Here is a 56860-nt window from a genome sequence, read left to right as displayed (position 1 = left end):
ATGGTGGCCGCCGCCGTGATGGGAGACACACTCGCGTGGCGGGCCGGGCGGCGGTACGGGCCGCGGCTGCGCGCCTCCGGGCTCGGCGCCCGGATCGGAGCGCACCGCTGGCGACGCGCCGACGAGTTGCTGGAGCGCCTGGGCGGGCGGGGCGTGTTCGCCGCCCGCTGGGTGGCGTTCGCCCGCACGTTGGCGCCCCGGCTGGCCGGTGCGGCCGGGCTGCCGTACCGGCGGTTCGCGCCGTGGAACCTGGCCGGGGTGGTGAGCTGGGTCGGCGCCTCGGTGCTGGCCGGCTACCTGGCCGGCGAGTCGTACGAGCGGGTGTCGCAGCTGCTGGGCCGGGCCACCGGGGCGGTGCTGGTGCTGCTGGTGTGCCTGCTCGGCGTGGTGTTGGCCGGCCGGTGGCTGGGACGCAACCCGGATCCGGTCCGGGCGTTGGCGGCTCGGGCCGGAGGGTTGCCGCCGCTGCGCTGGCTGCGGGACCGCTACGGGGTGCTGTTCTTCCTGGTCGGCATGCGCGTCGGCCCGGTCTGGACGCTGCTGATCAACCTGGTGCTGGGGCTGGCGCTGCTGTTCGGCGCCGGGTTGGCCGTGGCCGCCCTGCTGGAGGCGGTGGTCCGGCACAGCGGGCTGGGCGTGCTCGACGGGCTGGTCGCGGACTGGTTCGCCGCCCGGCGTACCCCGGGGGTGGTCGACGCCGCGGTGGGCGCGGTGTCGGTGCTGCGCGGCTGGGTCCTCATCACGGCGGTCGCCCTGGTGGCGGTGGTGGTGACCGGCCGGCGGCGGTCCTGGCGCGCGGACCCGCTGGGGGTGGTGGGGACGGTCGGCGCGGCCGTGCCGTTGGTGCTGCTGGTGGTGGTGGCGGACCTGACCGGTCCGGGCGGGCCGGACGACGTCCGGGACCTGTTCCCCACCCAGAACGCGGTGGTCACCGCGAGCTTCGGCACGTTGGCCTGGCTGCTGTCGCGGGGGGCGCGCTGGCCGGTCGGGGTGGCGGTCTGGACCGCCGCGTCGGCGGGCGTGGTCGCGGTCACCGGCGCTCGGCTCTACCTGGGCTGGAGCACGGCCAGCGGCACGGCGTCCGCGGTGCTGCTGGGCGCCGCGTGGACCACCGTGTTCGTGGTCGCCTGGGCGACCCGGGACCGCGCGGCGGACGGCGACGGCGGGTCGGCGCCCGGGGACGCCGCCCCGGCCCGGTCGGCCGTGGGCGAGGCCGCGCCGCGGCCCCGGGAGCGCCGGTCGGCGTCGCGGGTACCCCGTAGGCCCGTCGATCCCTGCTAGGGTGCGCCGGACGGGGACCACGGGGAGGTTCGATGCGGGTAGGAGTCAGCCGGTGGGCTGCGGCTGCGGTGGCGGCGCTGGTGGCGGCCGGTCTGGTGACCGGCTGCGGCGGCGAGGAGCAGCCGGTCCGGGAGGTGGCCGCGGAGCTGCCCACGGTGGCCCCGGTCGAAGCGCCGGAGGAGGTGCCCGCCGACGCGCCGAGCGAGGAGCCGCCGGCGGTCGAGGCGATGGGCGGGCGGCCCAGCCCGTCGGCGTCAGCGTCGGCGAAGCCGCGGCCGAAGCCGTCCCGCACGTCCACCAAGCCGCTGGCGAAGCCGAAGCCGCCGACCGAGACCCAGGTGCCGCCGGCCCCGCCGAAGCCGGCGCCCGCCGGCTGCAAGCCCAGCCACCGGGGCACCAAGGCGACGCAGAGCCAGGTGAAGTCGGCGCTGGCCGACGCCGCGGCCCGCACCTACTGGCCCACCTCGGCGCCGGACATCCGCATCCCGTCGGTCCTGATGAAGGCCACCGCCTGGCAGGAGAGCGGCTGGCAGTCCACCATCGTCGCCTGTGACGGCGGGGTCGGGCTGATGCAGGTCATGCCGGCCACGGCGGAGTGGATGAACCAGCGCTTCGGCCAGTCGTACGACATCGACGACTACCGGGACAACGCCTACCTCGGCGGCACCTACCTGGCCTGGCTGACCAAGTACATCGGCGACATGTACTTCGAGTCCGACTACCGGCTGGACGCCTCGCTGTGCACCGCCGAGCTGAACTCGTGCCTGCTCAACGCCGTGATCTCGGCGTACAACTACGGGCACGGCGCGGTCGCCCGGGAGGGGCAGCCGCTGGCCATCCCCAACCCGCAGTACGTCTACAACGTGCGGGAACTGATGACCACCTGCGAGTGCCTGGCGTTCTGACCGGGGGTCCGGGGGCCGGCCTGCGGCCGCCCCCCGGACGTCGGGTCAGTCCCGCGCGGTGACCGGCTCGGCCGGCACGTCGGGCGCCTCGGTCGGCGTCTCCGGCTCGGGGGTGATCCGCCCGGGCCACCAGAACCGGTCGCCGAGCAGGAAGGCCAGCGCCGGCACCAGCACGGTGCGGACCAGCAGGGTGTCCAGCAGCACGCCGATGCAGACGATGATCCCGATCTGGGTGAGCGTGATCAGCGGGAGCACGCCCAGCACCGCGAAGACCGCGGCGAGCAGCACACCGGCGCTGGTGATGACGCCGCCGGTGACGCGCAGCGCGGAGAGCATCCCGTCCCGGGTGCCGACCCGGCGGGCGTCCTCCCGGGCCCGGGTGACCAGGAAGATGTTGTAGTCCACGCCGAGGGCGACCAGGAACACGAACGCCAGCAGCAGCACGCCGGAGTCCAGTGCCGGGAAGTCCAGCACGTGGTCGAAGAGCAGCCAGGCCGCGCCGAGGCTGGCGAAGAACGACGCGATCACGGTCAGCACCAGCAGCAGCGGGGCCAGCAGGCCGCGCAGCAGCAGCACCAGCACGGCGCCGACCAGCAGCAGGATGATCGGCAGGATCAGCCGGAGGTCGCGGGTGTTGGCCTCGTTCGAGTCGTACGTGGCCGCGACCGTGCCGCCGACCAGCGCGCCGTCCGGGGCGTCCGCGCCGGCCACGGTCGGCGGCGCCGAGTTCGGCACGGCGGCGACCGCGTCCCGCAGGGCCACGACCGCGCGGTCGGAGGCGGCGGTGCCCGGCTCGGCGGTGAGCACCACGTCGACCTGGGCGACCCGGTCCCCGGCCAGACCCGGGCGGACCGACGCGACCCCGTCCACCGCGTCGGCGGCGGCGACCACCGCGGCGGCGGCCTGCGGGTTGGTGAGCACGGCGACCGGCTGGGTGCTGCCGGCCGGGAAGGCGCGCGCGAGGGTCTCCGCGCCGGCGACCGCCTCGGGCTTCTCGCGGAACTGCTCGGTCTCGGACAGGCCGGTGCGGATACCGAGGCTGCCGAGCGCGAGGCCGGCCAGGAGCAGGGTGGCCAGCACCGCGACCGGCAGCGGCCGGCGGACGACCAGCGCGCCGAGGCGGCCCCAGAGCCGGCCCTCGCGAGCGGCGCCGCCGACGCGGGGGACGAACGGCCAGAACAGGCCACGGCCGAAGAGCACCAGCGCCGCGGGCAGCACGAACAGGGCGGAGAGCATGGCGAACACGACGCCGATGGCGCAGGCCACCGCGAGCGCCCGGTTCGTCTCCTGCTCCGACAGCAGCAACGTCAGCACCCCGAGCACGACGGTGCCGCCGCTGGCCAGGATCGGCTCGGCGGTGCGGCGCAGGGCGGAGCGCATCGCGGTGAAGCGGTTCTCCTCCCGGCGCAGCTCCTCGCGGTAGCGCGCGATGAGCAGCAGGGCGTAGTCGGTGGCGGCGCCGAAGACCAGGACGCTGGCGATGCCGGTGACCTGGCCGCTGGGCAGGTAGATGCCGAGCGCGGGCACGACGGTCTCCACCGTGCGCAGGGTGAGCTGCTCGGCGGCGGCCACGACCAGCAGGGGCACGAGCCACAGGAACGGGCTGCGGTAGGTGACCAGCAGCAGCAGCGCCACGACGGCGGCGGTGACCAGCAGCAGGGTGGTGTCGGCACCCTGGAACACCTTGCTCAGGTCGGCGGTGAACGCCGGCCCGCCGGTGACCTCGACGGTCAGGTCGGCGGGCAGGTCACCGACCGCGTCGCGCACCTTGACCACCTCGTCGACCACGGCCTGCTGGTCACCGGCGGTGGACAGCGGCACGGCGACCAGCGCGACGGTGCCGTCGGGAGAGACCTGGGCGGGGGCGACCCGGCCGCCGGCGGCGAGCGCGCCCAGCTCCGCCGCCGCCCCGTCGAGCGCGCTGCGGTCGGCGGCGCTGAGTGGGGCGCGGTCGTCGCGGCTGACCACCACGAGGGCGGGCTGGGTGTCGCGGGAGGGCAGCTGCTCCTGGAGCCGCTCGACCTGCGTCGACTGCCATTCGACGGACAGGCCGGTGGCGGAGACGGGTTGGGGATTGTCCGGCTTGGGTAGGCCGAAGACGACAGCGCCGACGACGAGCGCGGCGACCACGGTGAGCCAGGCGGCCAGCCGGCCCCGGGCGACGCGGGTGAACAGTGACATCGGTGCCCTCACAGGTTTCTTTGCGGGGGTGATTCTTGTCAGGAGAGTATCTTGATGAGCGAGATTATCCGGGGAGGGCCTATGCTGCAACCGGACCGGGGCGGGCAGGGGGGTGGCGGCGAGCGGTGACGGGGCACGGCATGTACCGGCGGCGGGACGACCCGCGGGGGCGGATGGTCGCGGAGATCACCAACGACCTGCGTCGCTACTCGTTCGACGCGCAGCACGTCGGGCACGCGTTCGCCGGCCTGCACGGGCTCAACGCCACCGACCTGCAGGCCCTCATCGCGGTGATGGAGGCCGAGCTGGTGGGCGAGCCGATCACCCCGGGCCGGCTCGGTGAGGTGCTCAATCTCTCCTCCGGGTCGGTGACCGCGCTGGTCGACCGGCTGGAGCGCGCGGGCCACATCCGGCGCGACCGGGACACCGTCGACCGCCGCAAGGTCCTGCTGCACTACGCCGACCAGGGCGCCACCCTGGCGCAGAGCTTCTTCGGGCCGCTCGGCCGCCGCACCGACGAGGTGATGGCCCGGTTCACCGACGACGAGTTGGCCGTGGTGCACCGGTTCATGGCCGAGATGATGCGGTCCATGCGGGCGCACCGCGACGAGGTGCGCGCCGCCCGCGGTGAGCCCCGCCGCGCTGCCGCCCCGGACCCCGCCGGCGACCGCTGACCGTGCGACCGGTCACCCGGCTCGTCGCGGCGGCACTGCGGCTGCCCGCCGCCCGCACCGGCCGGGTCGCCGTCACCCGGAACCTCCCGGTCCGGGTCCGCGACGGCACCTGCCTGCGCACCGACCACTACGCGCCGGATCTCGCCGGAGCCCCGTGCGTGCTGATCCGCACCCCGTACGGCCGGGGCGGGCCGGTCCGGTTGCTGGGCCGCCTGATCGCCGAGCGGGGCTTCCACGTGGTGATCCAGTCCTGCCGCGGCACGTACGGCTCCGATGGCGAGTTCGCCCCGCTGGTGCACGAGCGTGACGACGGCCTGGACACCCTCGACTGGCTGCGCCGCCAGCCCTGGTGGACCGGCGCGTTCGGCATGTTCGGCGCCAGCTACCAGGGGTTCGTGCAGTGGGCGGTGGCCGCCGAGGCGGGCGACGAGCTGCGCGCGATGGTCGCCGTGGTGACCGCCTCGGCCACCCGCGACTCGACGTACGCGGGTGAGTCCTTCGCGCTGGACACGGTGCTCACCTGGGCGGAGCTGCTCGAGGCGCAGACCGTGCCCTGGCTGGCCCGGCAGTGGGAGCTCAAACGCGGCCAACCCCGACTGGCCCGCGCGTTGTCCCACCTCCCGCTGGCCGAGGCGGACCGCGTCGCCACCGGCGTGACCGTGCCGTTCTTCCAGGAGTGGCTGCGTCACCACACCCCGGACGCCGACTACTGGCGCACCCGCGTCTTCGGCGACCGGATCACCGACGTGCGCGCGCCGGTGACCATGGTCAGCGGCTGGCAGGACATCTTCCTCCCGGCGCAGCTCGACGACTGGGCCCGGCTGCGGGCCGCCGGCGCCCGACCCCGGCTCACCGTCGGTCCGTGGACCCACGGCAGCCCGGGGCTGCTCGTGGCGGCCCTGCGGGAGGGCCTGGACTGGCTCGACACGCACCTGGCCGGCCGGGTCCGGCCGGAGCGCGCACCGGTGCGGGTGCACGTGGGCGGCGACGGCGGCGGGTGGCGGGACCTGCCCGACTGGCCGCCGCCAGCGACCCCGACCCGCTGGCACCTGCGGTCGGACGGCCGGCTGGACCGCACGCCGCCGGACGCCGAGGCGCCGGACCGGATCTGGTACGACCCGGCGGATCCGACCCCGTCGCTGGGCGGACCGCTGCTGGTGGCCCAGCGGGCGGGCGCGGTGGACAACCGGCCGGTGGAGTCGCGGCCGGACGTGCTCACCTACACCACCGAGCCGTTGCCGGCCGCCGTCGAGGTGGTCGGGCCGGTGCACGCCGAGATCCACCTGCGCAGCGAACTGTCGTACCTGGACGTGTTCGTGCGACTGTGCGACGTGGACCGGCGCGGGCGGTCCTGGAACGTCTGCGACGGGCTGGCCCGGGTCGAGCCGGGCCGATTCCCCCGGGACGCCTCCGGCGCGGTCCGGGTTCCGGTCACGCTCTGGCCGACCGCGCACCGGTTCGCCTCCGGGCACCGGTTGCGCCTTCAGGTCTCCGGCGGCGCCCATCCGCGATACGCCCGCAACCCCGGCACCGGGGAGCCGCTCGGCACCGCCGTGACTCTTCGTGCTGGATGGCGCGATGTGCTGCACGATGGTGAGCATCCCTCGGGGTTGGACCTGCCGCTGACGCCGGCACCGTCCACAGCGTCCCGATAGTTCCAAATAGCGCCTCTGAACTGGGCGTTTTCCCCAAACCGTGGTTAAGCTCGGAGCAGGTGCCCGGTGCCGTGCAACTCATCGGCGGGGTGCGACCGCGGATCGCAAGCCATCACGTGCTGTGATCGTCATGCCCTGCCGGCCATCGATCGGAAGGGGATCCACCATGACCTCGGCTCCGGCGAACCTGCTGGCGGTCCGCAACCTGTTGCTCACCTACCTCAACGTCGACAAGAACGCCGTACGGGATCAGGACCTGGAACCGGCCGAGGTCGGCATCGTCGGCGACGCGAACCACCGGGGCGGCTACCACTGCGGCTCCGACCGGGTGGTCGTCAACGACTACTCGGTGGTGGAGTCCACCCGGGACCGTTCCGGGCTGACCCTGTACGCGTCCGCGCTGGACGTCGGCACGTTCTCGGTCCGCTCCGGCGGCGCCACCCACACCCTGCGCACCTTCTCCACCTGGATGGCGGCGCAGTGCGCGGCGAACGCGGCCGACACCCGGGACATCCGGGAGATCATCTACTCCCCGGACGGCCGGACCGTGCGGCGTTGGGACCGGCTCGGCAAGCGCACCGGTGGCGACAGCAGCCACCTCTTCCACACCCACTTCAGCTTCTTCCGCGACTCCACCAAGGCGGGCCGGGACCAGACCCCGCTGTTCCGCCGTTATCTCACCGCGATCGGGCTGATCGCCCCTGTGAAACCGGAGGACGACATGGAACAGACCGACAAACTCGTCGGCAACACCGGCTACCCGAACCGCACGGTCGGCGACGTGCTGGCCGACGTCGAGAACCTGCGCAACTGGCTGATCTCACCGGTCAACACGACCGGCCTGGTCACCCCGCCGATGGCCAACTCGCCGTTGCAGCAGATGCTGGCGATGGCGCGGGCCTGGCCGGCGCTCGTCGCGCAGGTCAACGAGTTGTCGGGCAAGGACTTCACCGACGAGCAGCAGATCGTCAGCGGGGTCCTCGCCGGCCTCCCGCCGGAGAAGATCGCGGAGGCCATCCCGCCGCAGATCGCCCGGGACGTCGCCGACGAGTTGTCCCGGCGGCTGACCGCCTGACCTTCCGGCGCCGCGGCGACCGCGTCGAGGCGGCCGCCGCGGCGTTTCGGAATTATTCGCAAGAGACATTGCGCAATATCTCTTGCGAATGTCAGGGTGGGTGACATGACAGAGCCCACCGTCCGGCAGGTCACCGACTCGCGAGTGCTCGCGGCGCTCGCCCACCCCTTGCGTCGCCGGCTGATGGACGTGCTCAAGGTGCACGGTCCGTGCACCGTCGGCCTGCTCGCCGAGCACACCGACCAGGCGCCCGCGAACGTCAGCCACCACCTGCGGGTCCTGGCCGCCGCCGACCTGTTGGTGGAGGCGCCCGAGCTGGCCCGGGACCGGCGCGAGCGGTGGTGGCGGCTGCGTGACCGGGGGGTGCGCTGGTCCACGACGGACTTCGACGGCGATCCCGCCGGCCGGGCGGTGGCCGACGCGGCCGGCTCGCTGAACCTGGAGCGGCACGCGGAACTGGTGCGGGCCTGGCATGCGGCCTCCGACGAGACCCGCGCCGACTGGGGCGAGGGGCCGTTCAGCACCGACAAGTGGCTTCGGCTGACCCCGGACGAGTTGGCCCGGCTCAGCCAGGAGGTGATCGCGCTCTTCGCCCGGTGGGCCGACCGGCCGGTGCCCGAGGACGGCCAGCGTCGCGATCCGGTCTTCCTGTTCTCCTACGGCGTCCCGGCCCGGCCGTGAGCGCCCCGGCCCGACCGTCCGCGCCGTCCGTCGACCGCCCGCGCGGTGGGCTGTTCCGGCACCGCGACTTCCGGCTGCTCTGGACCGGGCACACGGTCAGCGCCGTGGGCAGCAACATGACCACGGTGGCGCTGCCGTTGGTCGCCGTGGCGGTGCTCGACGCCACCACGTTCCAGGTGGCGGTGCTCACCGCCGCCGCCTGGCTGCCCTGGCTGCTCGCCGGCCTGCCGGTCGGGGCCTGGGTGGACCGGGTCCGCCGCCGCCCCGTGATGATCGGCGCCGACCTGGCCGCCGCGGCGCTGTTCCTCAGCGTCCCGGTCGCGGCGCTGCTCAGCCTGCTCACCGTCTGGCAGTTGCTGGTGGTGGCGCTCGGCGCCGGCCTGGCCCGGGTCTTCTTCGAGACCGCCGACCAGGTCTACCTGCCCACGCTGCTACCGCCCGAGCAGGTGCCCGAGGCGAACTCGCGGCTGCACGCCACCCACACCGCCAGCTACCTGGTCGGCCCGGGGTTGGCCGGCCTGATCGCCCAGCTCGCCGGCGCGGTCGTCGCGGTGGCGTTGGACGCGGTGAGCTTCCTGTTCTCCGCGCTGTGCCTGCACCGGATCCGGGCGGTCGAGCCCCGGCCGCGCCGCCCCGCCGGGGCGTCGTCGCTGCGTCAGGAGGTCGCCGCCGGGCTGCGCTTCGTCACCCGCGACCCCTACCTGCGGGTGCTGACGGTGTTCGGGGCGGCCAGCAACATCGGGCTGACCGGCTACCAGGCCGTGCTGGTGGTCTTCCTGGTCCGCTCGGCGCACCTGCCGGCCGGCCTGGTCGGCCTGCTGATTGGTCTGGCCAGCCTCGGCGGCGTCGTCGGCGCGGCGTCCGCCGCCCGGCTGGCCCGCCGGCTCGGCACCGCCCGCGCGCTGCTGGTCGCCGGCGCCCTCACCGGCCCGCCCGCGCTGCTGATCCCGCTGGCCGGGCCCGGCGCGCGGGTGACCTGGCTGGTGCTCGGCGGGATGCTGGTGAGCCTCGGCGTCGCGGTCGGCAACGTGGTCAAGGGCAGCTTCCGGCAGACCTACACGCCGCACCGGCTGCTCGGCCGGGTGACCGTGAGCATGCACCTGCTGAACTACGGCACCATCCCGCTCGCCGCAGTGGTGGCCGGCGCGCTGGGCGCCGCCTGGGGGCCGGACGGCGCGATCCGGGTGATGACCGCCTGGCTGGCGCTCACCCCGCTGATCCTGCTGTTCGGGCCGTTGCGCCGGCTGCGCGACCTGCCGGCGGGGCCGGCGTGATGACGCGCTGCGGCGGCGGTCGGAACCCGACCGCCGCCACCGGCACTCGTCACATCACATCGGACGGACGTTGTCCGCCTGCGGGCCCTTCTGGCCCTGCGTCACCTCGAACTCGACCTTCTGACCCTCGTTCAGCTCGCGGTAGCCGCCGCTCTGGATGGCCGAGTAGTGGACGAACACGTCCGGGCCTCCGCCGTCCTGCTCGATGAAGCCGAAGCCCTTTTCCGAGTTGAACCACTTGACCGTGCCGGTTGCCATGCGTCTCTCCCTGTTCAATGCGGGTGAGCACCGGCCTGCGGCCGGTGATCGCCCCTGTACTTCCCCGACAGTAACCGCCCAGGCCCGGATTCGCTGCCGGAAGTGCCGGCGTGGCACGTGAATACCTGCGAGCCGGAAATGACCCCGGTACCGATCGGGGCACGGCATGCTTGCCCCGGTGAGCACAACCACGGCACTGGCCGACCTGGAACAGGAGATCGCGGCGCCCGGCGTGGGCCCGGACCGTCTGCGGCTGGTCGGCACGCCGTTCGTGCCCGAGGTGCGCCTGCACCTGGCCGAGGACGCCATCCTGTGGTGGGCGCGGATGGAGGCCGCGGCCGGGCGGTCGCTGCCGCCGCCGTACTGGGCCTCCGTGTGGGCCGGCGGGCAGGCGCTCGCCCGGCACCTGCTCGACCACCCCGACCTCGTCGCCGGCCGACGGGTGCTCGACCTGGCCGCCGGATCGGGACTGGTCGCCATCGCCGCCGCGCTCGCCGGCGCCGACGAGGTGGTCGCCAACGACGTGGACCCGTACGCGGTGGCGGCCGTCACGGTCAACGCCCGGGCCAACCGGGTCCGGGTGACCGCCGACGGCGACGACCTGCTCGACGGCGTCGCCGGCGTCGACCTGGTGGTGGCCGGCGACGCCCTCTACGACGCCGGGTTGGCCGCCCGGGTGCTGCCGTACCTGCGCCGGTGCGCCGAGCGCGGCGTCGAGGTGCTGGTCGGCGACCCGGACCGCGGGCACCTGCCGCCGGACGGCCTGGACCTGGTGGCCAGCTACCCGGTGCCGACCACCGAGCCCTCGGTCGACTCCCCGGTACGCCGGGTGCAGGTGCTCCGCCCCCGCTGACCCTGAGGCGTCCCCGGGGCCGGCCTCCGGGTCGGGTGGGGGGTCACGCCCGATGTGCCGGACGGTCACGGGCGCATAGCGTGCTCGTCATGACGGACCTGCTCGCCCAGCTCGGGGAGTTGCCCACCACACTGCTGATGGGGCTCCTCGGCGTGGTGATGCTCGCCGACGCCGTACCCCTGGTCGGGGTGCTGGTGCCCGGGGACGCCGCGGTTCTCGCGGCGGTCGGGGCGGGCCGGCCGGCGCTCGGGGCGGTGACCGTCGCGGCCGTGGTGGCGGGCTGCGTGGCCGGCTGGTCGTTGAGCTTCCTCGCCGGGCGGCGCTGGGGCGTGCGGTTGCGGCACGGCCGGCTGGGGCGTTGGATCGGCGAGCCCCGGTGGGCCGCCGCCGAGGCGCTGCTGCACCGCGGCGGCGGACGGATCGTGCTCGTGGCGCCGTTCCTGCCGGTGTTCAACGCGTTGCTGCCGCTGGCCGCCGGCGGGCTCCGGATGCCGTACCGGAGGTTCGTGACCTGCGCGGCGCTCGGCGCCACGCTCTGGGCCGGGCTCTACGTGGCGCTCGGGTTGGCCGCGCGGACGGTGACCGCCCTGCTGCCCGGCGCACCCGACCCGACGGTGCTCACCATGGCCGTCGGGCTGCTGCTGGCCGGGCCGGTGCTGCTCGGCGCCCGGCGCCGGCTGCGCGCGGTGACCGGCGCACCGGGCCGGGTCCGGCCGCCACGGGGGAGGCCGGACCCGGCGCGCTCACCAGCCGCGGGCCCGCCACTGCGGCAGCGCCGCCCGCTCCGCGCCGATCGTGCTGTCCTTGCCGTGTCCCGGATAGAACCAGGTCTCGTCCGGCAGCCGGTCGAAGAGTTTGGCCTCGACGTCGTCGACGAGCTGGCCGAACCGCTCCGGGTCCTGGTCGGTGTTGCCGACCCCACCCGGGAACAGCGAGTCGCCGGTGAACAGGTGCGGGGTGCCGGTCGGGTCGCGGTAGAGCAGCGCGATCGACCCCGGTGTGTGCCCGCGCAGGTGGATGACCTCCAGCGCGCAGTCGCCGACGTCGACGGTGTCGCCCTCACGCAGCGGCTCGGCGTCGATCGGCAGGCCCTCGGCGTCGTCGGCGTGCACCAGCGGGCGGGCGCCGGTCTTGGCGACCACCTCCTCCAGCGCCACCCAGTGGTCCATGTGCCGGTGGGTGGTCACCACCGCGGCCAGGCCGCCGTCGCCCGCCAACTCCAGCAGGCGGGGCGCCTCGTTCGCGGCGTCGATCAGCACCTGGTCGCCGGTGGCGTGGCAGCGCAGCAGGTAGGCGTTGTTGTCCATCGGGCCTACCGACAGCTTGCTGACGGTGAGCCGGTCGAGCTCGCGCACGGCCGGCGGGCCGCCGGGCGTGACGTCTCCGGTGTAGGTCATGACGGCGTTCAGATCCATTCCGGTGGGTTCGGCAGGGGACCGTCGGGGACGACGGTGAGCAGCTCGCCCGCGCCCCGGCCGGTCAGCCAGGCGGCGAGTTCCGGCGCGGGGCCGGTGACCGTGGGCGCCCCCTCGGGGTCACCCACGACGAGTTCGTGTGCGGAGCCGTCGACGCGCAGCACCATGGCCGGCGCGGCCGGGTTGCCGGCCAGCCCGGTCGTCACCTCGTGCAGCAGACGCTGGGCGAAGGCCTCCGGCCAGTCCGCCGGGCGGTAGCCGGTCGCCAGGTCGACGTGGTGCACCTCGACCTCGCGCAGCCGGCCCCAGACCAGCAGCGCCGCCGGCCACGGACCGCGCCGGGCCTGCACCGTGGCGCCCCACGCCCAGGCCGGCATCTGCGCCACCGCCGCGTCGAAACGCTGACCGCTGCGGCGCAGGTCGTCCAGCAGGTCGGCCGGGCCCCGGCCGGCGCCCGCCTCGATGTCGGCGTTACGCGCCTCGACCGAGGCGTACATCGGGATCGGTTCGCCGGTGCGCGCGGCCGTGAGCAGGTTGACGAACCCGTCGGCGTTGCGGGCCAGGTGGGTGAGCACGTGCGCGCGGGTCCAGCCCGGCAGGAGCGAGGGCGCCGCGACGTCCCCGGCGGTCAGGCCGGCGACGGTACGCAGCAGCCGGTCGGTCGCCTCGGCCAGGTCACCGGTCAACAGCAGGGGGTCACTGGTCATCTCGTTCTCACGGGTTCGACAGTAGCGGGCGGGACCCGGCCGCGCCGCCGGGGAAATCGCTTTCGGCGCGTCGGCGCGGCCCCTACCGTCGGGTCGAACGACAGCGGGTCGCGGCGGGAACGCGCCGGGCCGACGTCGTGCAGGACGCGGGCACCGGGAGTCGGAACGGAGGTGGTGAGCATGCCGGTCGAAGCACGCGTGTTCCGCCGTGAACCCCCTCGACACCGATGAGGACATCATGAACCTGGACCTGACCGCCCTCGGCTGGGACGCCGACTGGGCGACCCACCTCGATCGACGCGCCGACCACCGACCCGGGCGGGTGGCCCGGGTCGACCGGGGCGTGTGCACCGTGCTCCGCCCGGAGGGGCCGGTGCGGGCGAGCCTCGGCGGCGGGGTCCTCGCCGCCGCGGCCCGCGACCTGACCGCGTTGCCCTGCGCGGGCGACTGGGTGCTGCTCGCCACCTGGCCGGACGGCCCGGTCACGGTGGAGGCGGTGCTGCCGCGACGGACCGCGCTGGTGCGGCGCACCGCCGGCAAGGACGCCAGCGGGCAGGTGCTGGCCGCCAACCTCGACGCCGCCGCGGTGGTCGAGCCGGTGCACCCGGAACCGGACGCCGCGCGGATCGAGCGGCTGCTCTCCCTGGTGCACGAGTCCGGCGCGCAGCCGCTGGTGGTGCTCACCAAGGCGGACCTGGCCGCCGACCCGGCCGCGGTGGCCCGGCAACTTGCCGACCTGGCGCCCGGGGTGCCGGTGCTGGCGGTCAGCGCCGAGCGGGGCACCGGCCTGGCGCCGCTGCGCGGGCACGTCGCCCCGGGGCGCACCCTCGGCCTGCTCGGCCCGTCCGGGGCCGGCAAGTCGAGCCTGGTCAACGCGCTGGCGGGGGCGGACGTGATGCGGACCCAGGCGATCCGCCGGGTGGACGGCAAGGGCCGGCACACCACCACCTGGCGGTCGCTGGTGCCGCTGCCGGGTGGGGGAGCGGTGCTGGACACCCCCGGGGTACGCGCGGTCGGCCTGCTGGACGGCGTGGTCGGCCTGGACCGGGCCTTCGCCGACATCGCCGAGCTGGCCACCGGCTGCCGGTACGCCGACTGCGCGCACGACGCCGAGCCGGCCTGCGCGGTGCGGGACGCGCTGGACAGCGGCGAGCTGCCGGCGCGCCGCTGGGAGAGCTGGCGCCGGTTGCAGCGGGAGGTCGCCTACGAGGGCGGGCGTCGCGCGGCCCGGCTGGCCGCCGAGCGGCGGGGCGGGTGGCGTGGTGCGCGGCGGCGCACCGGGCGTCCGGCGACCCCGCCCGCGCCCGGCGCACTCTGAGTCGGCCCGGACCGGCCGGGCGGGGTTGGCCGCATCCCGCCCGACCGGTCTGAGCTGGGGGAATGTGCGCCCGACGGAAGTTGTCACACCTCGGGGCTAGAGTTGCCGGGGCGTCTTCCCTGCGCCTCGACAACCTGTGAGAACCGCCCAGACCTGACGTCTGGCGGACAGATCCCGCCGCACATTCTTCTTCCGGGAGCACACGCACCGTGGCCGACCGTCTGATCATCCGTGGCGCGCGCGAGCACAACCTGCGTGACGTCAGTCTCGACCTGCCCCGGGACGCCCTGATCGTCTTCACCGGGCTGTCCGGTTCGGGCAAGTCGAGCCTGGCGTTCGACACCATCTTCGCCGAGGGGCAGCGCCGCTACGTCGAGTCGCTGTCGTCCTACGCCCGGCAGTTCCTCGGTCAGATGGACAAGCCCGACGTCGACTTCATCGAGGGCCTCAGCCCCGCCGTCTCCATCGACCAGAAGTCGACCTCGCGCAACCCGCGTTCCACCGTCGGCACCATCACCGAGGTCTACGACTACCTCCGCCTGCTCTTCGCCCGTATCGGCGAGCCGCACTGCCCGATCTGCGGTGAGCGGATCTCCAAGCAGAGCCCGCAGCAGATCGTCGACCGGGTGCTCGCCATGGCCGAGGGCACCCGGTTCATGGTGCTCGCGCCGGTGGTGCGCGGCCGCAAGGGCGAATACGTCGACCTCTTCGCCGAGCTGCAGGCCAAGGGCTACGCCCGGGCCCGGGTCGACGGCGTGGTGCACCCGCTGACCGAGCCGCCGAAGCTCAAGAAGCAGGAGAAGCACACGATCGAGGTGGTCATCGACCGGCTCAGCGTCAAGCCGAGCGCCAAGCAGCGGCTGACCGACTCGGTCGAGGCCGCGCTCGGCCTCTCCGGCGGCCTGGTGCTGCTCGACTTCGTCGACCTGCCGGAGGACGACCCGGCCCGCGAGCGCCGCTACTCCGAGCACCTGGCCTGCCCGAACGACCACCCGCTGGCGATCGAGGACCTGGAGCCCCGGGTCTTCTCCTTCAACGCGCCCTACGGCGCGTGCCCGGAGTGCACCGGCCTGGGCACCAAGAAGGAGGTCGACCCCGAGTTGGTCATCCCGGACCCGGAGCGCACGCTGCGCGAGGGCGCGATCCAGCCCTGGGCCACCGGGCACAACCTGGAATACTTCCTGCGGCTGCTGGAGGCGCTCGGCGAGGCCGAGCACTTCGACATCGACACGCCGTGGCGGGCGCTGCCGTCGCGGGCGCAGAAGACGATCCTGCACGGCTCCGACGACCAGGTGCACGTCCGCTACCGCAACAAGTACGGCCGCGAGCGCTCCTACTACACCGGCTTCGAGGGCGTGGTGCAGTGGATCGAGCGTCGGCACACCGACACCGAGTCGGAGTGGTCCCGCGACAAGTACGAGGGCTACATGCGGGACGTGCCCTGCGCGGCCTGCGGCGGCGCCCGGCTCAAGCCGGAGGTGCTCGCGGTCACCCTGGCCGGCAAGAGCATCGCCGAGGTCTGCAACCTCTCCGTGGGCGAGGCGGCCGACCTGCTGGCCGGCATCGAGCTGACCGACCGGCAGAAGATGATCGCCGAGCGGGTCCTCAAGGAGATCAACGCCCGGCTGAAGTTCCTGCTCGACGTCGGCCTCGACTACCTCTCCCTGGACCGCCCCGCGGGCACGCTCTCCGGCGGCGAGGCGCAGCGCATCCGGCTCGCCACCCAGATCGGCTCCGGCCTGGTCGGCGTGCTCTACGTGCTCGACGAGCCGTCCATCGGCCTGCACCAGCGGGACAACCACCGGCTCATCGAGACGCTGCTGCGGCTGCGCGGGCTGGGTAACACGCTGATCGTGGTCGAGCACGACGAGGACACCATCCGGGTCGCCGACTGGATCGTCGACATCGGTCCGGGCGCGGGCGAGCACGGCGGCAAGATCGTGCACAGCGGCTCGGTGCCGGCGCTGCTCGACAACGCCGAGTCGGTCACCGGGGCGTACCTGTCCGGGCGCAAGTCCATCCCGACGCCGGCCACCCGCCGGCCGCAGACGCCCGGCCGGGAGCTGGTGGTGCACGGCGCGCGCGAGCACAACCTGCGCAACCTCACCGTGAGCTTCCCGCTCGGCCAGCTCATCGCGGTCACCGGGGTCAGCGGCTCGGGCAAGTCGACGCTGGTCAACGACATCCTCTACACGGTGCTGGCCAACCAGATCAACGGCGCCCGGCTGGTGCCCGGCCGGCACACCCGGATCACCGGCCTGGAGCACGTGGACAAGGTCGTCGGCGTCGACCAGTCGCCGATCGGGCGCACCCCGCGCTCCAACCCGGCCACCTACACCGGGGTCTGGGACCACGTCCGCAAGCTCTTCGCCGAGACCACCGAGGCCAAGGTCCGGGGATACGGCCCGGGCCGGTTCTCGTTCAACGTCAAGGGCGGGCGCTGCGAGGCGTGCTCCGGCGACGGCACGATCAAGATCGAGATGAACTTCCTGCCCGACGTCTACGTCCCCTGCGAGGTGTGCAAGGGCGCGCGCTACAACCGCGAGACGCTCGAGGTGCACTACAAGGGCCGGACGGTCGCCGAGGTCCTGGACATGCCGATCGAGGAGGCGGCCGAGTTCTTCTCCGCCATCCCGGCCATCCACCGGCACCTCAAGACCCTGGTCGACGTCGGTCTCGGCTACGTCCGCCTCGGCCAGCCCGCACCGACGCTGTCCGGCGGCGAGGCGCAGCGCGTCAAGCTCGCCTCCGAGCTGCAGAAGCGCTCCACCGGCCGCACCGTCTACGTGCTCGACGAGCCCACCACCGGCCTGCACTTCGAGGACATCCGCAAGCTGCTGATGGTGTTGGAGGGCCTGGTCGACAAGGGCAACACGGTCATCACCATCGAGCACAACCTCGACGTGATCAAGACGGCCGACTGGCTCATCGACATGGGTCCCGAGGGCGGTCACCGGGGCGGCACGGTGCTCGCCACCGGCACCCCGGAGGAGGTCGCCGAGGTTCCGGAGAGCCACACCGGCGAGTTCCTGCGGCCGATCCTCAAGCTCGACGGCGCGGCCAAGGGCGCCAAGGCCGCCACCACCCGGGCGGCCAAGGCCAACGGCGGGGCCAAGACCCGCGCCCGCAAGGTGCCGGCCGGGGCGCGCTGACCCACGGGTACGACGGACGGGGCCGGCGGTCCGGCCCCGTCCGTCATCCGCACAGACGCCCGTTTCGTGACGCGACAGTATGAACCGTGCCGGATCCTGGTGCGTGTTGCACACTGTGGCCCCGGATCATGACCGGTGGCGACAGCCGAGAGAAAGGCCGGAGATGAGTGACGACCAGGTGCGGACCGGACCGGTCACCCAGACCCGTCGGACCCTGCTCGCCGGTGCCGGAGCCGTCGGCGCGGCCGTGGTGCTCGCGGGATGCGGCGACGACGACGCGACCCCGGGGCTGGCCCCGACCAGCGGAGGCCCACCCGGCGCCACCGCGACCGGCGACGCGGGCGGCGGCGACCGGGACAGCAGCGCGCCGTTGGCCCGCACCACCGACATCCCGGTGGGCGGCGGCGCGATCTACGCCAGCAAGGGCGTGGTGATCACCCAGCCCGAGGCCGGCCAGTTCAAGGCGTTCGACCCGATCTGCACGCACCAGGGCTGCCCGGTGTCGAACGTCGACGGTGGCACCATCAACTGCACCTGCCACAACAGCCGGTTCTCGATCAGCGACGGCTCGGTCAAGCAGGGCCCCGCCACCAAGCCCCTGGCCGCGAAGGAGATCAAGGTCACCGGCGACCAGATCACGCTGGCCTGACCGGCATCCCGCCCTCCCCGCCCGCCGCTCGCGGGCGGGGGCGCGGCGGCGGCCGGGTGTCGGGGGTGCGGACTAGGCTTGGATCGTGGCTGACCCCTCGACCTACCGTCCCGCGACCGGCACCATCCCGGAGTTGCCAGGGGTCTACCGCTTCCGGGACGGCACCGGCCGGGTGATCTACGTCGGCAAGGCGCGCAACCTGCGCAGCCGGCTCAACTCCTACTTCGCCGACCCGGTCAACCTGCACCAGCGCACCCGGCAGATGGTCTTCACCGCCGAGTCGGTGGACTGGATCACCGTGGCCACCGAGGTGGAGGCGCTCCAGCAGGAATACACCTGGATCAAGCAGTACGACCCCCGGTTCAACGTCCGCTACCGCGACGACAAGTCCTACCCCTACCTGGCGGTCACCCTCGATGAGGAATATCCGCGCCTGCAGGTGATGCGTGGCGCCAAGCGCAAGGGCGTGCGCTACTTCGGGCCCTACTCGCACGCCTGGGCCATCCGCGAGACGCTCGACCTGCTGCTGCGCGTCTTCCCGGCGCGGACCTGTTCCTCGGGCGTCTTCAAGCGGGCCGGCCAGGTCGGTCGGCCGTGCCTGCTGGGCTACATCGGCAAGTGCTCGGCACCCTGCGTCGGCAGCGTCAGCGCCGAGCGGCACCGCGAGATCGTCGACGGCTTCTGCGACTTCATGGCCGGCCGCACCGACACCATGGTCCGCCGGCTGGAGCGCGACATGCTCGACGCCAGCGAGCAGCTGGAGTTCGAGCGGGCGGCCCGGTTGCGTGACGACGTCGCCGCGTTGCGCCGGGCCATGGAGAAGCAGACCGTGGTGCTCGGTGACGGCACCGACGCCGACGTGGTCGCCTTCGCCGACGATCCGCTGGAGGCGGCGGTGCAGGTGTTCCACGTCCGCGGCGGTCGGGTGCGGGGCCAGCGCGGCTGGGTGGTGGAGAAGACCGAGGAGCTGACCACCGGCGACCTCGTGCACCACTTCTGCACCCAGGTCTACGGCGGTGAGCAGGGCGAGGCCGAGGTCCCGCGCGAGCTGCTCGTCCCCGAGCTGCCGGGGGACGCCGAGGCGCTGGCCGACTGGCTCTCCGCCCGGCGGGGCAGCCGGGTGTCACTGCGGGTGCCGCAGCGGGGCGACAAGCGGTCGCTGCTGGAGACGGTGGAGCGCAACGCCAAGGACGCGCTCGCCCGGCACAAGCTCAAGCGGGCCGGCGACCTGACCACCCGCAGCCAGGCCCTCGACGAGATCGCCGACGCGCTCGCCATGCGCACCTCGCCGCTGCGGATCGAGTGCTTCGACGTGTCCCAGATCCAGGGCACCGACGTGGTCGCCAGCATGGTCGTGTTCGAGGACGGGCTGCCCCGCAAGGGCGAATACCGCCGGTTCATCGTGCGCGGCGCCACCGACGACCTCTCCGCCATGTCCGAGGTGCTGCGCCGCCGGTTCGCCCGCTACCTGGACGCCCGGGCCGAGACCGGGGAGCTGGGCGAGGAGACCGCCGCCGACCCCGACCGGCCCGGCATCGACCCGACCACCGGGCGGCCGCGCAGGTTCGCGTACCCGCCGCAGCTCGTGGTGGTCGACGGCGGCCCGCCCCAGGTGGCCGCCGCCGCGCAGGCGCTCGCGGAGCTGGGCATCGACGACGTGGCACTGTGCGGGCTGGCCAAGCGGCTGGAGGAGGTCTGGCTCCCCGACGACGAGTTCCCGGTCATCCTGCCGCGGACCTCGGAGGCGCTCTACCTGCTGCAACGGGTACGCGACGAGGCGCACCGCTTCGCCATCACGTTCCACCGCCAGCGCCGCTCCAAGCGGATGACCGAGTCGGCGCTGGACAACGTCCCCGGCCTCGGCGAGGTCCGGCGCAAGGCGCTCCTGCGGCACTTCGGCTCGTTGAAGCGCCTGTCCGCCGCCACGGTCGAGGAGATCACCGAGGTGCCGGGGGTCGGCCGGCGGACGGCCGAGGCGATCCTGGCCGCGCTCGACGGCTCCGACGCCGCCACCCCGGCCGGGTGACGTAGACGGGAGCACCACCGGCCGCACGAGGACAACGGCGCGGCGCGTTACGCGCTGCCCCGCCAGGCACGGCGGATGGCGTGCGGGCGGGCGCCGGTGGCGGCGTTGGTGGTGAGCTCTCCCTTGGCTGCCGGATGTGTCGGCCCCTGGGTGGGACACGCGGTGTGAGGTGGCCTGCTGCCGGTGGCGTCGCGCCGTGCGATCCGCTTCTCCGCCAGCCGGCCGCCGAATGGCTGCGACCGGGGTGTGATCAAGCCGGCCGCCTGTTCGCCGCCCGCGCGCCCAGGACGGATCGGGTACAGCCCGCGCCCGCTGCACTCGCCTCCGCGGCGCCTTTCGAGCTGATATCAGAAACGACTCGGGACGCCGGCACCCGCCCGCGACGGCAGCGTGAGTCGCTTCGGGGCGCTGGTGCCCGCCCGCGACGTGAGTGTGAGTCGTTGACGGCATCAGCTCGAAAGGCACCGCGACAGGGCACCGTCCGGCCCGTGCCGGGTCACTAGACGCCCCCGTCGGGGGGTGCCCGCCGGCCTGTGTGTCAACTGCGCTGGGGTGAGCTGCTCGCCTCAGGGTCACCGCCGGGACCGTCGAGCAGAAGCCGGCGTCGGCGCGGACAGCGTCGACGCCGATTTCACCCGTGATGTCCGGTTTCGGTGGATCGTCACGCGGGTGACTGCGCGCCATGAGTCGTTCGTCCGGTTCGGCGGTGGTCGGCGCCACGGTCAGCGTGGAATCGGTGCCGGGGGTCAGGCGTTGTACCGGGTAGACCGCGCGCCGCCCCGACCATCGCGTCGGCAGGCCAGGCCCGGTCGGAATGACCGGCCCCCGCCGGTGGTTACACCCCCTTGAGCCGCCGTGCAGGTCACCCCCGGCCGCCGTGCAGGCCCCTTCCGTGCAGACCCTCCGGGCCGCCGGACTTTCAGACTTTCCCCCTCTTCACGGCGCCCCCGTGCCGTGTCCCCCCAACCCCCCTTCGGGAGGCACCATCATGGCTACCACTCTGCTGCGCACCACCGTGCTGACCGCTGCCGGTATCGCCGCGACCGCCGGTGGCATCGCCGGCCCCGCCATCGCCGCCCACGCCGCCCCCACCGGCAACACCACCACCGTGGTCGCCGACCGCAACAGCGGTCACGGCGAGCGGGAACTCGACGTGCGCTACGAAGCCCAGCCCAACTTCTACTACTGCGGCCCCGCCGCCGCCCGCAACGCCATCAGCGTCCTGGGCAAGAACATCGACGTCCACGCCATGGCCAAGGAGATGGGCACCACCGAGGCAGGCACCAACAGCATCAACGACATCACCCCGGTCCTGAGTAAGGAGACCGGCAAGCCCTACCACTCGGTGGAGATCAGCGACCGCAAGGCCGACGACAAGCAGACCGACAAGCTGCGCGCCGACATCGTGCGCACCGTCGACGACGGCCGCGCCGTCGTGGCCAACATCGCCGGCACCGCCACCGACACCGACGGCACCACCCACTCCTTCGAAGGCGGCCACTACATCAGCGTCATCGGCTACCGCGACAACGGCACCACCGTCACCATCGCCGACAGCGCCAACCCGAACACCGCCTCCTACCGGATGAGCGTCGACAACCTCGCCGACTGGATCGCCACCCGCGGCTACTCGACCTCCTGACCCACCACGGCAAGGGCCCGACCCCACCACGGGGTCGGGCCCTCGTCGCCTGTCAGGACTCGGCGAGTACGGCCAGGATCCCCTCGCCGTACTTGGCGAGTTTGTTCTCGCCGACCCCGTTGACGCGGGACAGCTCGACCAGCGAGGCCGGCGGCTCGGCGGCGATCTGGCGCAGGGTGGCGTCGTGGAAGATCACGTATGCCGGGACGCCCTGCTCCTTGGCGGTGGCCGCGCGCCAGGCGCGGAGCCGTTCGAAGACCGGCGCGGCGGCGGGGGAGAGGTCGGCGACGACGGTGGCCGCGCCCCGGGGCTTCGCGACCCGGCCGGAGAGCGGACGCTCCGGCTCCTTGCGCAGGGTGACGGTGCGCCGCCGCCCGAGCACGTCGGCGCTGGCCTCGGTCAGGGCCAGCGTGCCGTAGTCGCCCTCGACCGCGAGCAGACCCTCCGCCAGCAGTTGCCGCACCACGCCGCGCCACTCGGCGTCGCGCAGCTCGGTGCCGATGCCGAAAGTGCTCAGCGTGTCGTGGCCGTGCTGGTCGATCTTGTCGGTGTGCTTGCCGAGCAGGATGTCGATGCTGTGCCCGGCGCCGAAGCGCTGGTTGCGTTCCCGGTCGAGCCGGTAGACGGTGGAGAGCAGCTTCTGCGCGGCGACCGTGCCGTCCCAGGACTCCGGCGGGTCGAGGCAGGTGTCGCAGTTGCCGCAGGCGGCCGCGCCGGGCTCGCCGAAGTATTCGAGCAGCTGCGCGCGGCGGCACCGCACCGTCTCGCAGAGCGCCAGCATCGCGTCGAGGTGCGCGGCGAGGTTGCGCCGGTGCGCCAGGTCGCCCTCCGACGTCTCGATCATCTTGCGCTGCTGCACCACGTCCTGGAGCCCGTACGCCAGCCACGCCGTCGAGGGCAGCCCGTCGCGGCCGGCGCGTCCGGTCTCCTGGTAGTAGCCCTCCACCGACTTGGGCAGGTCGAGGTGGGCGACGAAGCGGACGTCGGGCTTGTCGATGCCCATGCCGAACGCGATCGTGGCCACCATGACCAGCCCGTCCTCGCGCAGGAAGCGCTGCTGGTTGGTGGCGCGGGTGCCCGCGTCCAGCCCGGCGTGGTAGGGCAGCGCCGGGATGCCGTTGGCGACCAGGAACTCGGCGGTCTTCTCCACCGAGGCCCGGGACAGGCAGTAGACGATGCCGGCGTCGCCCGGGTGCTCGTCGCGCAGCAGGCTCAGCAACTGCTTGCGCGGCTCCCGCTTGGGCACGATCCGATATTGGATGTTGGGCCGGTCGAAGCTGGCCACGAAGTGCCGGGCCTCGGTGAGCCGGAGCCGGGTGGCGATCTCGGTGCGGGTGGCCCGGGTCGCGGTGGCGGTGAGCGCGATGCGCGGCACGTCCGGCCACCGCTCGTGCAGCATCGACAGGTTGAGGTAGTCGGGACGGAAGTCGTGCCCCCACTGTGAGACGCAGTGCGCCTCGTCGATCGCGAACAGGGCGATCCGGCCGCGTTCCAGCAGGCCGAGGGTGGACCGCACCGCGAGCCCCTCCGGCGCGAGGTAGAGCAGGTCCAGCTCGCCGGCGACGTAGGCCGCCTCGACCCGGCGTCGCTCGGCGGGCTCCTGGGTCGAGTTGAGGAAGCCGGCCCGGACGCCGACCGCGGTGAGCGCGTCGACCTGGTCCTGCATGAGCGCGATCAGCGGGGAGACGACCACCGCCACGCCGTCGCGGACCAGCGCCGGGATCTGGTAGCAGAGCGACTTGCCGCCACCGGTGGGCATGAGCACCAGCGCGTCGCCGCCGGCCACCACGTGCTCGACGACCTCCTGCTGGAAGCCGCGGAAGGCGTCGTAGCCGAAGACCCGGCGCAACACCCGCAGCGCGTCCTCGGTCCGCTCGTCGGTGGGGGAGACCATCCGCGCAGTCTACGAGCGTCCGCCGACAACGTCCCGCCCCGCGCGGGCGTGTGGTGGGCACGGGTACCCCGACAAATCGGGCAACCGCCTGTTCCGGTGGTCACCCCGTGGAATCCCGGGCGGGGTCGCAGCCGTTAGAGTCGGCGACTGACCATGCGCGGCCGCTCGGCCGCGGCGCCACGGCTTGGGGGTACGCGGGTGAGCGAGGCGCGGACGGCGGAGGACCTGGGGCGGGCCGCCGAGACACCGCCGACCGAGGCGGACACCTCCCTGGTGGTGGTGACCGGCCTGTCCGGCGGCGGGCGCAGCACGGTGGCGCGGGCGCTGGAGAACGTCGGCTACTACGTGGTCGACAACCTGCCCCAGGCGCTCCTGCTCGACATGGCCGAGCTGGCGTTCAAGGCCGGTGGCGCGGCCCGGCGTACGGCGATGGTGCTGGACGTGCGCTCGCGCGCCTTCTCCACCGACCTGGCCGGGGCGATCCGGGAGCTGCGCGAGCGCGGCTTCTCCCCCCGGGTGGTCTTCGTGGACGCCGACGACGAGGTGCTGATCCGGCGGTTCGAGAGCGTGCGCCGCTCGCACCCGTTGCAGGGCGACGGGCGGCTGGCCGACGGCATCGCGGTGGAGCGGGCGCTGCTGGAGGAGGCCCGCGACCAGGCCGACGTGATCATCGACACCAGCCACCTGAACGTCAACCAGCTGCGCCGCCGGGTGGAGGAGCTGTTCGGCGGGGAGGACGCCCGCCGGCTGCGGATCACCGTGCTGTCGTTCGGCTTCAAGTACGGCCTCCCGCCCGACGCCGACTTCGTGATGGACGCGCGCTTCCTGCCGAACCCGTACTGGGTGCCGGAGCTGCGCGAGCACACCGGCCGGGAGGAGGCGGTCAGCGCGTACGTGCTGGGCCAGGAGGGCGCGGACGCGTTCGTCGCCGGCTACGCCGACCTGGTCAACGCCACCACGGCCGGGTTCGAGCGGGAGGGCAAGCGCTACCTGACCGTGGCCGTCGGTTGCACCGGCGGCAAGCACCGCAGCGTGGCGATCGCCGAGGAGCTGGCCGTTCGGCTGCGGGCCTCCGGCATCGCCGCCAACCCGCAGCACCGGGACCTGGGGCGGGAATGACCCCGACCAGGGTGGTCGCGTTCGGCGGCGGGCACGGTCTCTCGGCGTCGTTGCGGGCGCTGCGGCACTGCGTACCCGGACTGGACCTGGACATCACGGCGGTGGTCACGGTCGGTGACGACGGCGGCTCCAGCGGCCGGCTGCGCGCCGAGCGCGGCGGCCTGCCCCCGGGCGACCTGCGCCAGGCGCTGGTCGCCCTGGCCGGGGACCACCCGGCCACCCGGCGCAGCGCGGCGCTCTTCCAACACCGCTTCGCCGCCAGCGCGCCGGCGCCGACGCCCGCCGCGCCGGTCGCGTCGGGCGCGGGCGACCCGCTGGTCGGCCACGCGGTCGGCAACCTGCTGCTGCACGGGCTGACCGAGCTGCTCGGCGACCCGGTGGCCGCGCTCGACCACGCCGGCGCCATGCTCGGCGCGGTCGGCCGGGTGCTGCCGATGTCCCGCCAGCCGGTCGGCATCGAGGCCCGGGTACGCGGCGTCGACCCGGCCCACCCGGACGAGGTGCGCACGGTGCGCGGCCAGCACCAGGTGGCGGTCACCTCGGGCACCGTGGAGTCGCTGCGACTGACCCCGGCCGCGCCGGCCGCGTGCGCCGAGGCGGTGACCGCGGTACGCGCCGCGGACTGGTTGATCTTCGGGCCGGGCAGCTGGTACACCAGCGTGCTGCCGCACCTGCTGGTGCCGGGCCTGGCCGACGCGATCGTGTCCAGCCCGGCCCGCCGGCTGGTGACGCTGAACCTGGTGGCCGAGAAGGAGACGTCCGGGCTCTCCCTGCCCGACCATCTGGACACCCTGCGGCGCTATCTGCCCGAGTTGAAGGTGGACATGGTGCTGGCCGACTCCACGGCGGTGGGTGACCCCGCGGCGGTCGAACGTGCGGCAGAATCGCTGGGTGCCCGGCTGGTCCTCGCCCCCGTCGCCGTCACCGACGGCACGCCCCGTCATGATCCGGCCGCACTGGGCGCCGCACTGGTGCCTGTCCTGGGTGCCGATCGTTAGACACGTACGTAATCACCGGCGACACGCCGGAACCGGTCCTGAGGGGGCGCTGGAATGGCGATGACGGCTGCGGTCAAGGACGAGCTGAGTCGGGTCGACGTGCCCAAGCCCTGCTGCCGGCGGGCGGAGATGGCCGCCCTGCTGCGCTTCGCCGGCGGCCTGCACATCGTGTCGGGTCGCGTCGTGGTCGAGGCGGAGTTGGACACCGGCGCGGTGGCCCGCCGGCTGCGGCGGGAGATCGCCGAGGTCTACGGCTATCCGAGCGAGATCCACGTGCTCGCCTCCGGCGGCCTGCGCAAGGGCAGCCACTTCATCGTGCGGGTGGTCAAGGACGGCGAGGCGCTCGCCCGGCAGACCGGCCTGCTGGACGTGCGCGGCCGCCCGGTGCGGGGCCTGCCGCCGCACGTGGTGGCGGCCAACGTCTGCTGCGCGGTGTCGGCCTGGCGGGGCGCGTTCATGGCGCACGGCTCGCTGACCGAGCCGGGCCGCTCCAGCGCGCTGGAGATCACCTGCCCGGGGCCGGAGTCGGCGCTGGCGCTGGTCGGCGCCGCCCGCCGGATCGGCATCACCGCCAAGAACCGCGAGGTGCGCGGCGTGGACCGGGTGGTGGTAAAGGACGGCGACGCGATCGCCGCGCTGCTCACCCGCATCGGCGCGCACTCCAGCGTGCTGGCCTGGGAGGAGCGTCGGGTACGCCGGGAGGTGCGGGCCACCGCCAACCGGCTGGCCAACTTCGACGACGCGAACCTGCGCCGCTCGGCCCGTGCCGCGGTGGCCGCCGCCGCCCGGGTCACCCGGGCGCTGGAGATCCTGGCCGACGACGCCCCCAACCACCTGACCTCGGCCGGGCGGCTGCGGCTGGAGCACCGTCAGGCGTCCCTGGAGGAGCTGGGCGCGCTCGCCGAGCCGCCGCTGACCAAGGACGCCATCGCCGGCCGGATCCGCCGGCTGCTCGCGCTGGCCGACAAGCGGGCCCGCGACCTGGGCATCCCGGATACGGAAGCGGCCGTCACGCCCGACATGCTCGTGGTCTGATAGGACCGGTGAGGCGTCGCGCTGCGCGGGGGATCACCACCCGGCGCAGCACGGCGGCGCGCGCTCGGATAAGGTCGCTGCGTACGGCAAGGGGGCCGGCAAAGGCATCCCTCGCCGTGCTCACCGCCTCGGGCGGTCTGGTCTCCTGGGACCGCGGCGGGGTGGCCGAGATGAACCGTCAACGGCCGGCTCCACCGGTCGGCGAACAATCTCCGCCGGCCGGGCTCCGACGCCGGCGGACCAGAACGCGAGGAGATGGGACCTGTGACCATCCGGGTTGGCATCAACGGCTTCGGCCGGATCGGCCGTAACTTCTTCCGGGCAGTGCTGGCGTCCGGCGCTGACATCGAGATCGTGGCGGTCAACGACCTGACCGACAACGCGACGCTCGCCCACCTCGTCAAGTACGACAGCATCCTGGGCCGTCTCCCGCACGAGGTGAAGGCCAGCGCCGACGAGATCACCGTGGGTGGCAAGGCCATCAAGGTGTTCGAGGAGAAGGACCCCGGCAAGCTGCCGTGGAGCGAGGTCGGCGTCGACGTCGTCATCGAGTCCACCGGGTTCTTCACCGACGCCACCAAGGCGAAGGCCCACATCGACGGCGGGGCCAAGAAGGTCATCATCTCCGCGCCGGCGAAGAACGAGGACGTCACCGTGGTCATGGGCGTCAACCAGGACCAGTACGACCCGGCCAAGCACAACATCATCTCGAACGCGTCCTGCACCACGAACTGCCTGGCCCCGATGGCCAAGGTCCTGCAGGACACGTTCGGCATCACCAAGGGTCTGATGACCACCATCCACGCGTACACGCAGGACCAGAACCTGCAGGACGCGCCGCACAAGGACCTGCGTCGGGCCCGGGCCGCGGCGCTCAACATCGTGCCGACCTCGACCGGCGCCGCGAAGGCGATCGGCCTGGTGCTGCCGGAGCTGAAGGGCAAGCTGGACGGTTACGCGCTGCGGGTGCCGATCCCGACCGGCTCTGCCACCGACCTGACCGTCGAGGTCGGCCGGGAGACCACCGTGGACGAGGTCAACGCCGCGCTGAAGGCCGCCGCGGAGGGCCCGCTCAAGGGCGTCCTGGTCTACAACGAGGACCCGATCGTGTCCGCCGACATCGTCACCGACCCGGCGTCGTGCATCTTCGACGCGCCGCTGACCAAGGTGATCGGCAACCAGGTCAAGGTCGTCGGCTGGTACGACAACGAGTGGGGCTACTCCAACCGCCTCGTCGACCTGGTCAAGCTGGTCGGTTCCTCGCTGTGACAGGGATCCGCAACCTCGACGACCTGCTCGCCGAGGGGGTGTCGGGTCGGCGCGTGCTGGTGCGCGCCGACCTGAACGTCCCGCTCGACAAGCAGACCGGTGAGATCACCGACGACGGCCGGATCCGGGCCGTCCTGCCGACGCTGAGCGCGCTGGTGCAGGCCGGCGCGAAGGTGGTCGTCTGCTCGCACCTGGGCCGCCCGAAGGGCGCGCCGGACCCGCAGTTCAGCCTCCGTCCGGTCGCCGGCCGGCTCGGTGAGCTGCTCGGCGCCCCGGTGCACTTCGCCGAGGACACCGTCGGCGACTCGGCCCGCTCGACCGTGGCGGAGCTGGCCGACGGCCAGGTCGCCCTGCTGGAGAACCTGCGTTTCAACAAGGGCGAGACCAGCAAGGACGACACCGAGCGGGGCGCCTTCGCCGACCAGCTCGCCGCGCTCGGCGACGTGTACGTGGACGACGCGTTCGGCGCCGTGCACCGCAAGCACGCCAGTGTGCACGACGTGCCGGCGCGGCTGCCGCACGTCGCCGGCCGCCTGGTGCTGCGTGAGGTGGAGGTGCTCAGCCGGCTCACCGGCGACCCGGAGCGGCCCTACGTGGTGGTCCTGGGTGGCTCGAAGGTCTCCGACAAGCTGGCCGTGATCGAGGCGCTGCTGCCCACTGTCGACCGGCTGCTCATCGGTGGCGGGATGTGCTTCACCTTCCTCAAGGCCCAGGGCCACGAGGTGGGCACCTCGCTGCTGGAGGCCGAGATGGTCGACACCTGCCGCAACCTGATGGAACGCGCCCCGGGCAAGATCATGCTCCCGGTCGACGTGGTGGCCGCGGACGCCTTCGCCCCGGACGCCGCGCACGACACCGTGCCGGCCGACGGCATCCCCAGTCACCGGCTGGGCCTCGACATCGGCCCGGAGACCGTGGCCGGTTTCGCCGCCGCGCTGTCGCAGGCGAAGACCATCTTCTGGAACGGCCCGATGGGCGTGTTCGAGATAGCGGCGTTCGCGAACGGCACCCGCGGGGTGGCCGAGGCGATCACCAAGGCCGACGCGTTCAGCGTGGTCGGCGGCGGTGACTCGGCGGCGGCGGTGCGGGCGCTGGGCCTGGACGAGTCCTCGTTCGGGCACATCTCCACCGGCGGTGGCGCCTCCCTGGAATACCTGGAGGGCAAGACCCTCCCCGGCATCGCGGCCCTGGAGAACTGAATGGCGAGCACCACCCGCCGGCCGCTGATGGCCGGCAACTGGAAGATGAACCTGAACCACCTCGAGGCCAACCTGCTGGTGCAGAAGCTGGCCGCGAGCCTCAACGAGAAGCAGCTCACCGACGTCGAGTGCGTGGTGCTGCCGCCCTTCACCGACCTGCGTACCGTGCAGACCGCGGTGGACGGCGACAAGCTGCTGATCGGCTACGGCGCACAGGACCTGTCGCCGTTCTCCTCGGGGGCCTACACCGGTGACATCGCCGGGCCGATGCTGGCCAAGCTGGGCTGCGGCTACGTGGTGGTCGGCCACTCCGAGCGGCGGCAGTACCACTACGAGGACGACGCGCTGGTCAACGCGAAGGTGGCGGCGGCGCTGGCGAACGGGCTCACCCCGATCCTGTGCATCGGCGAGGGCCTGGAGATCCGCGAGCAGCTCAAGCAGGTTCCGCACTGCTGCGACCAGCTCGACGGCGCCCTGAAGGGGCTCACCGCCGAGCAGGTCACCAAGGTCGTCGTGGCGTACGAGCCGGTCTGGGCGATCGGCACCGGCAAGACGGCGACGCCGGAGGACGCCCAGGAGGTGTGCGGCGAGGTGCGCAAGCGGCTCGTCGAGACCTACGACGAGGCCACCGCGCAGCAGGTCCGGATCCTCTACGGCGGCTCGGTCAAGTCCTCGAACGTCGCCGCGATCATGGCGCAGCCGGACGTGGACGGGGCCCTGGTCGGGGGCGCCAGCCTGGACGCCGAGGAGTTCGCGAAGATCTGCCGGTTCCCGGAGCACACCGCCCGCTGATCGCTCGCTATCCTTGACGCTGCCCGTCCAGTGGTCGGTGCCGCTGCGCCCGACAGGTCCGGGCAGTGATCGTAACGAGAGGACTGACCCCCGCCATGCCGATCTGGTTCGCCTACACGATGATCACGTTGCTGGTCATCACCAGCGTGCTGCTCGTCCTGCTGATCCTCCTGCACCGCGGTAAGGGCGGCGGGTTGTCGAGCATGTTCGGCGGCGGCGTCAGCTCCAGCCTGGCCGGTTCGTCCGTGGCCGAGAAGAACCTCGACCGCTACACCGTCCTGGTGGGGATCGTCTGGTTCGCGTGCATCGTCGGGATCGGGCTCTGGCTCCGGCTCCAGATGAGCAGCGGCACCTGAGCGAGCGCCGAGAAGCGTACAATCTGCGCGCGGTCCGTCACGGACCGCGCGCAGTTTTGTTTCTCCGCCCGTCGCCCGGCGCCGACCCCCTCCGGCGCCGGTCCCCTCCGACGACAGGGAGCGAGCAACCGTGCCCAGCAACAACGTCATCCGCGGCACCCGGATCGGGTCCGCCCCCGAGCGTTTCGACCAGCGCACCGAACCGGCGCCGCGCCGGCCGGTCGTCTACTGGTGCCGCCACGGGCACCGGGTCGAGTTCCTGATTGCCGCCGAGGCGGAGACGCCCGCCTCGTGGGACTGCCCCCGCTGCGGCGAGCCGGCCGGCCCCGACCCGGGCAACCCGCCGGGCCGCACCCGCGCCGAGCCCTACAAGACCCACCTGGCGTACGTGCAGGAGCGGCGCACGCCGGAGGAGGGGGAGGCGCTGCTCGCCGAGGCCCTCGCCGCGCTGCGCCGCCGTCGCGGCCGCGCCTGAGCCCAGGTGTTAAGAAGGGGCCCCTTCTCTACCGGAGGCGTTAAGAAGGGGCCCTTCCTTACCGCTCAGCGGAGGCTGCGCGCGCGGGGCGGCACGTCGGCCGCCGCGGCCCGGTCCAGCAGCCAGAGGGTACGGGAGACACCCCGCACCCCCGCCGCCGGCAGTTGCCGGGGTCCGGCCCCGGCCAGCGCCATGCCCACCGCCCGCGCCTTGTCCGCCCCGGCGGCGACCAGCCACACCTCCTCGGCCGTGTTGATCGCCGGCAGCGTCAGCGTGGTCCGCACCGGCGGCGGCTTCGGGCTGCCCCGCACCGCGCTGACCGGGCGGTTGTCGTGGTGCACCGGGTGCTCCGGAAACACCGACGCCACGTGCCCGTCCTCGCCCACGCCGAGCATCAGCACGTCGAAGTGGGGCAGGGTGGCGTGCCCCGGCCGGGCGGCGGCGGCCAACTCCCGCGCGTACCCGGCGGCGGCCGCCTCCGGGTCGTCGCCGGCCGGACCGTCCGACGCCGGCATCGGGTGCACCCGGGCCGGGTCCAGCGGCACCGCGTCCAGCAGCGCCGCCCGGGCCTGGGTCTCGTTGCGCTCCGGGTCACCGGCCGGCAGGAACCGCTCGTCGCCCCACCACACGTCGACCCGGGACCAGTCCACGGCGTCGCGGGCGGGCAGCTGCCCGACCGCCCGGTAGACCGCCGCGGCGATCCGCCCGCCGGTCAGCACCACCGACGCCTGGCCCCGCTCGGCCTGCGCGTCGAGCAGCTTCACCACCAACCGGGCCGCCACCGCCTGCGCCAGCAGGTCGGGGTCGGCGTGTACGGCGACACTCGCCTCAGTCATCCGTGTGCTCTCTGTCCGACCGCCCCGCGGCGGTCACCTGTGCTGTCCGACCGCCCGGTCCGGGCGGTCACTCGTTCGCGGTCGCGCCCGCGTGCGCGGTCACGCCGGCCTCGGCCCGTCGGGCGGTCGCCGGGTCCTTCCACACGTGCACCCGCTGCGCCGGGCGCTGGTCCAGCCCGGTCAACCCGGCCGCCGCGCCGAGCGCCTCGGCGTACACCTGGTCGGCGTCGAGCCGGCGCAGCTCCTCGGCCAGCTCGTCGCCGAGCGGCCGACGGACCAGCGGCAGCGTCCGGTCCTCCTGCCCGGTGCGGCGGAACACGGCGATGCTGTCGTCCCGGGTCAGCGTCAGCTCGTCGCCGTTGGCGCAGCGCAGCTGCACCTCCCGCATCCGCGGGAACTCGTCGGTGTGCTCCCAGGCCGGGTCGATGCCGAGGCGGGCGTTGAGCCAGCCGCGCATCAGCGCCGCCGTGGGGTCGGTGCGCGGCGCCACCACCGTCGCCTCGGTGACCCGCGCCTGGGTGGTGTCGAACGCGCCCGCCACGAGCGTGCGCCACGGGGTGATCCGGGTCCAGGCCAGGTCGGTGTCGCCCGGTGCGTAGTCGTGGGCCCGCTGCTTGAGCGCGGCGATCGGGTCGGCGGCCTGCGCCGAGTCGGTGATCCGCCGGTCGGCCACCACGCCGAGGAAGTCGGTGGCGATCTCCTCCGGCGGCTCGCCGTGCCACCAGGTCACCACCGGCACGTCCGGCACCAGCAGAGGCATCACCACCGACTCGGCGTGCAGCGCGAGTCGGCCGTACATCCGGGTCACCACCGCCTCGCACGGCCCGAGCCGGCCGCCGACGACGATCTCCGCGTCCAGCCGGTTGCGGTCCCGCTCGACGTCGGAGCGGACCACCACGAGCAGCCGGCAGGGGTGCGCGGCGGCGGCGATGGTGGCGGCCGCCTCGGCCTCCCGGACCCGCTTCTCGTCCACGACGACGATCAGCGTGAGCGCCATGCCGCTGGCCACCCCGCCTGCGCTGCGTCGCTCCGCGGCCAGCGCCTTGACCACCTCGTTGCCGGTGGTGTCCCACAACCCGATCATGCTCTTCTCCAAGCCCGGCCCTCGGCGGCCAGCATCTCGTCGGCGGCCCGCGGGCCCCACTCACCGGCCCGGTACGGCTCCGGCGTCGTGCCCTCCCAGGCGTGCTCCAGCGGGTCGACCACCTGCCAGCTCTGCTCGACCTCGGCGGCGTCGGGGAACAGCGTCCGGTCGCCGATGAGCACGTCCAGCACCAGCCGCTCGTACGCCTCCGGGCTGGACTCGGTGAACGCCTCGCCGTACTGGAAGTCCATCGCGATGTCGCGGACCTCCATCGTGGTGCCCGGCACCTTGGAGCCGAACTTCAGCACCACGCCCTCGTCCGGCTGCACCCGGATGACGAGCTGGTTGGGGCCGAGGGACTCCATGTCGGCGGCGTTGAACGGCAGGTGCGGCGCCTTCTTGAACATGATGGCCACCTCGGTGACCCGCCGAGGGAGCCGCTTGCCGGCCCGGATGTAGAACGGCACCCCGGCCCAGCGCCGGTTCTGGATGCCCAGCCTCACCGCCACGTACGTCTCGGTGGTGGAACCCTCCGGGACGTCCTCCTCCTCCAGGTAGCCCTTGGCCCGCTCGCCACCCACCCAGCCGGGCAGGTACTGGCCGCGCACGGTGTCCCGGGAGACGTCCCGGGGGACCGTGATGGCCTTGAGCACCTTGAGCTTCTCGGTCCGGATCTCGTCGGCGTCGAAGCTGGTCGGCTCCTCCATCGCGACCAGCGCGAGCAGCTGGAGCAGGTGGTTCTGGAGCACGTCGCGGGCGGTGCCGACGGAGTCGTAGAACGCGGCCCGGGTACCGATGCCGACGTCCTCGGCCATGGTGATCTGCACCGAGTCGACGTACTTGGAGTTCCACAACGGCTCGAACAGGTTGTTGGCGAACCGCAGGGCCAGGATGTTCTGGACCGTCTCCTTGCCCAGGTAGTGGTCGATCCGGAACACGTCCTGGCTGGTGAAGACGTCGTCGACCAGGTCGTTGAGCGCCTTGGCGGAGGGCAGGTCGTTGCCGAACGGCTTCTCCACCACCACCCGACGCCAGCCGCCGGACTTCGCGTTGTCCGCCATGCCGGTGCGGGCGAGCTGCTTGAGCACCACCGGGAAGGCCGCCGGGGGGATGGAGAAGTAGAAGGCGGCGTTGCCCGCGATGCCGTGCGAGTCGCGCAGCTCGTCCAGCGTGGCGGCGAGTTGGTCGAACGCGGCGTCGTCGTCGAACGACCCGCCGACGAACTTGATGTTGCCGGCCAGCCGGGCCCACACCTCCTCCCGCCACGGGGTGCGGGCGTGCTTCTTGGCCGCGTCGTGGGCGACCGACTCGAAGTCCCCGTCGCCCCAGTCCCGGCGGGCGAAGCCCAGGACCACGAATCCGGGCGGCAGCAGCCCTCGGTTGGCCAGGTCGTAGACCGCCGGCAGCAGCTTCTTCCGGGCCAGGTCCCCGGTGACCCCGAAGATCACCAGGGCGCACGGCTCGGGGATCCGCGGCAGCCGCCGGTCCTGGGGGTCGCGCAGTGGGTTCACCGGGCCACCTCCTCCTGCATCTCGGTCGGTCGATTCCAGGTCATTCATCGTCACGTGCGTGTCCGTCCGGCCGTATCCAGCAGTTGGGCGACGCCCGCCGCCCGCTCGGTCAGGTGCAGTCGCAGCACCGCTCGCTCCCGGCCGGCCAGGGCCCGCCGGTCGCCGGCGGCCCGGGCCGCCTGAAGTTCCGCGAAGGTGTACGGGCGACCGGGCACCGGCAGATCATCGGTGACCGCACCGGTGATCAGCAGGTGCCGGCCGCGCGCGTCGGTGGCGCCCGGGCGAAGGGAACCCCACCCGAGGGTGACCGGTCGACCGGTGGTGCGGGCCAGCAGCGGGCGCAGCCCGGCCACCGCCGCGTCGGCCCGCCGGTCGAGGTACGCGGTCACGGTGAGGTGCTCGTCCTCGCCCAGCCCGGCGCAGAGCCAGCGGAGCGCGCCGGCCAGGTCGGCGGGCGCGCCGGTCGGGGCGTACACCTCGATCGCGCCCTCGACGGACGACGGCGGCCCGGCGTCCGGCGCCGGTTCGTCGTCGCCGGCCGGGTCCGCCGGCTCGGCGAACGGGTCGACCCGCAGCGCCACGGCGGCGATTGCCGCGGCGTACTCCCAGGTGAGGAAGTGGGCGCCGAGCGGACCGTTGACCGCGACGTCGGCGGCGACGCCGGGCCCGACGCCCGCGCCGAGGGCCCCGCCGAGGCCGACCGTCAGCACGCCCGCCCCGGTGGCGCCGGGAGCGTCGGGGGACTCCGCCGCCACCGTCAGCACGCGCCCACCGGTGGCCGCGGCGAGCAACGCGGCGGCCCAGTGGCGCAGCCCGTCCAGGCCGGTGCCGTCGGGCACCAGCGCGACCGTGCCCCGACCGTGCTCCGCCGCCCCGGCCAGGGCCGCGCCCAGCGCCAGGCCGGGATTGTCCCGGTCCCGGTCGAGCGCGCCGGCCAGCGCCGCCGCCTCGTCCAGCAGTTCGATCACCGGCGCGCCGGCGAGCGCCGCCGGAACCAGGCCGAACGCGGTGAGCGCGGTCCAGTGCCCGGCCACCTCCGGGTCGGCCGGAATCACCACCGCGCCCAGCTCGTCGGCGAGCGTCTCCAGCGGGGAGCCGGGCGTGGTGACCACCACGACGTGCCGGGCGGCCTCCGGGCCGGAGTCGTCCCAGGCCGCCCGCCAGACCCGCAGGTGCGCGTCGGCGGTCCGGTCCAGGCCGTGCCGTCCGGCGAGCACCAGCACGGTACGCGCCGGCCGGTCGGCCACGGCCGCGCGGACCGGGCCCGGATCGGCGGTGTCGAGGACGGTCAGCGGCCGGCCCAGGCAGCCGGCGATCACCTCGGCGGCGAGCGTCAAATCGGCGTCGCCGGCGAGCACCACGTGGTCCAGGTCGCCCAGCTCGGCGGTCAACTCGGCGAGTTGGGGGAGCAGGTCGCGGCTGCGGCAGTGGGTGTCCAGCCAGCCGAGCCGCACGCGCGCCGCCGCCTCGGCCCCGGGGCCCCAGAGGGCCGGGTCCTTGGCGGCGAGCCGCGCGGGGACGTCGTGGGCGACCAGCGCGGCGCGCGCGGACCGGTCGACCGCGTCCGCGCCGTGCACGGCCAGGCCGGCGGCGATGTCCGCCGGCCCGGCCAACAGGTCGCTCACGGCGCCACCTTCGTTCGCGACTGCGGGGCTCGCAAACGCGGCTCGCTCCTCGCGCTCACGGTGCCACCTTCGTTCGCGACTGCGGGGCTCGCAAACGCGGCTCGCTCCTCGCGCTCACGTCCTCACCTCATCGATTCCACGGTACGGCGGGACGCGCCCCGGGGCGGTGCCCCGGGACGCGTCGGACGCCGTCGGTCACGCGTTCCCGCCGGCCTGCTGGGCGGCCTGCGCGTTGCCCCCGGCGGCCTGGTGCGGGCTGTCCGCGCCCTTGGCCGCCTCGGCGAGGGACTTCTTGACCCCTTCGAGCAGCTCCAGCCAGCTGGCCTCGAACTTCTCCACGCCCTCCTTCTCCAGGGTGGCGATCACGTCGGCCAGGTCCACGCCGACGGACTCCAGGTCGGCGAAGACCTGCCGCGCGTCGCCGTACGCGCCGGTGATCGTGTCCGCCTGCGTCTCGCCGTGGTCGGCGTAGGCGTGGATGACCGGCTCCGGCATGGTGTTGACCGTGCCCGGCGCGATCAGCTCCTCGACGTAGATGACGTCCCGGTAGTCCGGGTTCTTCGTCGAGGTGGAGGCCCACAGCGGGCGCTGCGGGTGGGCGCCGGCGTCGGCCAGCTTCTGCCAGCGCGCGGAGGAGAACACCTCGCCGTAGCGCTCGTAGGCCAGCCGGGCGTTGGCCACCGCGGCCTTGCCGCGCAGCGCCTTGGCCTGGTCGGAGCCGATCTTCTCCAGTCGCTTGTCCACCTCGCTGTCGACCCGGGAGACGAAGAACGAGGCGACCGAGCCGATCTTCGACAGGTCGTGCCCGTTGGCCTGCGCCTGCTCCAGGCCGGCCAGGAACGCCTCCATCACCTGCGAGTAGCGGTCCAGGCCGAAGATCAGCGTGACGTTCACGCTGATCCCCTCGGCCAGCGTCTTCGTGATCGCCGGCAGGCCCTCCTCGGTCGCCGGGATCTTGATGAAGAGGTTCGGCCGGTCGACCAGCCACCACAGCGCCTTGGCCTCGGCGACGGTCTTGTCCGCGTCGTGCGCCGAGCGCGGGTCCACCTCGATCGACACCCGGCCGTCCACGCCGGCGCTGGCGTCGTACGAGGGGCGCATCACGTCGCAGGCCCACCGCACGTCGTACGTGGTGAGCATGCGGACCGCCTCCTCGACGTCCACGTCGCGGGTGGCCAGGTCACGAAGCTGCCAGTCGTACTCGTCGGCGTCGCTCAGCGCCTTGGCGAAGATCGTCGGGTTGGTGGTCACGCCGGCCACGTGGCTCTCCCGGCGCAGCTTGTCCAGCCCGCCGGAGCTCAGTCGTACCCGGGAAAGATCGTCGAGCCAGATCGCCACCCCGGCGTTCTGGAGCTCGCTCAGCCTGTCCGTCATGCCGTCCACGCTCCCCTCAGTTGCCGGTCGTGAAACCGGTGATGTCGCCCACCCGGGTGAGCGCCGCGTGCGCGGCGGCCACGATCCGGTCGGGGGTGAACCCGAACTGCTCGAAGAGCACGGTGTAGGGCGCGCTGGCGCCGTAGTGCTCGATGCTCACGCACTCGCCGCTGTCGCCGACGATCGCCCGCCACGACATCGCGATGCCCGCCTCCACGCTCACCCGTGCCTTTACCCCGCGCGGCAGCACCGACTCCCGGTACGCCTCGTCCTGCTCGTAGAACCACTCCTGGCAGGGCATGGACACCACCCGGGTGGGGGTGCCGTCGGCCTCCAGCCGCTCCCGGGCGGTGAGGCAGAGCTGCACCTCGGAGCCGGTGCCGACGAGGATCACCTGGGGCTTGCCGTTGGACGCCTCGGCCAGCACGTAGCCGCCCTTGGCGGTGCCCTCGGCGGAGCCGAACTCGCTGCGGTCGATGGTCGGCAGCGCCTGCCGGCTGAGCGCCAGCGCGGTCGGCCGGTCGGTGTGCTCCAGCGCCTGCCGCCACGCCCAGGCGGTCTCGTTGGCGTCGGCCGGGCGGACCACGTCCAGGCCGGGGATGGCCCGCAGCGCGGTCAGGTGCTCGATCGGCTGGTGCGTCGGGCCGTCCTCGCCGAGACCGATCGAGTCGTGCGTCCAGACGTAGGTCACCGGCAGCTTCATCAGCGCGGCCAGCCGCACCGCCGGGCGCATGTAGTCGCTGAACACCAGGAAGGTGCCGCCGTACGGGCGGGTGCCGCCGTGCAGCGCGATGCCGTTGAGGATCGAGCCCATCGCGTGCTCGCGGATGCCGAAGTGCAGCGTGCGGCCGTACTCGTCGCCCGGGAAGTCCTTGGTGGCGTGCGCCGCCGGGACGAAGGACGGCTCGCCCTTCATGGTGGTGTTGTTGCTCTCGGCCAGGTCGGCCGAGCCGCCCCACAGCTCGGGCAGCACCGGGGCGAGCGCCTCCAGGACCTTGCCGGAGGCGGCCCGGGTGGCGACGCCCTTGGCGTCGGCGGGGAAGGTGGGCAGCGCGTCGGTCCAGCCGGTCGGCAGCGTACGGGTGGCCATCCGGTCCCACAGCGCCTTGCGCTCCGGGTTGGCCTGCGCCCAGGCGTCGAACCCGGTGGTCCACTGCGCCTGCGCCTGCGCGCCGCGCTCCAGCACCTGGCGGGCGTGCTTGAGCACCTCCTCGTCGACCTCGAAGGTGCGCTGCGGGTCGAAGCCGAGGATCTCCTTGGTGGCCTTGACCTCGTCCGCGCCGAGCGCCGAGCCGTGGATCTTGCCGGTGTTCTGCTTGTTCGGCGCGGGCCAGCCGATGATCGTGCGCAGCGCGATGAACGACGGCCGGCCGGTCTCCGCCTTGGCGGCCAGCAGCGCCTGGTAGAGCGCCTCCACGTCCTCGTGGTAGTCGCCCTGGTCGGCGTCGCCGCTGCGCCAGTCGACGGTCTGCACGTGCCAGCCGTACGCCTCGTAGCGGGCCGCCACGTCCTCGCTCTTGGCGATCCGGGTGTCGTCCTCGATCGAGATCTCGTTGTCGTCGTAGATCACGCAGAGGTTGCCGAGCTGCTGGTGGCCGGCGAGCGCGCTGGCCTCGTGGGTGATGCCCTCCTCGATGTCCCCGTCCGAGGCGATGCACCAGACGTCGTGGCGGAACGGCGAGTCGGCGCGGTCCGGCTCGGGGTCGAACAGGCCACGCTCGCGGCGCGCCGCCATGGCCATGCCGACCGCGTTGCCGAGGCCCTGGCCGAGCGGGCCGGTGGTGGTCTCCACGCCGGGGGTGTGGCCGTGCTCGGGGTGGCCCGGGGTGAGCGAGCCCCACTGGCGCAGCGCCTTGAGGTCGTCCAGCGCCAGCGGGTAGCCGGAGAGGAAGAGCTGGATGTAGAGAGTCAGGCTGGAGTGCCCGGCGGAGAGCACGAACCGGTCCCGGCCGGGCCAGTTCGGGTCGGCCGGGTTGTGCCGCATGACCCGGTTGAAGAGCAGGTACGCCGCCGGGGCGAGGCTCATCGCCGTGCCCGGGTGGCCGTTGCCGGATTTCTCCACGGCGTCCATGGCCAGCACGCGGACCGTGTCGACGGCCCTGCGGTCGAGGTCGGACCAGTGGAGAGCGGGAAGCTCGGGTCGGTTGGCAGCCACGTTGATGTGCTCCTCGGCAGATGGGCGGAACCCTCACTGATGACCCTATCGAGCGTCGCTAAACGTCCGCCCGGGGATCTCGGCATGCTGTTCTCTACGGATCCGGCCCGATCGGGCGTTCAACCCCGGGTGTGACGGCCCGCACCGTTGCCGGGTCTGCGGGGCAGCCAAAACGACGACGCGTAGTGTGTGGGTCGGTGTGTGGGCCCGGACGGGTCCGGGCCGTCCGACCTCCCCCCCGCCGATGCCGGAAGGTGGCAATCCGTGAGCATGATCACCGAGCGCCCCGTCAGCAACCCTGCCGGGCAGTCGCCGGTGGGCACGGTGGCGGAGGCGCCGGCGACCGGGCGGCGGGACGTACGGGCCGTGGTGGCCGCGTACGTGGCGCTGACCAAGCCGCGGATCGTCGAGCTGCTGCTGGTCACCACCGTGCCGGCGATGATGCTGGCGGACGGCGGGATGCCGTCGTTGTGGCTGGTGGCCGTGGTGCTGGTGGGCGGCTCGCTCGCGGCCGGCGCGGCCAGCGTGCTCAACTGCTACATCGACCGGGACATCGACCAGTTGATGCGGCGGACCAAGCGTCGGCCGCTGCCCGCGCACACCGTGTCGCCGCGCAGCGCGCTGGTCTTCGGGCTGGTGCTGGCGGCGGTCTCGGTGGCGCTGATGGCGGCGACCACCAACTGGCTGGCCGCCGGCCTGACGCTGGCCGCGATCGCCTACTACGACCTGGTCTACACGCTCTGGCTGAAGCGGACCACGGCCGCCAACACGTTCTGGGGCGGCGTCTGCGGGGCCGCGCCGGTGCTGATCGGCTGGGCCGCGGTCACCGGCTCGCTGTCCCCGGCCGCCTGGGGCCTGTTCGCGGTGGTCTTCTTCTGGCAGATGCCGCACTTCTACGCGCTGGCCATCAAGTACAAGGACGACTACGCGCGGGCCGGCATCCCGATGCTGCCGGTGGTGGCGTCGGTCCGGCGGGTCAACGCCGAGATCATCGGGTTCTCCTGGCTGACGCTGCTCTCCTCGCTGGCGGTCTGGCCGCTCGGCATGAGCCCGATCTACGGCGTGACCGCGCTGGTCGTCGGCGGGATCTTCGTGGTCGAGGCGCACAAGCTGTGCCGGCGCGCGACGCGCGGCGAGGCGGTCAAGCCGATGCGGCTGTTCCACTGGTCGACCACCTACCTCACCATCCTCTTCGCCGCCGTGGCCCTCGACGCCCTGCTCTGACCGGGCGCTTCCGGCACGTCCGGACCGTAGATCTTGGTACGACACCGCCCCCACCGGGGCCGTCTCGCACCAAGATCTTTCTTCTTGCTGGGACACCACCCTCACCGCTTGATCGCCGCACCGGTCCGGGTCTTTGACCGGGGTGGATGGTTTCCGCACGTGAGGCGGTTCATCAGAAATTTTTTTCCGAGTCCACCGGACGGGGCCAACCGGGACAGAGTGTGACTATCTCGCCCGCCGGCTTCGCCCGGATATAGGCGACATAGGCGGGCAAATTACCTGTGGTTCTCCTTAAACCAACGGGTAATTGGCATCACATTCAGTTCATGGTTCTCGCACATCCGGGTGGAACTCTGCTTAGGCTTCGCGTCATGGCAGATGGTTCCGATACGACGCTGACGGCTGACAAGACCGCCGAGCAGGCCCCCAACGGCCTGGTCGCGGGCATCAAGTCGTTCGCCGCCGGGCACGGCGGCGCGAAGGCGGTCATCGAGTACGTCGGCAAGCGCGGCGCACGGATCGTCCTCGTGGGTTCCGACGGGGTGTGGGCCGACCAGTTCGCCGACGGCACGGACGTCGCGCGGCAGGCCTGCGCCAAGGCCGGAGTCGACGTCGAGAACGCCTGGGAGCGTGAGCTGATGGACCAGATGCGTCCGAGCAACGACCTCTGGCGGTCGATGGCCCGGCGCACGATGGCCCGTTGACATAACCGCATGACCGCACACCACCAGTCGACCCGGGGGAAACCCCGGGTCGCTCTCGTCACCTGTGCCGCGCTGCCCGACCTCGACCCGGACGACCGGCTCGCGCTCGCCCCGCTCGACGCCCGCGGCGTCACCGCGGAGATCGCGGTCTGGGACGACCCGACCGTCGACTGGGCCGGCTACGACCTGGTCGTCCTCCGCTCGCCGTGGGACTACGCGCTGCGCCGGGACGAGTTCGTGGCCTGGGCCCGCACCGTCCCGGCCCTGGCCAACCCGGCCGACGTGGTCGCCTGGAACACCGACAAGCGCTACCTGGCCGAACTGTCCGCCGCCGGTGCGCCCACCGTGCCGACCGCCTGGGTGGCGCCGGGGGAGAGCTGGACGCCGCCCGCCGACGGCGAGCACGTGATCAAACCGGCGGTCAGCGCGGGCAGCCAGGACACCGGACGCTACGACCTCACCGACCCGGAACACCGGGAGCTGGCGTCGGCGCACGTGCGGCGTCTCGGCGCCGCCGGGCGGGTCGCCATGGTCCAGCCCTACCTGGACGCGGTGGACACCGCAGGCGAGACGGCGCTGCTCTTCCTGGCCGGCCCCGACGGCCTCGGGTTCAGCCACGCGATCCGCAAGGGGCCGATGCTGACCGGCCCCGACCTCGGCGAGGCCGCGCTCTACAAGGAGGAGCGGATCGACGCCCGCACCGCCACGGCGGAGCAGCGCGCGGTCGCCGACAAGGTCCTGGCCGCCGTCCCGGGCGGCGCCGACCGGCTGCTCTACGCCCGGGTCGACCTGATCCCCGGCCCGGCCGGCACGCCCGTGCTGGTGGAGCTGGAGCTGACCGAGCCCAGCCTGTTCGTCGGCCACGCCGACGGCGCGCCGGAGCGGCTCGCCGAGGCGGTCGTCGCCCACCTGGCCCGCCGACCCTGATCCGCCGCCCGAGGGCCCGTCAGTCGCGGTCGGTGTGGTTCCGGTCCCACCGACCGCCGATCGGCGGCGTGTCCAACCGCAGCGCGGCCCGGGTCCCGGCGAGGTCGTTGTCCTCGACGGCGCAGGAGACGCAACTGCCCGCCTCGGTGACCCACAACCCGTAGGTCTGGCTGTCGGCGTCCCGGTGCCAGATCCGGTTGTTGCGCACGGTGGCGGAGTCGAACGGGGCGACGATGGTGATCCCGGCGCAGGCGGCCGGCCCCTCGGGCAGGTCGTACGCCGCACCAGGCCCCGGGATCGCCTCGTTCCAGGCGATGGCGCCGTCCGGTCGCACCTCGGCCAGTGAGAGCTGGTCGCCGGTGTTGTCGGCCACCACCGCCTGGCGGGTGCCGGATCGGACGACCTTGCCCTTGTGCCCGCTCACGGGCCAGTCCGCCGCGCCGTCGGTGACGTCGCGCGGGCCGTAGCGCACCGCGTCGCCGGAGCCGCGGTGGGCCGGCGCGGAGCGGCGGCCGTTGTCCCGGATCCGGTTGCCCACGATCGAGGCGTCGAGCATCGGCCGGTCGATCCGGATCCCGTCCAGCGCGTTCTCCCGGATGTCGTTGTCCTGGATCACCACGTCGGCGGCCGCGCCCCGGTAGCCGTGGCCCAGGTCGTGCTCGTGGTAGCCGTATCCGCCGTTGTTGCTGATCCGGTTGCCCTGCACCGCGTACGGCCCGGGGGTGTTGCCCATGCTGATGCCGTCGCCGACGTTGCAGTCGATCACGTTGCCGGTGAGCAGGCCGCCGCGTCCGGCGACACCGGCGGTGCCGTTGGCCGAGACGTCGTAGCCGGCCTCCAGGTTGTTGGTCATGGTGCAGCCGGAGACGATCAGGCCGTCCGCGCCCCAGTCCGAGATGCCGAACCGGTTCGCCTGGCTGTGGCACCCGATGATGCGGATGCCGCGCGGCGGATGCCAGTAGTCCTTCTGCAGCTCCAGGAAGATCCCGTTGGTGCCGTTGCCGAGGGTGGTGCAGTTGGCGATGGTGAGTCGCTCCACGTCGCCCCACCCGCCGATGCCGACGCCGATCCCGGCGCCGCCCCACTGCTGGCCGTTGTCCAGTCGGCCGCAGCCCACCACGACCACCCCGTCGATCAGGCTGTCCTGGAGGAAGTCGCAGCCCAGGCCGGTGGCCCCGGTGTGGTGGATGTAGAGGTTGCGGAACACGCCGCGGACGACGTACTGCAACCCGAGGCCCTTGGCCAGGTAGTCGTACGCGGTCTGGGCCACCCCGGAACCGTCGATCTCGAAGTCGGCGAAGGTGCAGTCCGCGATGTGCCGGTCCCGGTCCGCGCCGTGCTGCACGGTGGTCCAGTAGGCGAGCGGGACCGGCGCGGCGCGGTTTCCCTCGTTGCTGAGCAGGAACCGGGTGGCCGCCGAGCCCGCGCCGATCAGGGAGACCCCGCTGCGCCAGACGGTGCCGGCGTCGCGGATCGAGTAGAGGCCCGGCGGGCAGTAGATCACCCGCGCCCGGCCGTCGGCGTCGTAGCCGGCGCCGAGGCGGTCCACCAGCGCGGCCAGGGCCGGCTGGTCGTTGGTCGTCCCGTCGCCGGTGAGCCCGAACTCGCGGGCGTCGCACCACAGCGGGGCGCCGGCCACCGGGGTCATCCGCTGCGGGGTGGTCGTGGCAAGGCCCTTGCGCGACACCGGGAGCTCCCCTCGGGCGTACGGTCCGTGGTCCGGACCGCTTTCCCGCTCCCGCCGGGCCGTAACGCCCGGCCCGGCTCAGGCCGCGGCGCCCACCGGTTCGGCGGCGGGCGCGGCCGGGGCCGGCGGGCCGGCCGGCTGGCGCTCCCGGGTGGCCCAGAGCACGCCCAGCGTGGCCAGCAGCACCAGGCAGGACCCGAGCATGTGGGCGGCGACGAGCACGGCGGGCAGGTGGGTGAAGTACTGGACGAAGCCGATCAGGCCCTGACCCAGCTCGACCGCGAGGAGCACCCCGGCGGCCCGCGCGGCGCGCGACGCGCCGACCGCCCGGAACGCGAAGAACAACGCCACGGACAGGCCGATCAGCAGGAACACGCCGTCGGCGTGCACCTGGGAGATCGACTCCGGGTCCAGGCCGTTGCGGGCCGCGCCCTGGTCGCCGGCGTGCGGGCCGCTGCCGGTCACCCAGGTGCCGACCACCAGCACCGAGGCACTCACCACCGTGGTGATCCGGGCGAGGGTACGCAGCGGCGCCGGCACGGTCGGGGTCACCGGCCCGTCGGGCTCGCCGGTGCGCCGCCAGAGCGCGTACGCGGCGGCGATCACCACCATCGAGGCGAGGAAGTGCAGCCCGACCACCCACGGGTTGAGGTTGGTGAGCACGGTGACGCCGCCGATGACGGCCTGCGCCGGGATGCCGAACAGCACGCCGACCGCCAGCGGCAGCAGCCCGCGCCGGCGGGGCACCTGGGCCAGCACGGCCAGCACCACGGCCAGCGCGATGATCCCGACGGCGAAGGTGAGCAGTCGGTTGCCGAACTCGATCACCCCGTGCACGCCCATCTCGGACGTGGTGGTGTACGACTCGTCGGTGCACCGGGGCCAGGTGGGGCAGCCGAGGCCGGACGCGGTGAGTCGGACGGCCCCGCCGGTGACCACGATCGCGACGTTCGCGATGATCGAGGCGAACGCGAGGCGGCGCAGCAGCGTGGGGGAGACCGGGAACCGGACGGAACGCTTCACGGAGCGAATCCTACGCACCGTAGTTGATCCCGATCGGGTGACTCCGCCGACCCGGTGGTCGGAATCACCGGACCCCGGGTTTGCGGGGCTCCGACGAATTACGTAACGTTGCCGTTGTGAAAAACGCGGCAGCGCTGTCCGGAGAGCCGGTGACCAGTTCGGTCACCAGCGCGACGGCGCCCGCCGACCTGTCGACGCGGGACCGGGTCACCCAGCTCCTGCTGGAGCGGGGCGCCACCACGGCCGCGCAGCTCGGCTCCGCGCTGGGCCTGAGTCCGGCCGCGATCCGCCGGCACCTCGACGCGATGCTCGCCGACGGTGACGTCGTCGCCCGTGAGCAGACCGTGCGGGGCAGCCGGGGGCGGGGCCGGCCGGCCAAGGTGTTCGTGCTGACCGACGCGGCCCGGGTGCGCTGCGGCACCCACCACTACGACAACATGGCCACCGCGGCGCTGCGGTGGATCGCCCGTACCGGCGGCGCCGAGGCCGTCGCGGCGTTCGCGGCCGAGCAGGTCGCCGCGCTGGAGGCCCGCTGCCGGGCGGCCGTGGAGGACGCCGACGACGACGCCCCGCTCGCGCGGGCCGAGGCGCTCGCCGAGGCGCTCACCGCCGAGGGCTACGCTGCGAACGCGTCCACGATCGCGTCCGGCGGCCAGCTCTGCCAGCACCACTGCCCGGTGGCGCACGTGGCCGCCGAGTTTCCCCAGCTGTGCGAGGCCGAGACCGCGGTGATCTCCCGTCTGGTCGGCACCCACGTGCAGCGCCTGGCCACCATCGCGCACGGCGACGGCGTGTGCACCACGCACATTCCCGCCCAGTCCGGTTCCACCGTCACCACTGTGAGGACAGATAGATGACCGAGCAGATCGTCCAGCCCCTGACCCAGGAGGAGCAGCTCGCTGCCCTCGGTCGTTACGAGTACGGCTGGGCCGACCCCGACGTCGCCGGGGCGTCCGCCCAGCGCGGCCTCAACGAGGCGGTGGTCCGGGACATCTCGGCCAAGAAGAACGAGCCGGCCTGGATGCTCGACCTGCGCCTGAAGGGCCTGCGGCTGTTCGACCGCAAGCCGATGCCGGCCTGGGGCGCCGACCTCACCGGGATCGACTTCGACAACATCAAGTACTTCGTCCGGTCCACCGAGAAGCAGGCCACCAGCTGGGAGGACCTGCCCGAGGACATCAAGAACACCTACGACCGGCTGGGCATCCCGGAGGCGGAGAAGCAGCGGCTGGTCGCCGGCGTCGCGGCGCAGTACGAGTCCGAGGTGGTCTACCACAAGATCCGTGAGGACCTCGAGGAGCAGGGCGTCGTCTTCCTCGACACCGACACCGCGCTGCGCGAGCACGAGGACATCTTCAAGGAGTACTTCGGCACGGTCATCCCGGTCGGCGACAACAAGTTCGCCGCGCTGAACACCTCCGTCTGGTCCGGCGGCTCGTTCATCTACGTGCCGAAGGGCGTGCACGTGGAGATCCCGCTGCAGGCCTACTTCCGGATCAACACGGAGAACATGGGCCAGTTCGAGCGGACCCTGATCATCGTCGACGAGGGCGCGTATGTGCACTACGTCGAGGGCTGCACCGCGCCGCTCTACTCCTCCGACTCGCTGCACAGCGCGGTCGTGGAGATCATCGTGAAGAAGAACGCGCGCTGCCGCTACACGACCATCCAGAACTGGTCGAACAACGTCTACAACCTGGTCACCAAGCGCGCCGTGTGCCACGAGGGCGCGACCATGGAGTGGGTCGACGGCAACATCGGCTCCAAGGTCACCATGAAGTACCCGGCGGTCTACATGACCGGCGAGCACGCCAAGGGCGAGGTGCTCTCGGTGGCCATGGCCGGCGAGGGCCAGCACCAGGACGCCGGCGCCAAGATGGTGCACGCCGCGCCGCACACCTCCTCGACCATCGTGTCGAAGTCGATCGCCCGGGGCGGCGGCCGCACCTCCTACCGGGGCCTGGTGCAGGTGCTGGAGGGTTCGACCAGCAGCAGGAGCACGGTCAAGTGCGACGCGCTCCTGGTCGACACCATCTCCCGCTCCGACACCTACCCGTACGTCGACATCCGTGAGGACGACGTGTCGATGGGGCACGAGGCGACCGTCTCCAAGGTCAGCGACGACCAGCTCTTCTACCTGATGAGCCGGGGCCTGAGCGAGGACGAGGCGATGGCGATGATCGTGCGCGGCTTCATCGAGCCGATCGCCAAGGAGCTCCCGATGGAATACGCGCTGGAGCTCAACCGCCTGATCGAGCTGCAGATGGAAGGTGCTGTCGGCTGAGCCCGACCGCGGGCCCGGACCGGTCAGGCCGGGCCGCGCGGGCCTCGACCCGCCCTCCGGTTAATGACACCTCGTCGCAGAACAGACCAAGGAAGAGATGACTACCCAGGCTTCCGCGCCGCCCACGACCAAGTCGCAGGCGCTCCGCTCGTACGACGTCGCCGACTTCCCGGCCCTGACCGGCCTGGAGGAGGAGTGGCGCTTCACCCCGCTCAAGCGCCTGCGCGGGCTGGCCTCGTCGGCCCAGGTCGCCACCGGCGCGGTCCGGCACGAGCACGGTGACCTGCCCGAGGGCGTCACCGTCGACCGGATCGGCCGGGACGACCCGCGGGTGGGCAGCGTGCTCACCCCGTTCGACCGGGTCAGCGCGCTGGCGTACGGCGGGGCCGACGGCGCGCTGCTGGTGCAGGTCGCCCGGGACGCCGTGGTGGCGGAGCCGGTGCGCCTGCGGGTGGTCGGCGAGACCGCCGAGGCGCTCGCGTTCGGCCACACGTTCCTCGAGGTGGGCCGCTTCGCCGAGGTGACCGTGGTGCTGGAGCAGGTCGGCTCGGCCACGCTCGCCGACAACGTCGAGGTGACCGTGGCGGACGGGGCGAAGCTGACCCTGGTCACGGTCGCCGACTGGGCCGACGACGCGGTCCAGGCCCAGCACCTCAGGGTCAAGCTGGGCCGCGACGCCAAGATCGTGCACGTGCAGGTCAGCCTCGGCGGCGACCTGGTCCGGCAGTACACCTCGGTGGAGTACACGCAGCGCGGCGGCGAGGCCGAGCTGTACGGCCTCTACTTCGCCGACTCGGGCCAGCACCTGGAGCACCGGCAGTTGGTCGACCACACCGTGCCGGACTGCCGCAGCAACGTCGGCTACCGCGGCGCGCTGCAGGGCGACGACGCGCACACCGTCTGGGTGGGCGACGTGCTGATCCGGGCCGAGGCGACCGGCACCGACACGTACGAGATCAATCGGAACCTGCTGCTCAGCGACGGCGCCCGGGCCGACTCCGTGCCCAACCTGGAGATCGAGACCGGCGAGATCGCCGGCGCCGGGCACGCCAGCGCGACCGGCCGGTTCGACGACGAGCAGCTGTTCTACCTGATGGCCCGGGGCATCCCGGAGGCCGAGGCCCGGCGCCTGGTGGTGCGCGGGTTCTTCGCCGAGATGATCAACAAGATCCCGGTCGAGGACCTGCGCGAGCGGCTCGGCGACGCGATCGAGGCGCGCCTGGCGAAGGCCGGCGCCTGATGATCAGGATCTGTTCGACCGAGGACGTGCCGAAGGGCACCGCGATCAGCGCCGACGTGGACGGCGTGCAGATCGCGGTCGTGCACGGCGAGGACGACGCGTTCTACGCCGTGCGCGACGAGTGCTCGCATGCCGCCGTCGCGCTCTCCGAGGGCGAGGTCGAGGGCTGCACGCTGGAATGTTGGCTGCACGGATCCCGTTTCGACCTGCGTACCGGTGAGCCCACCGGGCTGCCCGCGACCGAACCCGTACCCGTCTACCCCGTCGAAGTCCGCGACGGCGAGATCTACGTCAGCATGACGCCGAGCAATGGAGTGACCCGATGAGCACCCTGGAGATCCGCGACCTGAAGGTGTCGGTCAAGCTGCCCGAGGGTGAGCTCAAGCCGATCCTTGATGGGGTAGACCTGACGATCAGTTCGGGTCAGACGCACGCCATCATGGGCCCGAACGGCTCCGGCAAGTCGACGCTCGCCTACTCGATCGCCGGCCACCCGAAGTACGAGATCACCGGCGGCGAGGTCACCCTCGACGGCGAGGACGTGCTCGCCATGTCCGTCGACGAGCGCGCCCGCGCCGGCCTCTTCCTGGCCATGCAGTACCCGGTCGAGGTCCCCGGCGTGTCGGTGGCCAACTTCCTGCGTACCGCCAAGACCGCGATCGACGGCGAGGCGCCGAAGCTGCGCACCTGGGCCGGCGAGCTGCGCGGCGCCATGGAGAAGCTCCAGATGGACCCGGCGTTCGCCCAGCGCAACGTCAACGAGGGCTTCTCCGGCGGCGAGAAGAAGCGGCACGAGATCGTGCAGCTGGAGCTGCTCAAGCCGAAGATCGCCATCCTGGACGAGACCGACTCCGGTCTCGACGTGGACGCGCTGCGCGTGGTCAGCGAGGGCGTGAACCGGGTCCGCGACACCGGCGACACCGGCATGCTGCTGATCACCCACTACACCCGGATCCTGCGCTACATCAAGCCGGACTTCGTGCACGTCTTCGTGGCCGGCCGGATCGTCGAGCAGGGCGGCCGCGAGCTGGCCGACAAGCTGGAGGAAGAGGGCTACGAGCGGTACGTCGCCGGGGCCGGCGCGGCGCGGGCCTGACCTGACATGACCTCGATCGCGATCCCGGCGGGCATGCCGCAGTACGACGACGTGCCCCGCTTCGACGTGGCGAAGGTGCGGGCCGACTTCCCGATCCTGGACCGGGAGGTCAACGGCCACCCGCTGGTCTACCTGGACAGCGCGAACACCTCGCACAAGCCGCGGCAGGTGCTGGACGTGCTCGCCGAGCACTACGCGCGGCACAACGCCAACGTGTCGCGCTCGGTGCACACGCTGGGCACCGAGGCGACCGAGGCGTACGAGGGCGCGCGGGCGAAGATCGCCGCGTTCGTCAACGCCCCCAGCGTCGACGAGGTGGTGTTCACCAAGAACTCCACCGAGGCGATCAACCTGGTGGCGTACGCCTTCTCCAACGCCTCGCTGCGCGCGGACGCCGACCCCCGGTTCCGGCTGGGACCCGGCGACGAGATCGTGATCTCCGAGATGGAGCACCACTCGAACATCGTCCCGTGGCAGCTGCTCGCGGAGCGCACCGGCGCGACGCTGCGCTGGTTCCCGGTCACCGACCACGGCCGGCTCGACGAGTCCGGCCTGGACGACCTGGTCACCGAGCGGACGAAGATCGTCTCGCTGGTGCACATGTCGAACATCCTCGGCACCGTCAACGCCACCTCGCGGATCACCGCGCGGGTCCGCGAGGTCGGCGCGCTGCTGCTGCTCGACTGCTCGCAGTCGGTGCCGCACCTGCCGATGGACGTGGTCGACTTCGACGCCGACTTCATCGTCTTCACCGGGCACAAGATGTGCGGTCCGACCGGCATCGGCGTGCTCTGGGGCCGGGGTGAGCTGCTCGCCGCGATGCCCCCGGTGATGGGCGGCGGCTCGATGATCGAGACGGTGACGATGGCCGGCTCGACGTTCGCCGCGCCGCCGGCCCGGTTCGAGGCGGGCACTCCGCCGATCGCCGAGGCGGTGGCGCTGGGCGCGGCGGTGGACTACCTCACCGGCATCGGCATGCCGGCCATCCAGTGGCACGAGAAGGAGCTGACGGCGTACGCGCTGGACGCCCTCGCCACCGTGCCGGGGCTGCGGATCTTCGGCCCGACCGTGCCGGTCGGCCGGGGCGGGACGATCTCCTTCGCCCTCGGTGACGTGCACCCGCACGACGTCGGGCAGGTGCTCGACTCGCTCGGTGTGCAGGTGCGGGTGGGGCACCACTGCGCCAAGCCGGTGTGCACCCGCTTCGGGGTGCCGGCGATGACGCGGGCGTCGTTCTACCTCTACACCACCACGGCGGAGATCGACGCCCTGGTGGCGGGTCTGGAGCAGGTGCGGAAGGTGTTCGAGTGATGCAGTTGGAGTCGCTGTACCAGGAGATCATCCTGGACCACTACAAGCATCCGCACGGCCGTGGCCTGCGGGAGGCGGACCCGGCGGCCCAGGTCGGCGAGGCGCACCACGTCAACCCGACCTGCGGTGACGAGATCACCGTGCGGGTGGCGACCGACGGCAGCGTGTTCACCGACATCTCGTACGACGGGATGGGCTGCTCGATCAGCCAGGCCTCGGCGAGCATCCTGCACGAGCTGCTGCGCGGCCGGGCCGCGCAGGACGCCGCCGTGGTGCACGAGGCGTTCGTCGAGTTGATGTCCGGGCGGGGCCAGGTCACGCCGGACGAGGACGTGCTCGGAGACGGGGTGGCGTTCGCGGGTGTCGCGCGCTACCCGGCCCGGGTCAAGTGCGCGCTGCTGTCGTGGATGGCGTTCAAGGACGCCGCGGCACGCGCCGGGGTGGGCGTGAGCCCGGAGGTGAAGGCATGAGCGACGAGAACATGACCCCCGAGGCCGGCGCGGTGGCGACGGACGGCACCGCCGTCAACGGAACTGTTGCCGACGGCGCGGCCGCGGGCGCGGCGGCGCCGGCCGGCGGCAAGGCCGCCATCGGTGACATCGAGGAGGCGATGAAGGACGTCGTCGACCCCGAGCTGGGCATCAACGTGGTCGACCTGGGTCTGGTGTACGGCGTGCACGTGGACGACGAGAACGTCGCTACGCTGGACATGACGCTGACCTCGGCGGCCTGCCCGCTGACCGACGTGATCGAGGACCAGGCCCGGCAGGCGCTGACCACCGGTCCCGGAGGCGGCCTGGTCAACGACATCCGGATCAACTGGGTCTGGCTGCCGCCGTGGGGCCCGGACAAGATCACCGACGAGGGGCGCGACCAGCTCCGCTCCCTCGGCTTCAACGTCTGACCGTTCCAGGGTCAGGGTTCCGGGCGCGTCACCCCTTCCGGCGTGACGCGCCCGTCTCGTTGTTCCCCCTGCTCGCGCCCCCACTGCGCGCTCTGCCCGCCGGCCGGCTCGCTCCTGCCCGTCCCGTGTCGGCCTGGCCTGTCCCGCACGGCCCGCTCCGGTCACCTCGTCGCACAGACGTACCGAAATCCGGGAAGCCGCGACCGCCAGCCAGGACAGCAGTAGATCTTGGTAGGAAACGGCCCTTATAGGGGCCGTTTCCTACCAAGATCTCCAAGCCGGGCCGCGAGCAGGGCGGACACGGCGGGAAATCCGGTGGCGGGGTGGGGGAGCGGGTTGCACGATGAGCGGGTGATCGAGGCGTACCCGAAGCAGGCTCCTGTCCGTGCGGCCACCGCCGCGCGCCGACAGCGTGCCGTGCCGCCGGCCGCCGCGATCCCTCGCCCCCCGTCGTGACCGGGGCGTTCCTCGCCGGGCTGGTCGCCGGCTACGGCGTCGCCATCCCGGTAGGCGCGATCGCGATCCTCATCCTCGGCCTGAGCGCCCGCGCCGGGTTCCGGGTCGGGGCGGCCGCGGCGCTGGCCGTGGCCACCGCCGACGGGCTCTACGCCGCGGCCGCCGCGCTCGGCGGCGCCGGGCTGGCCGGGTTCCTGGCCCCGGTCGCCGGACCGTTGCGGGTGGTCGCGGCGCTGGTGCTGCTCGGCATCGCCGCGCACGGCCTGTGGCGGGCCTGGTCCGCGCGGCGGGAGGTGGCGAGGGCCCCGGCCGGGCGAGGGCTGCACACCCCGACCCGGGCGTACGCGGCGGTGCTCGGTCTGACCCTGCTCAACCCGGCGACGGTGCTCTACTTCGCCGCGCTGGTGCTGGGCCGCCGTGATGCCGCCGACCCGGACCCGGCAGCCGCCGCGCTGTTCGTCACCGGGGCGTTCCTGGCCTCGGCGAGCTGGCAGCTGCTGGTCGCCGGCGGCGGCTCGGTGGTGGGGCGCGCGTTGGCCGGGCCGCGTGGTCGCCTGCTCACCGGACTGGTCTCCAGCGCCCTGATCGCCGCACTCGCGGTCACCACGCTCCTGCCCGGCTGACTAGCCTGTCGAGGGCGAGGAGGTGTGCGATGGGGAGCACCCGAGGTCTGACCGTGGGGATCGCGCTGGTGACCGGCCTGCTCGTGGCCTGTGACGACGGGCGCGGCCGGGACGACGTCCCGACCGGGGAGACCGCGGTGAACTGGTCGGCGCCGGTGACCACGGTGTCCGCTCCCACCGGGCGCACAGTGACCCTGCGCACCGGCCCGCCCCGCTGCTGGCGGGTCAGCGAGGTCCGGTCCGACGGCACGGAGACGGGCGCGGTCAGCGCCTGCCACGGCCCGCCGGCGACGGCGGCCTCCCGCGTGTTCGGGGTCGTCGTGGTGGTCAGCGCCTGTTCGGGCGCGACGTCCGTGGCGGTCGGGGAGCCTCCTCGACGGACGGTCGTCGAGGACGTCTCCGACGGCATCTTCCTGGTGCCGCCCGGTCTGCTCCCAGCGGACGCGCCCGCGGTCACGTACGCCTGCCGCACCGCCACCGGTGAGGACGGGCCGCGGACGACGGTGGACGTCGCCGGCTGAGTTCCACCGCTGGGTAGGGTCGGTGCCATGAGCAGCCGACCCGCAGCCGGAGGCGGCCGGTGGGTGGAGGTCGACCCGGCCCGCGTCGTGCGCTGGGTCGAGGGCTTCGCCGAGCGGCACGGCCCGCCCACCACCACCGCCCTGGGGTACGGGCTGCTGCTCACCGCCCCGGACGGGGCCACGGCCGAGCTGCACACCCCGCCCGGCGCGCGCCCCGCGCCGGACTTGGAGGCGTTCGCCGGAGTGGCCGCCGCGCCCCGCCGGCTCGGGTTGCTGCTGGCCCGCAAGGGCGCGGTGGCGGTCGGGGTGGCCGACGGCACCGAGCTGGTGGTCTCCAAGGTGGACACCCGCTACGTGCAGGGGCGCACCGCCGCGGGGGGCTGGTCCCAGCAGCGGTTCGCCCGGCGGCGGGACAACCAGGCGAAGGCGGCGTTGGGCGACGCGGCCGATCTCGCCGTACGCCTGCTGTTGCCGGCGGCCGGGACGCTCGCGGCGTTGGTCTGCGGCGGCGACCGGCGGGCGGTGGACACGGTGCTGGCCGACCGGCGGCTGGCGCCGCTCGCGGCGCTGCGGGCGGAGCGGCTGCTCGACGTGCCGGAGCCCCGGCACGCGGTACTGGTCGCGGCCGTCTCCGCCGCCCGGGCGGTCCACATCCTGGTCCGCTGAACGGGAAAGATCGCCTCAAGTGCGGTCAATCGACGTCACCAACGGTGCATCGAACGACGACGATGCATAGGGTCGGTGTCGTGACGTGGCGGGTCTCCGGGCGACCCGCCAGGGCAGCGTCACGTCCGCCAGTCAGGCACCGACCTCGTTGGGAGACAGGAACTTCATGAGCGGATATCGAATCGCCCGGTGGCACCGCCGTGCGACACAGCTTCTCGCCGCGGTGGCGGCGATGTGCGCCGCGGGCGTCATGTCCACGGCGGGCCCGGCGGCCGCGGGTGCCGGCACCGCCGCGTCGGCCGCGCCGACGGTCACCGCCGTCACCGCGGGCGGCGCGCACACGTGTGCGATCAGCGCCGACGAGGGCCTGTGGTGCTGGGGCTCGAACTACGCCGGCCAGCTCGGCGACGGGACCACCACGAACCGGAGCACGCCGGCGCGGGTCGACACCGCCACCTGGGCCGCCGTCGACGGTGGCTCCGGCCACACCTGCGGGATCCGGACCGACGGCACGCTGTGGTGCTGGGGCTCGAACTTCCGGGGCCAGCTCGGTGACGGGACCACCACCAGCCGGAGCGTGCCGGTGCGGGTCGGCACCGCCACCACCTGGGCCCGGGTCAGCGCCGGCCCGCAGCACACCTGCGCCGTGCGGACCGACGGCACGCTCTGGTGCTGGGGCTTCAACCGGACCTCGCAGCTGGGCGTCGGCACCTCGCCGTGGGTCGCGAACACCCCGCTGCAGGTCGGCACCGCGACCACCTGGGCGAACGTCTCGACCGGCTTCGGGCACACCTGCGCCGTCCGCACCGACGGCACGCTGTGGTGCTGGGGTCTCAGCTCGGACGGGCAGCTCGGCCTCGGCTTCCTGGGCTCCCAGACGACGCCCGCGCAGGTCGGCACCGCGACCACCTGGACCGGCGTCACCGCCGGGTACGCACACACCTGTGGCATCCGGTCCGGCGCGCTGTGGTGCTGGGGCGAGAACGGGTACGGGCAGCTGGGCGTGAGCGGCACCTTCCAGACCGCGCCGGTCCAGGTCGGCACGACCACCACCTGGAGCACGGTCGCGGCGAGCGGCGACGCGACGTGCGCGTCCCGCGCCGACGGCAGCCTGTGGTGCTGGGGCAAGAACACGACCGGCCAGGTGGGCGACGGCACCACCACCCACCGGTCCGCGCCGACCCGCGTCGGTGACGCCACCACCTGGACCGGCGGCCTCGCGGTGGCCGACCACGCGTGCGGGATCCGTACCGACGGCGGCCTGTGGTGCTGGGGCGACAACAGCGGCGGGCAGTTGGGCGACGGGACCACCGTCGAGCGCTCCACCCCGGCGCAGGTGACAGTGCCGGCCTGACCGGTCGGGGGTACGAGTCGGGCCGCCGGCCCGCCCGCTGTCGAGGTCAGCGGTGCGGGCCGGCGGCCCGGGCGTGGCGCCGGTCAGGCGTCCGGGGTCACTGGCTGGAGCCGAAGGTGTCGCAGGACTTCGGGTCGCCGGTGGTGAAGCCCTTGGTGAACCACTGCTTGCGCTGCTCCGAGGAGCCGTGGGTGAACTCGTCCGGGTTCACCGGCCGGCCCGAACGCTGCTGGATGGCGTCGTCGCCGATCTTCTCGGCGGTGTCGATCGCCTGCTGGATGTCCTGGTCGGTGATGCTCTTGAAGATCTTCTGGCCGCCCTCGTCGGCGGTGCCGGTGGCGTTCTTCGCCCAGGCGCCGGCGTAGCAGTCGGCCTGCAGCTCCAGCTTGACCGAGAGCGCGTTGGCGTTCTGCGGGTCGCGCTGCTGCTGGCGGCGCATCTGCGCCTCGGTGCCGAGCAGGTCCTGCACGTGGTGGCCGTACTCGTGGGCCAGCACGTACGGCTGGGCGAACTCACCCTCGGCGCCGAGCTGGTCGGCGAGCAGCCGGTAGAACGTGAGGTCGATGTAGACCAGGTCGTCGGCGGGGCAGTAGAACGGGCCCACCCCGGAGTCGGCGGCGCCGCAGCCGGTGCTGACGTTCTGGCTGAAGAACACCGTCTTGGACGGCTGGTACTGCTCGCCGAAGACCTCCGGCATGGCGGTGCGCCAGTAGGCCTGGATCGAGTTGACGTACAGCGTGTTGCGGCAGTCGAGCTGCTTCAGCGCGTCCTCGGCCGAGCACTTCTGCTCCAGCGAGGTGTTGTCGCCCTGCTCGGAGCCGCCGCCGTTGGTGGCGGCGTTCAGGCCGAAGCCGCCGCCCACCAGGGCGACCAGCACGGCGATGATGATGCCCACGATCCCGCCCCGGCCGCCGCCGCCGGGGATCGGGATGCCCATCCCGCCGCCTCCGCCGCCGGACCCTCGCCGGTCGTCCACCTGACTGGTGTCGACCCGCGCGTTCTCATTCAGCTCCATGTTGACCCCGATCACCGATGTGTCCGTGTGTGGTGGTTGCGGTACCGGACCGGGTCCGGACGGCGGATTCGGTACCCGATGATCTTGCGCGGTAATCCGACGGAGTGGGCGCCGGTCGCCCGGTACACTTGGCGCCGTGCTGCGCTGCGAAGGCTGAACGGCCCCGCGCCGACGGGAAATCACTACCCGCCGGCGCTTTCGCGTGCCCTGAGTCAGCCCTTCCGGACCCGAGAGCGAGTACTCCGAAATGATCACTGCCACCGGCCTGGAACTGCGCGCCGGTTCCCGGATCCTGCTGTCCGACACCACCCTGCGCGTGCAGCCGGGCGACCGGATCGGCCTGGTCGGCCGCAACGG

General features: G+C 73.1%; 51 protein-coding genes and 1 pseudogene (2 of these 52 only partly in view). 38 read left to right on the top strand and 14 right to left on the bottom strand.

The genetic code is table 11. The annotated features are described in order from the left end of the window. A protein-coding gene (locus tag O7600_RS08985) for a DedA family protein (RefSeq protein WP_281593191.1) crosses the window boundary here: on the top strand, positions 1-1281 show its 3' portion. Its footprint begins 186 nt before the window's first position; only the last 1281 of its 1467 coding nucleotides appear in the window; its start codon lies beyond the left edge, outside the window; the stop codon is at positions 1279-1281. 32 nt (positions 1282-1313) lie between these two features. Next, the gene (locus O7600_RS08980) at positions 1314-2186 is read left to right on the top strand and encodes a transglycosylase SLT domain-containing protein (RefSeq protein WP_281593190.1); all 873 of its coding nucleotides are present in this window, start codon (positions 1314-1316) and stop codon (positions 2184-2186) included. A gap of 45 nt (positions 2187-2231) precedes the next feature. Here O7600_RS08980 and O7600_RS08975 read toward each other — a convergent pair whose 3' ends face one another. Then, positions 2232-4367: an MMPL family transporter gene (locus O7600_RS08975; protein ID WP_281593189.1), complete on the bottom strand. Its 2136-nt coding sequence runs from the start codon at positions 4365-4367 to the stop codon at positions 2232-2234. A 140-nt stretch (positions 4368-4507) separates the two neighbouring features. Between O7600_RS08975 and O7600_RS08970 the strand changes: the two genes are divergently transcribed. The 5 genes from O7600_RS08970 to O7600_RS08950 all read left to right on the top strand — a co-directional run bounded on the left by O7600_RS08970 (position 4508) and on the right by O7600_RS08950 (position 9726). Continuing rightward, positions 4508-5041: a MarR family transcriptional regulator gene (locus O7600_RS08970; protein WP_281594105.1), complete on the top strand. Its 534-nt coding sequence runs from the start codon at positions 4508-4510 to the stop codon at positions 5039-5041. Positions 5042-5043: 2 nt separating this feature from the next. After that, the gene (locus O7600_RS08965; protein WP_281593188.1) at positions 5044-6696 is read left to right on the top strand and encodes a CocE/NonD family hydrolase; all 1653 of its coding nucleotides are present in this window, start codon (positions 5044-5046) and stop codon (positions 6694-6696) included. 166 nt (positions 6697-6862) lie between these two features. Next, positions 6863-7771: a hypothetical protein gene (locus O7600_RS08960; RefSeq protein ID WP_281593187.1), complete on the top strand. Its 909-nt coding sequence runs from the start codon at positions 6863-6865 to the stop codon at positions 7769-7771. Positions 7772-7876: 105 nt separating this feature from the next. Further along, on the top strand, positions 7877-8452 hold the full coding sequence (locus O7600_RS08955) for a metalloregulator ArsR/SmtB family transcription factor (protein WP_281593186.1): 576 nt from the start codon (positions 7877-7879) through the stop codon (positions 8450-8452). Beyond that, on the top strand, positions 8449-9726 hold the full coding sequence (locus tag O7600_RS08950) for an MFS transporter (protein WP_281593185.1): 1278 nt from the start codon (positions 8449-8451) through the stop codon (positions 9724-9726). The genes O7600_RS08955 and O7600_RS08950 overlap by 4 nt, the downstream gene beginning before the upstream one ends. Positions 9727-9780: 54 nt before the next feature. Here O7600_RS08950 and O7600_RS08945 read toward each other — a convergent pair whose 3' ends face one another. Beyond that, the gene (locus O7600_RS08945; RefSeq protein ID WP_091059998.1) at positions 9781-9984 is read right to left on the bottom strand and encodes a cold-shock protein; all 204 of its coding nucleotides are present in this window, start codon (positions 9982-9984) and stop codon (positions 9781-9783) included. A gap of 166 nt (positions 9985-10150) precedes the next feature. Here O7600_RS08945 and O7600_RS08940 point away from each other — a divergent pair, with 166 nt between their 5' ends. Then, positions 10151-10837, top strand: coding sequence for a 50S ribosomal protein L11 methyltransferase (locus O7600_RS08940; RefSeq protein WP_281593184.1), 687 nt, complete (start codon positions 10151-10153; stop codon positions 10835-10837). An 89-nt stretch (positions 10838-10926) separates the two neighbouring features. Next, positions 10927-11517, top strand: a pseudogene (locus O7600_RS08935) (VTT domain-containing protein); the annotation flags it as partial. Between the two features lie 63 nt (positions 11518-11580). On the opposite strand, the gene O7600_RS08930 reads toward O7600_RS08935, so the two are convergent. Continuing rightward, a complete protein-coding gene (locus O7600_RS08930) occupies positions 11581-12234 on the bottom strand; it encodes an MBL fold metallo-hydrolase (protein ID WP_281593183.1) in 654 nt (217 codons plus the stop codon). Positions 12235-12242: 8 nt separating this feature from the next. Beyond that, entirely contained in the window at positions 12243-12959 is a 717-nt protein-coding gene (locus O7600_RS08925) for a maleylpyruvate isomerase family mycothiol-dependent enzyme (RefSeq protein WP_281593182.1), read from the bottom strand. Between the two features lie 238 nt (positions 12960-13197). Here O7600_RS08925 and rsgA point away from each other — a divergent pair, with 238 nt between their 5' ends. From rsgA to O7600_RS08900, 5 genes are all read left to right on the top strand, one after another. Then, positions 13198-14277, top strand: coding sequence for a ribosome small subunit-dependent GTPase A (gene rsgA, locus O7600_RS08920; RefSeq protein ID WP_281593181.1), 1080 nt, complete (start codon positions 13198-13200; stop codon positions 14275-14277). A gap of 209 nt (positions 14278-14486) precedes the next feature. Further along, the gene (gene uvrA, locus O7600_RS08915; RefSeq protein ID WP_281593180.1) at positions 14487-17429 is read left to right on the top strand and encodes an excinuclease ABC subunit UvrA; all 2943 of its coding nucleotides are present in this window, start codon (positions 14487-14489) and stop codon (positions 17427-17429) included. Between the two features lie 163 nt (positions 17430-17592). Next, the gene (locus O7600_RS08910; RefSeq protein WP_281593179.1) at positions 17593-18078 is read left to right on the top strand and encodes a Rieske (2Fe-2S) protein; all 486 of its coding nucleotides are present in this window, start codon (positions 17593-17595) and stop codon (positions 18076-18078) included. 85 nt (positions 18079-18163) lie between these two features. Beyond that, positions 18164-20104: an excinuclease ABC subunit UvrC gene (gene uvrC, locus O7600_RS08905; RefSeq protein WP_281593178.1), complete on the top strand. Its 1941-nt coding sequence runs from the start codon at positions 18164-18166 to the stop codon at positions 20102-20104. A 988-nt stretch (positions 20105-21092) separates the two neighbouring features. Further along, the gene (locus O7600_RS08900) at positions 21093-21746 is read left to right on the top strand and encodes a C39 family peptidase (RefSeq protein ID WP_281593177.1); all 654 of its coding nucleotides are present in this window, start codon (positions 21093-21095) and stop codon (positions 21744-21746) included. A gap of 52 nt (positions 21747-21798) precedes the next feature. Here the strand turns inward: O7600_RS08900 and recQ are convergent, their stop codons facing one another. Further along, positions 21799-23640: a DNA helicase RecQ gene (gene recQ, locus O7600_RS08895; protein WP_281593176.1), complete on the bottom strand. Its 1842-nt coding sequence runs from the start codon at positions 23638-23640 to the stop codon at positions 21799-21801. Between the two features lie 225 nt (positions 23641-23865). Between recQ and rapZ the strand changes: the two genes are divergently transcribed. From rapZ to O7600_RS08855, 8 genes are all read left to right on the top strand, one after another. After that, positions 23866-24759, top strand: a complete 894-nt coding sequence (gene rapZ / locus O7600_RS08890; protein ID WP_281594104.1) for an RNase adapter RapZ — start codon at positions 23866-23868, stop codon at positions 24757-24759. After that, on the top strand, positions 24756-25757 hold the full coding sequence (yvcK, locus tag O7600_RS08885) for a uridine diphosphate-N-acetylglucosamine-binding protein YvcK (protein WP_281593175.1): 1002 nt from the start codon (positions 24756-24758) through the stop codon (positions 25755-25757). The genes rapZ and yvcK overlap by 4 nt, the downstream gene beginning before the upstream one ends. Before the next feature lie 54 nt (positions 25758-25811). Further along, the gene (whiA, locus tag O7600_RS08880) at positions 25812-26792 is read left to right on the top strand and encodes a DNA-binding protein WhiA (RefSeq protein ID WP_018788213.1); all 981 of its coding nucleotides are present in this window, start codon (positions 25812-25814) and stop codon (positions 26790-26792) included. 264 nt (positions 26793-27056) lie between these two features. Beyond that, positions 27057-28061, top strand: coding sequence for a type I glyceraldehyde-3-phosphate dehydrogenase (gap, locus tag O7600_RS08875; RefSeq protein WP_281593174.1), 1005 nt, complete (start codon positions 27057-27059; stop codon positions 28059-28061). 5 nt (positions 28062-28066) lie between these two features. After that, positions 28067-29260, top strand: a complete 1194-nt coding sequence (locus tag O7600_RS08870) for a phosphoglycerate kinase (RefSeq protein WP_281594103.1) — start codon at positions 28067-28069, stop codon at positions 29258-29260. Further along, positions 29261-30052, top strand: a complete 792-nt coding sequence (tpiA, locus tag O7600_RS08865; RefSeq protein ID WP_281593173.1) for a triose-phosphate isomerase — start codon at positions 29261-29263, stop codon at positions 30050-30052. It abuts the gene before it with no gap. 95 nt (positions 30053-30147) lie between these two features. After that, positions 30148-30408 carry a preprotein translocase subunit SecG gene (gene secG / locus O7600_RS08860; protein ID WP_091573401.1) on the top strand — a complete coding sequence of 87 codons (261 nt, stop codon included), beginning with the start codon at positions 30148-30150 and terminating at the stop codon, positions 30406-30408. A gap of 130 nt (positions 30409-30538) precedes the next feature. After that, the gene (locus O7600_RS08855; protein WP_091573402.1) at positions 30539-30883 is read left to right on the top strand and encodes an RNA polymerase-binding protein RbpA; all 345 of its coding nucleotides are present in this window, start codon (positions 30539-30541) and stop codon (positions 30881-30883) included. A 65-nt stretch (positions 30884-30948) separates the two neighbouring features. On the opposite strand, the gene pgl is transcribed toward O7600_RS08855, so the two are convergent. The 6 genes from pgl to tkt all read right to left on the bottom strand — a co-directional run bounded on the left by pgl (position 30949) and on the right by tkt (position 39468). After that, positions 30949-31719 (bottom strand): 6-phosphogluconolactonase, encoded by a 771-nt coding sequence (gene pgl / locus O7600_RS08850; RefSeq protein WP_281593172.1) that lies wholly within the window; start codon positions 31717-31719, stop codon positions 30949-30951. A gap of 67 nt (positions 31720-31786) precedes the next feature. Beyond that, on the bottom strand, positions 31787-32803 hold the full coding sequence (locus tag O7600_RS08845; protein WP_281593171.1) for a glucose-6-phosphate dehydrogenase assembly protein OpcA: 1017 nt from the start codon (positions 32801-32803) through the stop codon (positions 31787-31789). Beyond that, complete coding sequence (zwf, locus tag O7600_RS08840; protein ID WP_281594102.1) at positions 32800-34362, bottom strand: glucose-6-phosphate dehydrogenase; 1563 nt, start codon at positions 34360-34362, stop codon at positions 32800-32802. The genes O7600_RS08845 and zwf overlap by 4 nt, the downstream gene beginning before the upstream one ends. Positions 34363-34364: 2 nt before the next feature. Continuing rightward, on the bottom strand, positions 34365-35939 hold the full coding sequence (locus tag O7600_RS08835) for a glucose-6-phosphate isomerase (RefSeq protein WP_281593170.1): 1575 nt from the start codon (positions 35937-35939) through the stop codon (positions 34365-34367). A 195-nt stretch (positions 35940-36134) separates the two neighbouring features. Next, a complete protein-coding gene (gene tal / locus O7600_RS08830) occupies positions 36135-37313 on the bottom strand; it encodes a transaldolase (RefSeq protein WP_281593169.1) in 1179 nt (392 codons plus the stop codon). A 16-nt stretch (positions 37314-37329) separates the two neighbouring features. Further along, on the bottom strand, positions 37330-39468 hold the full coding sequence (tkt, locus tag O7600_RS08825; RefSeq protein WP_281593168.1) for a transketolase: 2139 nt from the start codon (positions 39466-39468) through the stop codon (positions 37330-37332). Positions 39469-39732: 264 nt separating this feature from the next. Between tkt and O7600_RS08820 the strand changes: the two genes are divergently transcribed. The 3 genes from O7600_RS08820 to O7600_RS08810 all read left to right on the top strand — a co-directional run bounded on the left by O7600_RS08820 (position 39733) and on the right by O7600_RS08810 (position 42323). Then, entirely contained in the window at positions 39733-40692 is a 960-nt protein-coding gene (locus O7600_RS08820; protein WP_091573408.1) for a heme o synthase, read from the top strand. A gap of 371 nt (positions 40693-41063) precedes the next feature. After that, positions 41064-41396 carry a hypothetical protein gene (locus O7600_RS08815; protein ID WP_013287454.1) on the top strand — a complete coding sequence of 111 codons (333 nt, stop codon included), beginning with the start codon at positions 41064-41066 and terminating at the stop codon, positions 41394-41396. 9 nt (positions 41397-41405) lie between these two features. After that, positions 41406-42323, top strand: a complete 918-nt coding sequence (locus tag O7600_RS08810; RefSeq protein WP_281593167.1) for a hypothetical protein — start codon at positions 41406-41408, stop codon at positions 42321-42323. 19 nt (positions 42324-42342) lie between these two features. On the opposite strand, the gene O7600_RS08805 is transcribed toward O7600_RS08810, so the two are convergent. Further along, positions 42343-44010 (bottom strand): right-handed parallel beta-helix repeat-containing protein, encoded by a 1668-nt coding sequence (locus O7600_RS08805; protein ID WP_281593166.1) that lies wholly within the window; start codon positions 44008-44010, stop codon positions 42343-42345. A 78-nt stretch (positions 44011-44088) separates the two neighbouring features. Further along, positions 44089-45051 (bottom strand): COX15/CtaA family protein, encoded by a 963-nt coding sequence (locus tag O7600_RS08800; protein ID WP_281593165.1) that lies wholly within the window; start codon positions 45049-45051, stop codon positions 44089-44091. A 131-nt stretch (positions 45052-45182) separates the two neighbouring features. Here O7600_RS08800 and O7600_RS08795 point away from each other — a divergent pair, with 131 nt between their 5' ends. The 12 genes from O7600_RS08795 to O7600_RS08740 all read left to right on the top strand — a co-directional run bounded on the left by O7600_RS08795 (position 45183) and on the right by O7600_RS08740 (position 55488). After that, positions 45183-45890 carry an HTH domain-containing protein gene (locus O7600_RS08795; protein WP_281593164.1) on the top strand — a complete coding sequence of 236 codons (708 nt, stop codon included), beginning with the start codon at positions 45183-45185 and terminating at the stop codon, positions 45888-45890. After that, entirely contained in the window at positions 45887-47317 is a 1431-nt protein-coding gene (gene sufB, locus O7600_RS08790; RefSeq protein WP_091573412.1) for a Fe-S cluster assembly protein SufB, read from the top strand. Before O7600_RS08795 ends, sufB begins: the two co-directional genes overlap by 4 nt. A 97-nt stretch (positions 47318-47414) precedes the next feature. After that, positions 47415-48557, top strand: coding sequence for a Fe-S cluster assembly protein SufD (gene sufD, locus O7600_RS08785; RefSeq protein ID WP_091573413.1), 1143 nt, complete (start codon positions 47415-47417; stop codon positions 48555-48557). Continuing rightward, positions 48557-48883, top strand: coding sequence for a non-heme iron oxygenase ferredoxin subunit (locus tag O7600_RS08780; protein ID WP_091573414.1), 327 nt, complete (start codon positions 48557-48559; stop codon positions 48881-48883). Before sufD ends, O7600_RS08780 begins: the two co-directional genes overlap by 1 nt. Beyond that, the gene (gene sufC / locus O7600_RS08775) at positions 48880-49653 is read left to right on the top strand and encodes a Fe-S cluster assembly ATPase SufC (protein ID WP_281593163.1); all 774 of its coding nucleotides are present in this window, start codon (positions 48880-48882) and stop codon (positions 49651-49653) included. Before O7600_RS08780 ends, sufC begins: the two co-directional genes overlap by 4 nt. A gap of 6 nt (positions 49654-49659) precedes the next feature. After that, positions 49660-50964, top strand: coding sequence for a cysteine desulfurase (locus O7600_RS08770; protein ID WP_281593162.1), 1305 nt, complete (start codon positions 49660-49662; stop codon positions 50962-50964). Beyond that, on the top strand, positions 50964-51434 hold the full coding sequence (gene sufU, locus O7600_RS08765; RefSeq protein ID WP_091577238.1) for a Fe-S cluster assembly sulfur transfer protein SufU: 471 nt from the start codon (positions 50964-50966) through the stop codon (positions 51432-51434). The genes O7600_RS08770 and sufU overlap by 1 nt, the downstream gene beginning before the upstream one ends. Then, on the top strand, positions 51431-51868 hold the full coding sequence (locus tag O7600_RS08760; protein ID WP_120568934.1) for a metal-sulfur cluster assembly factor: 438 nt from the start codon (positions 51431-51433) through the stop codon (positions 51866-51868). The genes sufU and O7600_RS08760 overlap by 4 nt, the downstream gene beginning before the upstream one ends. A 452-nt stretch (positions 51869-52320) precedes the next feature. Next, a complete protein-coding gene (locus O7600_RS08755; RefSeq protein WP_281593161.1) occupies positions 52321-52947 on the top strand; it encodes a LysE family transporter in 627 nt (208 codons plus the stop codon). A gap of 29 nt (positions 52948-52976) precedes the next feature. Beyond that, positions 52977-53468 (top strand): hypothetical protein, encoded by a 492-nt coding sequence (locus tag O7600_RS08750; RefSeq protein WP_281593160.1) that lies wholly within the window; start codon positions 52977-52979, stop codon positions 53466-53468. 27 nt (positions 53469-53495) lie between these two features. Further along, positions 53496-54134, top strand: coding sequence for an acVLRF1 family peptidyl-tRNA hydrolase (locus tag O7600_RS08745; RefSeq protein ID WP_281593159.1), 639 nt, complete (start codon positions 53496-53498; stop codon positions 54132-54134). 166 nt (positions 54135-54300) lie between these two features. After that, a complete protein-coding gene (locus O7600_RS08740; protein WP_281593158.1) occupies positions 54301-55488 on the top strand; it encodes an RCC1 domain-containing protein in 1188 nt (395 codons plus the stop codon). A gap of 97 nt (positions 55489-55585) precedes the next feature. Here the strand turns inward: O7600_RS08740 and O7600_RS08735 are convergent, their stop codons facing one another. Further along, the gene (locus O7600_RS08735) at positions 55586-56503 is read right to left on the bottom strand and encodes a neutral zinc metallopeptidase (protein WP_281593157.1); all 918 of its coding nucleotides are present in this window, start codon (positions 56501-56503) and stop codon (positions 55586-55588) included. Positions 56504-56750: 247 nt separating this feature from the next. Between O7600_RS08735 and O7600_RS08730 the strand changes: the two genes are divergently transcribed. Next, positions 56751-56860: the 5' end (the start) of an ABC-F family ATP-binding cassette domain-containing protein gene (locus O7600_RS08730; RefSeq protein ID WP_281593156.1), read on the top strand. It continues 1498 nt past the right edge of the window; 110 of the gene's 1608 nt are visible here — the first part of the coding sequence; the start codon lies at positions 56751-56753; the stop codon falls past the right edge of the window.

The sequence above is a fragment of the Micromonospora sp. WMMA1998 genome (assembly GCF_027497375.1).
Lineage (GTDB): Bacteria > Actinomycetota > Actinomycetes > Mycobacteriales > Micromonosporaceae > Micromonospora > Micromonospora sediminicola.
Note: the sequence above shows the minus strand (reverse complement) of the source record. Positions and strands in the feature narration are given on the sequence as shown.

What these genes read in the sequence shown, in the direction of transcription:
- O7600_RS08975 (WP_281593189.1), bottom strand. Translation starts at nt 4,367, where the DNA reads ATGTCACTGTTCACCCGCGTCGCCCGGGGCCGGCTGGCCGCCTGGCTC.
- secG (WP_091573401.1), top strand. Translation starts at nt 30,148, where the DNA reads ATGCCGATCTGGTTCGCCTACACGATGATCACGTTGCTGGTCATCACC.
- rsgA (WP_281593181.1), top strand. Translation starts at nt 13,198, where the DNA reads ATGAACCTGGACCTGACCGCCCTCGGCTGGGACGCCGACTGGGCGACC.
- O7600_RS08910 (WP_281593179.1), top strand. Translation starts at nt 17,593, where the DNA reads ATGAGTGACGACCAGGTGCGGACCGGACCGGTCACCCAGACCCGTCGG.
- sufU (WP_091577238.1), top strand. Translation starts at nt 50,964, where the DNA reads ATGCAGTTGGAGTCGCTGTACCAGGAGATCATCCTGGACCACTACAAG.
- O7600_RS08810 (WP_281593167.1), top strand. Translation starts at nt 41,406, where the DNA reads ATGACCGCACACCACCAGTCGACCCGGGGGAAACCCCGGGTCGCTCTC.
- tal (WP_281593169.1), bottom strand. Translation starts at nt 37,313, where the DNA reads ATGACGGACAGGCTGAGCGAGCTCCAGAACGCCGGGGTGGCGATCTGG.
- zwf (WP_281594102.1), bottom strand. Translation starts at nt 34,362, where the DNA reads ATGAATGACCTGGAATCGACCGACCGAGATGCAGGAGGAGGTGGCCCG.
- O7600_RS08970 (WP_281594105.1), top strand. Translation starts at nt 4,508, where the DNA reads ATGTACCGGCGGCGGGACGACCCGCGGGGGCGGATGGTCGCGGAGATC.
- O7600_RS08900 (WP_281593177.1), top strand. Translation starts at nt 21,093, where the DNA reads ATGGCTACCACTCTGCTGCGCACCACCGTGCTGACCGCTGCCGGTATC.
- O7600_RS08945 (WP_091059998.1), bottom strand. Translation starts at nt 9,984, where the DNA reads ATGGCAACCGGCACGGTCAAGTGGTTCAACTCGGAAAAGGGCTTCGGC.
- O7600_RS08780 (WP_091573414.1), top strand. Translation starts at nt 48,557, where the DNA reads ATGATCAGGATCTGTTCGACCGAGGACGTGCCGAAGGGCACCGCGATC.
- recQ (WP_281593176.1), bottom strand. Translation starts at nt 23,640, where the DNA reads ATGGTCTCCCCCACCGACGAGCGGACCGAGGACGCGCTGCGGGTGTTG.
- O7600_RS08925 (WP_281593182.1), bottom strand. Translation starts at nt 12,959, where the DNA reads ATGACCAGTGACCCCCTGCTGTTGACCGGTGACCTGGCCGAGGCGACC.
- O7600_RS08735 (WP_281593157.1), bottom strand. Translation starts at nt 56,503, where the DNA reads ATGGAGCTGAATGAGAACGCGCGGGTCGACACCAGTCAGGTGGACGAC.
- O7600_RS08750 (WP_281593160.1), top strand. Translation starts at nt 52,977, where the DNA reads ATGGGGAGCACCCGAGGTCTGACCGTGGGGATCGCGCTGGTGACCGGC.
- yvcK (WP_281593175.1), top strand. Translation starts at nt 24,756, where the DNA reads ATGACCCCGACCAGGGTGGTCGCGTTCGGCGGCGGGCACGGTCTCTCG.
- O7600_RS08745 (WP_281593159.1), top strand. Translation starts at nt 53,496, where the DNA reads ATGAGCAGCCGACCCGCAGCCGGAGGCGGCCGGTGGGTGGAGGTCGAC.
- O7600_RS08845 (WP_281593171.1), bottom strand. Translation starts at nt 32,803, where the DNA reads ATGATCGGGTTGTGGGACACCACCGGCAACGAGGTGGTCAAGGCGCTG.
- O7600_RS08980 (WP_281593190.1), top strand. Translation starts at nt 1,314, where the DNA reads ATGCGGGTAGGAGTCAGCCGGTGGGCTGCGGCTGCGGTGGCGGCGCTG.
- pgl (WP_281593172.1), bottom strand. Translation starts at nt 31,719, where the DNA reads ATGACTGAGGCGAGTGTCGCCGTACACGCCGACCCCGACCTGCTGGCG.
- O7600_RS08760 (WP_120568934.1), top strand. Translation starts at nt 51,431, where the DNA reads ATGAGCGACGAGAACATGACCCCCGAGGCCGGCGCGGTGGCGACGGAC.
- O7600_RS08940 (WP_281593184.1), top strand. Translation starts at nt 10,151, where the DNA reads ATGCTTGCCCCGGTGAGCACAACCACGGCACTGGCCGACCTGGAACAG.
- O7600_RS08770 (WP_281593162.1), top strand. Translation starts at nt 49,660, where the DNA reads ATGACCTCGATCGCGATCCCGGCGGGCATGCCGCAGTACGACGACGTG.
- O7600_RS08815 (WP_013287454.1), top strand. Translation starts at nt 41,064, where the DNA reads ATGGCAGATGGTTCCGATACGACGCTGACGGCTGACAAGACCGCCGAG.
- O7600_RS08740 (WP_281593158.1), top strand. Translation starts at nt 54,301, where the DNA reads ATGAGCGGATATCGAATCGCCCGGTGGCACCGCCGTGCGACACAGCTT.
- sufC (WP_281593163.1), top strand. Translation starts at nt 48,880, where the DNA reads ATGAGCACCCTGGAGATCCGCGACCTGAAGGTGTCGGTCAAGCTGCCC.
- O7600_RS08930 (WP_281593183.1), bottom strand. Translation starts at nt 12,234, where the DNA reads ATGACCTACACCGGAGACGTCACGCCCGGCGGCCCGCCGGCCGTGCGC.
- sufD (WP_091573413.1), top strand. Translation starts at nt 47,415, where the DNA reads ATGACTACCCAGGCTTCCGCGCCGCCCACGACCAAGTCGCAGGCGCTC.
- O7600_RS08960 (WP_281593187.1), top strand. Translation starts at nt 6,863, where the DNA reads ATGACCTCGGCTCCGGCGAACCTGCTGGCGGTCCGCAACCTGTTGCTC.
- tpiA (WP_281593173.1), top strand. Translation starts at nt 29,261, where the DNA reads ATGGCGAGCACCACCCGCCGGCCGCTGATGGCCGGCAACTGGAAGATG.
- O7600_RS08955 (WP_281593186.1), top strand. Translation starts at nt 7,877, where the DNA reads ATGACAGAGCCCACCGTCCGGCAGGTCACCGACTCGCGAGTGCTCGCG.
- whiA (WP_018788213.1), top strand. Translation starts at nt 25,812, where the DNA reads ATGGCGATGACGGCTGCGGTCAAGGACGAGCTGAGTCGGGTCGACGTG.
- sufB (WP_091573412.1), top strand. Translation starts at nt 45,887, where the DNA reads ATGACCGAGCAGATCGTCCAGCCCCTGACCCAGGAGGAGCAGCTCGCT.